The sequence below is a fragment of the Paucibacter sp. KBW04 genome, assembly GCF_003852425.1.
Classification (GTDB): Bacteria; Pseudomonadota; Gammaproteobacteria; order Burkholderiales; family Burkholderiaceae_C; genus Paucibacter_A.
Window position 1 is genome coordinate 1 of record NZ_QAJN01000015.1, and the last position, 55,565, is coordinate 55,565.

At 63.5% G+C, this 55,565-nt stretch carries 55 protein-coding genes (1 of these 55 running past the window's edge); 8 read left to right on the top strand and 47 right to left on the bottom strand.

Going from position 1 to position 55,565, the window contains the following annotated elements; genetic code table 11:
- Positions 1 to 127: 127 nt before the first annotated feature.
- The 4 genes from DBR47_RS18350 to DBR47_RS18365 all read right to left on the bottom strand — a co-directional run bounded on the left by DBR47_RS18350 (position 128) and on the right by DBR47_RS18365 (position 7,637).
- Positions 128 to 955 carry a toll/interleukin-1 receptor domain-containing protein gene (locus tag DBR47_RS18350; RefSeq protein ID WP_197047147.1) on the bottom strand — a complete coding sequence of 276 codons (828 nt, stop codon included), beginning with the start codon at positions 953 to 955 and terminating at the stop codon, positions 128 to 130.
- A gap of 461 nt (positions 956 to 1,416) precedes the next feature.
- Positions 1,417 to 3,480 (bottom strand): ATP-dependent helicase, encoded by a 2,064-nt coding sequence (locus DBR47_RS18355; protein ID WP_124452744.1) that lies wholly within the window; start codon positions 3,478 to 3,480, stop codon positions 1,417 to 1,419.
- A 196-nt stretch (positions 3,481 to 3,676) separates the two neighbouring features.
- Positions 3,677 to 5,104 carry a hypothetical protein gene (locus DBR47_RS18360; protein WP_197047148.1) on the bottom strand — a complete coding sequence of 476 codons (1,428 nt, stop codon included), beginning with the start codon at positions 5,102 to 5,104 and terminating at the stop codon, positions 3,677 to 3,679.
- 31 nt (positions 5,105 to 5,135) lie between these two features.
- Complete coding sequence (locus tag DBR47_RS18365; protein ID WP_124452748.1) at positions 5,136 to 7,637, bottom strand: hypothetical protein; 2,502 nt, start codon at positions 7,635 to 7,637, stop codon at positions 5,136 to 5,138.
- Positions 7,638 to 7,794: 157 nt separating this feature from the next.
- On the opposite strand from DBR47_RS18365, the gene DBR47_RS18370 reads away from it, so the two are divergent.
- Complete coding sequence (locus DBR47_RS18370) at positions 7,795 to 8,553, top strand: ABC transporter substrate-binding protein (protein ID WP_197047149.1); 759 nt, start codon at positions 7,795 to 7,797, stop codon at positions 8,551 to 8,553.
- 29 nt (positions 8,554 to 8,582) lie between these two features.
- Here DBR47_RS18370 and DBR47_RS18375 read toward each other — a convergent pair whose 3' ends face one another.
- Positions 8,583 to 9,989, bottom strand: a complete 1,407-nt coding sequence (locus DBR47_RS18375; protein WP_148090430.1) for a hypothetical protein — start codon at positions 9,987 to 9,989, stop codon at positions 8,583 to 8,585.
- A 241-nt stretch (positions 9,990 to 10,230) separates the two neighbouring features.
- On the opposite strand from DBR47_RS18375, the gene DBR47_RS18380 reads away from it, so the two are divergent.
- The gene (locus DBR47_RS18380) at positions 10,231 to 12,681 is read left to right on the top strand and encodes a prolyl oligopeptidase family serine peptidase (RefSeq protein WP_124452754.1); all 2,451 of its coding nucleotides are present in this window, start codon (positions 10,231 to 10,233) and stop codon (positions 12,679 to 12,681) included.
- A 27-nt stretch (positions 12,682 to 12,708) separates the two neighbouring features.
- On the opposite strand, the gene DBR47_RS18385 is transcribed toward DBR47_RS18380, so the two are convergent.
- From DBR47_RS18385 to DBR47_RS18400, 4 genes are read right to left on the bottom strand one after another with little or no spacing between them, the layout of a single operon-like run.
- On the bottom strand, positions 12,709 to 15,315 hold the full coding sequence (locus tag DBR47_RS18385; protein WP_124452755.1) for a PAS domain S-box protein: 2,607 nt from the start codon (positions 15,313 to 15,315) through the stop codon (positions 12,709 to 12,711).
- Positions 15,316 to 15,325: 10 nt separating this feature from the next.
- Positions 15,326 to 16,168, bottom strand: a complete 843-nt coding sequence (locus DBR47_RS18390) for an ABC transporter substrate-binding protein (protein ID WP_124452757.1) — start codon at positions 16,166 to 16,168, stop codon at positions 15,326 to 15,328.
- A 36-nt stretch (positions 16,169 to 16,204) separates the two neighbouring features.
- Positions 16,205 to 16,969, bottom strand: coding sequence for an HD-GYP domain-containing protein (locus DBR47_RS18395; RefSeq protein ID WP_231512388.1), 765 nt, complete (start codon positions 16,967 to 16,969; stop codon positions 16,205 to 16,207).
- A gap of 6 nt (positions 16,970 to 16,975) precedes the next feature.
- On the bottom strand, positions 16,976 to 17,347 hold the full coding sequence (locus DBR47_RS18400; RefSeq protein ID WP_124452759.1) for a response regulator transcription factor: 372 nt from the start codon (positions 17,345 to 17,347) through the stop codon (positions 16,976 to 16,978).
- Between the two features lie 160 nt (positions 17,348 to 17,507).
- Between DBR47_RS18400 and DBR47_RS18405 the strand changes: the two genes are divergently transcribed.
- The gene (locus tag DBR47_RS18405) at positions 17,508 to 18,173 is read left to right on the top strand and encodes a response regulator (protein ID WP_231512389.1); all 666 of its coding nucleotides are present in this window, start codon (positions 17,508 to 17,510) and stop codon (positions 18,171 to 18,173) included.
- Positions 18,170 to 18,946, top strand: coding sequence for a response regulator (locus DBR47_RS18410; RefSeq protein WP_124452763.1), 777 nt, complete (start codon positions 18,170 to 18,172; stop codon positions 18,944 to 18,946). Before DBR47_RS18405 ends, DBR47_RS18410 begins: the two co-directional genes overlap by 4 nt.
- A gap of 24 nt (positions 18,947 to 18,970) precedes the next feature.
- Here DBR47_RS18410 and DBR47_RS18415 read toward each other — a convergent pair whose 3' ends face one another.
- On the bottom strand, positions 18,971 to 21,076 hold the full coding sequence (locus tag DBR47_RS18415) for a primosomal protein N' (RefSeq protein WP_124452765.1): 2,106 nt from the start codon (positions 21,074 to 21,076) through the stop codon (positions 18,971 to 18,973).
- A gap of 387 nt (positions 21,077 to 21,463) precedes the next feature.
- Positions 21,464 to 22,552 carry a uroporphyrinogen decarboxylase gene (gene hemE / locus DBR47_RS18420; RefSeq protein WP_124452767.1) on the bottom strand — a complete coding sequence of 363 codons (1,089 nt, stop codon included), beginning with the start codon at positions 22,550 to 22,552 and terminating at the stop codon, positions 21,464 to 21,466.
- Between the two features lie 158 nt (positions 22,553 to 22,710).
- Between hemE and DBR47_RS18425 the strand changes: the two genes are divergently transcribed.
- The 3 genes from DBR47_RS18425 to DBR47_RS18435 are packed head-to-tail and all read left to right on the top strand — an operon-like array spanning position 22,711 to position 24,766.
- Complete coding sequence (locus tag DBR47_RS18425; RefSeq protein WP_124452769.1) at positions 22,711 to 23,343, top strand: LemA family protein; 633 nt, start codon at positions 22,711 to 22,713, stop codon at positions 23,341 to 23,343.
- A 14-nt stretch (positions 23,344 to 23,357) separates the two neighbouring features.
- The gene (locus DBR47_RS18430) at positions 23,358 to 24,266 is read left to right on the top strand and encodes a YgcG family protein (protein WP_124452771.1); all 909 of its coding nucleotides are present in this window, start codon (positions 23,358 to 23,360) and stop codon (positions 24,264 to 24,266) included.
- Positions 24,266 to 24,766 (top strand): TPM domain-containing protein, encoded by a 501-nt coding sequence (locus tag DBR47_RS18435; protein ID WP_124452773.1) that lies wholly within the window; start codon positions 24,266 to 24,268, stop codon positions 24,764 to 24,766. The genes DBR47_RS18430 and DBR47_RS18435 overlap by 1 nt, the downstream gene beginning before the upstream one ends.
- Here DBR47_RS18435 and ppk2 read toward each other — a convergent pair whose 3' ends face one another.
- From ppk2 to DBR47_RS18615, 36 genes are all read right to left on the bottom strand, one after another.
- Positions 24,767 to 25,573, bottom strand: a complete 807-nt coding sequence (gene ppk2, locus DBR47_RS18440) for a polyphosphate kinase 2 (RefSeq protein ID WP_124452775.1) — start codon at positions 25,571 to 25,573, stop codon at positions 24,767 to 24,769. It lies immediately after the preceding gene.
- Between the two features lie 53 nt (positions 25,574 to 25,626).
- Positions 25,627 to 26,484 carry a D-hexose-6-phosphate mutarotase gene (locus DBR47_RS18445; RefSeq protein WP_231512390.1) on the bottom strand — a complete coding sequence of 286 codons (858 nt, stop codon included), beginning with the start codon at positions 26,482 to 26,484 and terminating at the stop codon, positions 25,627 to 25,629.
- Between the two features lie 45 nt (positions 26,485 to 26,529).
- Positions 26,530 to 27,204 carry a 4'-phosphopantetheinyl transferase superfamily protein gene (locus DBR47_RS18450; RefSeq protein ID WP_124452777.1) on the bottom strand — a complete coding sequence of 225 codons (675 nt, stop codon included), beginning with the start codon at positions 27,202 to 27,204 and terminating at the stop codon, positions 26,530 to 26,532.
- Positions 27,205 to 27,346: 142 nt separating this feature from the next.
- Complete coding sequence (locus DBR47_RS18455) at positions 27,347 to 27,721, bottom strand: hypothetical protein (RefSeq protein ID WP_124452779.1); 375 nt, start codon at positions 27,719 to 27,721, stop codon at positions 27,347 to 27,349.
- A gap of 255 nt (positions 27,722 to 27,976) precedes the next feature.
- Positions 27,977 to 28,423 (bottom strand): excinuclease ATPase subunit, encoded by a 447-nt coding sequence (locus DBR47_RS18460; RefSeq protein ID WP_124452780.1) that lies wholly within the window; start codon positions 28,421 to 28,423, stop codon positions 27,977 to 27,979.
- Positions 28,424 to 28,558: 135 nt separating this feature from the next.
- Positions 28,559 to 28,966, bottom strand: coding sequence for a hypothetical protein (locus DBR47_RS18465; protein ID WP_148090431.1), 408 nt, complete (start codon positions 28,964 to 28,966; stop codon positions 28,559 to 28,561).
- Positions 28,967 to 28,999: 33 nt separating this feature from the next.
- A complete protein-coding gene (locus tag DBR47_RS18470; protein ID WP_124452785.1) occupies positions 29,000 to 30,229 on the bottom strand; it encodes a beta-ketoacyl-ACP synthase in 1,230 nt (409 codons plus the stop codon).
- Positions 30,226 to 30,957 carry a 3-ketoacyl-ACP reductase FabG2 gene (locus DBR47_RS18475; protein WP_124452788.1) on the bottom strand — a complete coding sequence of 244 codons (732 nt, stop codon included), beginning with the start codon at positions 30,955 to 30,957 and terminating at the stop codon, positions 30,226 to 30,228. The genes DBR47_RS18470 and DBR47_RS18475 overlap by 4 nt, the downstream gene beginning before the upstream one ends.
- The gene (locus DBR47_RS18480; RefSeq protein ID WP_124452790.1) at positions 30,950 to 31,441 is read right to left on the bottom strand and encodes a 3-hydroxylacyl-ACP dehydratase; all 492 of its coding nucleotides are present in this window, start codon (positions 31,439 to 31,441) and stop codon (positions 30,950 to 30,952) included. The genes DBR47_RS18475 and DBR47_RS18480 overlap by 8 nt, the downstream gene beginning before the upstream one ends.
- A complete protein-coding gene (locus DBR47_RS18485; protein WP_124452792.1) occupies positions 31,428 to 32,627 on the bottom strand; it encodes a beta-ketoacyl-ACP synthase in 1,200 nt (399 codons plus the stop codon). The genes DBR47_RS18480 and DBR47_RS18485 overlap by 14 nt, the downstream gene beginning before the upstream one ends.
- Entirely contained in the window at positions 32,624 to 33,103 is a 480-nt protein-coding gene (locus DBR47_RS18490; protein ID WP_197047150.1) for a DUF3261 domain-containing protein, read from the bottom strand. The genes DBR47_RS18485 and DBR47_RS18490 overlap by 4 nt, the downstream gene beginning before the upstream one ends.
- A 137-nt stretch (positions 33,104 to 33,240) precedes the next feature.
- Positions 33,241 to 34,314, bottom strand: a complete 1,074-nt coding sequence (locus tag DBR47_RS18495; protein ID WP_124452796.1) for a class I SAM-dependent methyltransferase — start codon at positions 34,312 to 34,314, stop codon at positions 33,241 to 33,243.
- A 5-nt stretch (positions 34,315 to 34,319) separates the two neighbouring features.
- The gene (locus DBR47_RS18500; protein WP_124452798.1) at positions 34,320 to 36,686 is read right to left on the bottom strand and encodes an MMPL family transporter; all 2,367 of its coding nucleotides are present in this window, start codon (positions 36,684 to 36,686) and stop codon (positions 34,320 to 34,322) included.
- Positions 36,679 to 37,305, bottom strand: a complete 627-nt coding sequence (locus tag DBR47_RS18505; protein ID WP_124452800.1) for an outer membrane lipoprotein carrier protein LolA — start codon at positions 37,303 to 37,305, stop codon at positions 36,679 to 36,681. Before DBR47_RS18505 ends, DBR47_RS18500 begins: the two co-directional genes overlap by 8 nt.
- Positions 37,302 to 37,730, bottom strand: coding sequence for a thioesterase family protein (locus DBR47_RS18510; RefSeq protein ID WP_124452803.1), 429 nt, complete (start codon positions 37,728 to 37,730; stop codon positions 37,302 to 37,304). Before DBR47_RS18510 ends, DBR47_RS18505 begins: the two co-directional genes overlap by 4 nt.
- On the bottom strand, positions 37,723 to 39,276 hold the full coding sequence (gene hutH, locus DBR47_RS18515; RefSeq protein ID WP_124452804.1) for a histidine ammonia-lyase: 1,554 nt from the start codon (positions 39,274 to 39,276) through the stop codon (positions 37,723 to 37,725). Before hutH ends, DBR47_RS18510 begins: the two co-directional genes overlap by 8 nt.
- Positions 39,254 to 40,198: an acyltransferase gene (locus DBR47_RS18520; protein WP_231512391.1), complete on the bottom strand. Its 945-nt coding sequence runs from the start codon at positions 40,196 to 40,198 to the stop codon at positions 39,254 to 39,256. The genes hutH and DBR47_RS18520 overlap by 23 nt, the downstream gene beginning before the upstream one ends.
- On the bottom strand, positions 40,198 to 40,935 hold the full coding sequence (locus DBR47_RS18525; protein ID WP_124452808.1) for a glycosyltransferase family 2 protein: 738 nt from the start codon (positions 40,933 to 40,935) through the stop codon (positions 40,198 to 40,200). The genes DBR47_RS18520 and DBR47_RS18525 overlap by 1 nt, the downstream gene beginning before the upstream one ends.
- Positions 40,932 to 42,692, bottom strand: coding sequence for an AMP-binding protein (locus tag DBR47_RS18530; protein ID WP_124452810.1), 1,761 nt, complete (start codon positions 42,690 to 42,692; stop codon positions 40,932 to 40,934). The genes DBR47_RS18525 and DBR47_RS18530 overlap by 4 nt, the downstream gene beginning before the upstream one ends.
- Before the next feature lie 9 nt (positions 42,693 to 42,701).
- Complete coding sequence (locus DBR47_RS18535) at positions 42,702 to 43,241, bottom strand: hypothetical protein (protein WP_124452812.1); 540 nt, start codon at positions 43,239 to 43,241, stop codon at positions 42,702 to 42,704.
- Entirely contained in the window at positions 43,242 to 43,529 is a 288-nt protein-coding gene (locus DBR47_RS18540) for an acyl carrier protein (protein ID WP_124452814.1), read from the bottom strand. It abuts the gene before it with no gap.
- A gap of 36 nt (positions 43,530 to 43,565) precedes the next feature.
- Complete coding sequence (locus tag DBR47_RS18545) at positions 43,566 to 43,826, bottom strand: phosphopantetheine-binding protein (RefSeq protein WP_124452816.1); 261 nt, start codon at positions 43,824 to 43,826, stop codon at positions 43,566 to 43,568.
- Entirely contained in the window at positions 43,814 to 44,611 is a 798-nt protein-coding gene (locus DBR47_RS18550; RefSeq protein ID WP_124452819.1) for a 1-acyl-sn-glycerol-3-phosphate acyltransferase, read from the bottom strand. The genes DBR47_RS18545 and DBR47_RS18550 overlap by 13 nt, the downstream gene beginning before the upstream one ends.
- Complete coding sequence (locus tag DBR47_RS18555) at positions 44,601 to 45,374, bottom strand: beta-ketoacyl synthase chain length factor (RefSeq protein WP_124452821.1); 774 nt, start codon at positions 45,372 to 45,374, stop codon at positions 44,601 to 44,603. Before DBR47_RS18555 ends, DBR47_RS18550 begins: the two co-directional genes overlap by 11 nt.
- A 158-nt stretch (positions 45,375 to 45,532) precedes the next feature.
- Positions 45,533 to 45,946 (bottom strand): F0F1 ATP synthase subunit epsilon, encoded by a 414-nt coding sequence (locus DBR47_RS18560; protein WP_124452823.1) that lies wholly within the window; start codon positions 45,944 to 45,946, stop codon positions 45,533 to 45,535.
- Positions 45,947 to 46,051: 105 nt separating this feature from the next.
- Positions 46,052 to 47,476: a F0F1 ATP synthase subunit beta gene (atpD, locus tag DBR47_RS18565; RefSeq protein ID WP_197047168.1), complete on the bottom strand. Its 1,425-nt coding sequence runs from the start codon at positions 47,474 to 47,476 to the stop codon at positions 46,052 to 46,054.
- A gap of 40 nt (positions 47,477 to 47,516) precedes the next feature.
- Positions 47,517 to 48,389 carry a F0F1 ATP synthase subunit gamma gene (atpG, locus tag DBR47_RS18570; protein ID WP_124452827.1) on the bottom strand — a complete coding sequence of 291 codons (873 nt, stop codon included), beginning with the start codon at positions 48,387 to 48,389 and terminating at the stop codon, positions 47,517 to 47,519.
- 62 nt (positions 48,390 to 48,451) lie between these two features.
- Positions 48,452 to 50,005: a F0F1 ATP synthase subunit alpha gene (atpA, locus tag DBR47_RS18575; protein ID WP_124452829.1), complete on the bottom strand. Its 1,554-nt coding sequence runs from the start codon at positions 50,003 to 50,005 to the stop codon at positions 48,452 to 48,454.
- A gap of 105 nt (positions 50,006 to 50,110) precedes the next feature.
- Positions 50,111 to 50,644: a F0F1 ATP synthase subunit delta gene (locus tag DBR47_RS18580; protein WP_124452831.1), complete on the bottom strand. Its 534-nt coding sequence runs from the start codon at positions 50,642 to 50,644 to the stop codon at positions 50,111 to 50,113.
- Positions 50,645 to 50,646: 2 nt separating this feature from the next.
- Positions 50,647 to 51,117 (bottom strand): F0F1 ATP synthase subunit B, encoded by a 471-nt coding sequence (locus tag DBR47_RS18585; RefSeq protein WP_124452833.1) that lies wholly within the window; start codon positions 51,115 to 51,117, stop codon positions 50,647 to 50,649.
- A gap of 38 nt (positions 51,118 to 51,155) precedes the next feature.
- Complete coding sequence (atpE, locus tag DBR47_RS18590) at positions 51,156 to 51,401, bottom strand: F0F1 ATP synthase subunit C (protein WP_058721792.1); 246 nt, start codon at positions 51,399 to 51,401, stop codon at positions 51,156 to 51,158.
- Positions 51,402 to 51,505: 104 nt separating this feature from the next.
- Positions 51,506 to 52,396, bottom strand: a complete 891-nt coding sequence (gene atpB / locus DBR47_RS18595; protein WP_124452835.1) for a F0F1 ATP synthase subunit A — start codon at positions 52,394 to 52,396, stop codon at positions 51,506 to 51,508.
- Between the two features lie 6 nt (positions 52,397 to 52,402).
- Complete coding sequence (locus DBR47_RS18600; protein ID WP_124452837.1) at positions 52,403 to 53,008, bottom strand: ATP synthase subunit I; 606 nt, start codon at positions 53,006 to 53,008, stop codon at positions 52,403 to 52,405.
- Positions 53,009 to 53,151: 143 nt separating this feature from the next.
- On the bottom strand, positions 53,152 to 54,084 hold the full coding sequence (locus DBR47_RS18605) for an SMP-30/gluconolactonase/LRE family protein (RefSeq protein WP_124452839.1): 933 nt from the start codon (positions 54,082 to 54,084) through the stop codon (positions 53,152 to 53,154).
- A gap of 74 nt (positions 54,085 to 54,158) precedes the next feature.
- On the bottom strand, positions 54,159 to 54,650 hold the full coding sequence (locus tag DBR47_RS18610; protein ID WP_124452841.1) for a GNAT family N-acetyltransferase: 492 nt from the start codon (positions 54,648 to 54,650) through the stop codon (positions 54,159 to 54,161).
- A gap of 49 nt (positions 54,651 to 54,699) precedes the next feature.
- Positions 54,700 to 55,401, bottom strand: a complete 702-nt coding sequence (locus DBR47_RS18615) for a cytochrome b/b6 domain-containing protein (protein WP_124452843.1) — start codon at positions 55,399 to 55,401, stop codon at positions 54,700 to 54,702.
- A 152-nt stretch (positions 55,402 to 55,553) separates the two neighbouring features.
- On the opposite strand from DBR47_RS18615, the gene DBR47_RS18620 reads away from it, so the two are divergent.
- Positions 55,554 to 55,565, top strand: partial view of a cytochrome c gene (locus tag DBR47_RS18620; protein WP_231512392.1) — the 5' portion only. Its footprint extends 465 nt past the window's final position; only the first 12 of its 477 coding nucleotides appear in the window; the start codon lies at positions 55,554 to 55,556; the stop codon falls past the right edge of the window.

The following is a 55,565-nucleotide window of genomic DNA, read 5'->3' on the forward strand; positions in this document are numbered from 1 at the left end:
GTAGATGTTCAGTCTGTTCCTCGTTACGTTGCCGCTGTTCAGAACTCGGGTCTAGAAATGAAAAATACCCCGTAGGGTCAAGTCTTGCTATTGGAGCTTGAAACGGTAGGAAGTCCTTGTAGACCAGTTAGGCATTTTTGTGTTTTTGCAGTATCGGTGCAATCTCTGTAGCGATTGCCTCCGCCGTTAGTTCTTGACTCATCCTGAGATATTTTTTCATCTGCAAGAACAACGGGAGGCTTTCATGAGGGACGTCTTTGGCGACAATGCTCAGAAGGAGAATGTTGTGCCCGCTTCCAAGGCGATTTAGGAAACCTTCCATTTCGTTTTTGCACCAGCTCGAAGAAAGAAAGTGATTGGTGATGAAGAAAATTGCAGCGCCAGAGTCCAGAATTCCTTGCTGAATAGCAGAGACTATTGTTGAGCCATAGTCGATGCTGATTTTGTCATACCAAAATGGCAGCCCCTTTGCGTTCAGGTACGGAATAAGCTCTTCTACGAGAGGCTTGTCGTATGACGAGTGACTTAGAAAAACCGTCTTAACCTTACCAAGGGGGCGCATGGAAATGATGCTGGCAACTTGTGATCTGTCTTTGTACCAAAAGAGAGTCTCTTCCATCATGTCGAGACTATCGGCATCATTTGCCGCCATGAACTGAAAGCGCTTGTTTGCAAGCTCGGCGTGAAGATCTTCGTTTGTAAGATCAGGCCGATACTTCGCGCCAGAAGAGCGCATAGCCTCCTGCATTGCGGTTATCTGCCCCTCTTTTGGTGATTCATAGCCAAATACTACATACAACTCCATGTTGTATGGATTGTTGTTTGCATAGATGAAGCAATAGCCTAGCTCATAGGCATTTTGAGTTTGGAGTAGCTTCTTGAGCTTGGATATGACAAAGGAGTGCTCTCCATAGTCGCACTCCCAAACATAGTCCCTGTAATTTATGTTGCTCATGCTCATTCTTTCGAAAAAGGCCTAACTTTGTTTTCGGCAATTCGTTAACGATTATTGCCTAACATTTGGGCATGCGCCCCTACCGACAAAGGACACGATCTGAGCGCGACGCAGACGCCGAACTGCGGCTTACCCGAGTCAGCGAACTAGGGGCAGACCGGCCTTTGGATGTGCGAGACGACCACCGCCAACCCTTTGACTGGAGTTCACTTTTGGAGACATCTCTTGGTCTCTGCACTTTGAACCCAACCCAAGAGACGTCCGGCAACGGCGGGTTTTCAGAGATGGCCAGCCTTGGATATGCGCGGGTTTGGAAAAGGTATGGCGAGCCATGCAAAAGGAGATGAGCCCTGCCCTCGGCCAACGCCATTGGCGCTAGTTAGTTAGCTAGCCTCGCCACCTCCCAAGCTAAAACCTTGCGCCCAATCCCGCCCCGATTCAATGGCACCCTGCCCGCCTACTTACTTCTTCTCCGCCTGCTGCGCCGCCGCACTCGCCGCCCCCTTGGCCGCAAAGGCCTCCCTCAAGCGCTTGAGCTTTTCCCGCGGGTCTTCCTTGGTCTCGCCCTCGTTCAAGCGCATCTCGGTGATGAAGCGGCTAGGGATGCCCATCACCAGTTCGCGGCTCTTTTTGCGGCGGCGCAGGGTGCTGACGGCTAAGGTCGTTCGCGCGCGGGTGATGCCCACATACATAAGCCGTCGCTCTTCTTCCAGGCGCTGGGCGGTCATTTCTTCGTCGTCGGCTTTGAAAGGCAGAAGCCCCTCGTTGACGCTGGCCAAAAAGACGTGCGGCCACTCCAGGCCTTTGGAGGCGTGCAAGGTGGTGAGGACAACCTGATCCTGCTCGTCGCCGCGCTCGGCCATGGACAGGATCACGCTGATGGTTTGTGCCACCTGCAGCACGGTTTGCTTTTCGCTTTCAAACTGCGTGCCGCTGTCCTGGGTGATCTCACCGCCGCAGCGCTTGGCCACCCAGTCGACAAAGTCCAAGACATTGTTCCAACGCGCGGCGGCGACTTTTTCGTTTTCTTCGTTGTCGTAGAGGTGCTGCTCGTAGGCGATGTCCTTGAGCCATTCCATCATCATCGCCTTGGCTTCTTTGGCGCCGCTGGTGTGCTTGGCCTTGAACTCCAGGTCGGTGATGAAGCGGCCGAACTCGTGCAGCGAGCCCAGGGCGCGGGTGCTCATATGCGCGGCCAGGCTCTCGGCGAACAAGGACTCAAACATGCTGCACTTCCAGCGCCCGGCGAACTGGCTCAAGGACCCCAGGGTCTGGTGCCCAATGCCGCGCTTAGGCGTGGTGATGGCGCGCAAAAAGGCCGGGTCATCGTCCTGATTGACCAGCAGGCGCAACCAGGCGCAGAGGTCTTTGATCTCGCTCTTGTCGAAAAAGCTCTGGCCGCCGCTGACCTTGTAAGGGATCTCGGCCCGGCGCAGGGCCTGCTCAAAAATGCGCGCCTGGTGATTGGCGCGGTAAAGGATCGCGAACTGCTTGAACTCCTTGGCCTTGCCCTCGGCCATCAGGGTCTGGATGCGGGTGACGGCGCGTTCGGCCTCGTGCTCTTCACCGTCGGCCTCGATCAGCTGCACCGGCTCGCCATCGCCAAAATCGCTCCACAGCTTTTTCTGGAACAGCTTGGGGTTGATGGCGATGACGTTGTTGGCCGCCCGCAAGATGGCGCCGGTGGAGCGGTAGTTCTGCTCCAGCGGGATCACCTTGAGGTTGGGGTAGTCCAGCGGCAGGCGTTTCAGGTTTTCAATCGTGGCGCCGCGCCAGCCGTAAATGCTTTGGTCGTCGTCACCCACGGCCGTGAACATGCCGCGCTTGCCCACCAGTTGCTTGAGCAGGTCGTACTGCACGGCATTGGTGTCTTGATATTCGTCCACCAAAACATAGCGCAACTGATCCTGCCAGCGCCCGCGCGCCTCGGCGTCTTCGGTCAGCAAGCGCAGGGGCAGGCTGATCAGGTCGTCAAAGTCCACGGCCTGATAAGCGGCGAGGCGGTCTTGGTAACGCTCCATCACCAAGGCGGCCGCGCGTTCGTTATCGTCCTTGGCGGCCAGCAGGGCTTGCTTGGCGGTGAGGCCCTGGTTTTTCCACAGCGAGATGGTCCACTGCCAGGACTTGGCCTGGTTCGCGTCCACCGTGCCGCCGGCGTCGCGCAGCAGGCCCAGGACATCGTCACTGTCCAGGATGGAGAACTGCTCCTTCAGCCCCACCCGCGTGCCCTCCTGGCGCAGGATGCGCACACCCAGGGAGTGGAAGGTGGAGATCACCAGGTCTTTGGCGGCGCGCGCGCCGATCAGATGCTTGGCGCGCTCGCGCATTTCCTGCGAGGCCTTGTTGGTAAAGGTGATGGCTGCGATCTGTTTGGACTGATAACCGGCCTGCAGCAGGCGGGCGATTTTTTGGGTGATGACCCGCGTCTTGCCCGAGCCCGCGCCAGCAATCACCAGGCAGGGGCCATTCAGATGGTGCACGGCCTCCATTTGGGCAGGGTTCAGGGTGTTCACGGCGTCGGACATGGGGTCTCGTCAGAAAAACAATCAGCAACAGGGGCAAAGGGGAGATGCAAGCCTCAGAGGGTGTGAACTTTCGTAGCGAGCGGCTGCCAGGCTAGGCGGACGGAGCGCAGGAACCGGAACGTACTTCAGGTACGTGAGGATTCCGAGCACCGCCCAACGACGCATGGCGGCCGCGCAGTAGAAAGTTCTCACCCTCTCAATTGTCGGTGCAAGCTGCGGTCTCTTCCTGTGCGCCAGGGTAAGTGCCCGAGGGCCGCTTGCGGCCGCAAAAATCCAGCGGCACGGCGGGCAAGGAGGGGATGCGCTCCGGTGCCACCCGCCAGTCCATGCGGAAGTTGTCGGCCGAGCCAAACACCTCGGCCGCCTTCATGGGCTGCTCCATCTCGGCCCTGGCCTTGCCATCGTTCTTGATCAGCAGCTTGCCTTCAAACAGATTGCCGTAAAGCTGGGCCTGACTGCCTTCGCCACGCAGCCCCATGCCAGCCGTGTTGACCAAGGTGTTGTGGGCCAGGAGGATGTGGCGGGAGTGGTTCACGTCCAGGCCCACATCATTGCAGTGGGCGACGATATTGTTGGCGGCCAGGCCGGCCTGGTGTTCGTAGCGCTCGCAACCCTTGTCTCGGCAGAAGCCGGGGTCGCTGCCGCCGCCGCCAAAAGAGATGCCCACCCGCACGCCGGGCCGCGAGATTTCGTTCGGCGAGCAGACCACCAGATTGCGTTCGATCTTGGCGCCTTCGCCGCCGCCCTTGACGAACATGCCGTAAGACACTTTGTCGCCCTCGCCCTTGACGAAGTTGCGCACGAGATTGTCTTGGACGCGCCAGAAATTGGCCCCCACCAGGTCCACCGGCGTGACCGAGCGAGCGGTCTGGCGCGGGTGGTCGTTGCTCAGGGTGTTATGGCTGATCAGGCCATGGTCGGGCCAGCGGCCGTCCACCCCATTGATCTTGAGGTGGGCGTTGAAGTTCTCCAGCCAGCTATTGCGCAGCTCAAAAAAGTCGGCCCCGGCCACGATGTGGAAGGCATGCTCGCAGTCGCGGTCGCTCGGGCAAACGCCGCGCACCCGCAGGTCCTCAAACACCCAGTAGGGCTGGTCGATCAAAAAGCCCTCGGCCGTGTTCATATCGATCTGGGTCGATTTGGGCTGGGCGGCGCGCACGCGGATGGGCGCCACGCCCGAGCCCGGCCCGCCCAGCTTGACGCTTTGCTCAAAGCGGTAGCGGCCGGGGGCCAGCTCGATCACATCGCCGGCCCGGGCGCTCAGCAAGGCCTGGCGCAACTCGTCCGCTGTCTTGACCGGCAAGGTAGCGGGCGGGCGACCCTCGGGCAGGGTGGCCCAGCGATGGCCCTTACCCAGATTCGGCAAGGGGATGGAACCCGTGGGCCGCTCCACCCGCCGCTGCACGCGCAGCAGCAGCGGGCGCAGCAAGGCGTGCAGCTCCCCGTACTCCATCAGCGCCGCATCGGCATAGCGGATCAGCTCCTGCGGGCTGCGCCGGTCCAACTCGGCCATGGCGCGGGCAGGCGTGGTGTGCAGCACGGTCATCGCGCCCCAGAGCAGCAGGCCGGCCAGCAAGAGCAGGCCCAGAAGAGGGTAGAGCAGCCAGGACTTCAATCTCGTCATCATCATCGCTCTTCTTGTTGGCCTTTTGGATTCAGGCTGGGGCGGCCTCGTCCTCGGGCGTGGCCTGCAGGCACAGGGCGAATAGCAGCAGGGTATAGAACATCAGGCCGACCCGGGGTGCGTCCAGCAAGCTATCGGCCGCGCCCACCACCAACAGGCCAAGCAAGGCCGCCGCCAAAGCGGGCGCCAGCGGGTGTTGGCGCCCGCGCCCGAGGCTCAGATTCCACAGCGCCAGGCCTAGCGCCAAACCCATCAAGCCCAGGCCCAGCCAGCCTTGTTCAAACAACAGGTGCACGGCCAGATTCTTGGCATGCCAGGCCATGTGAAATCGGTCGCTGGAGAAAAACCAATGCGCCATCTCCTGGCTGAAGTCGCCATTGCGCAGCAGGCTGGCGCCCTGGCCCCCCGCATGCCCATCGCGCAAGCTCAGCTCGGCAATGTCCAGCTGCCCCGAGGGCGTGGCCACGGCCAGGGCAAAAGCCACCATGCGCGGGGCGTAGACCGGCCCGCTTTTCAGTGGCGCATTGCCCAGCTCCAGTTGCAGGGGCTGCCAATCGGCACTGGGCTGGATTTCCCGCTGCAGCACCAGGCAGTTGTCCGGGTAGATCAGGTGACGCTCACATAACTCGATATGCAGTTGCAGCTTCTTGCTGGTACGCAGCTTGGCTTGCAGACGGACCGCGCCCTGCGGCATGGGCAGACGCTGCCAGACGCGGAACTGCTCGCCATAACCCAGCATGTGTTGGCCGGCGCTGAGGCGCAGATAGTTGTGGCCCGCGTCCTGGCGGATGCGGTAGTCCCCCACATGCGAGTCCTTCAGGCCGCTGAAGTACTGCTGGGCTAAAAAGCGCCCGGCCCCCTTGCCCAGCAGCTGGTCCTCGGCCGTGCTGAGCAGGCCCAGGCTCTGGCGCCAATGCTGCATGCGGAACTGGGAATCAATCTGGCTATTGCCCACCCGGTGCAGCAGATAGCTGCCGCCGTCCAGCGCAGCCACCCCGGCAGCGGCTATCAGCAAGGCGGTCAGGGCGAGGCCACGTTGGCGCCAGCTATTGCGGTCTTGCTCGGCCCAAGGCCAGAGCGAGGGCCTTTGCAAGATCACCAAAAACAGCAAGGCCAGGGTCAGCACCGCCACGCCCGCCGTGGCCCAGCCCACCCAGCCGCCCCAATACCCCGCCACCAGCGCTACACAGCCCAGCAAGCACATCCAGGCCCCAAGCACCAAGGTGGCACCCAAGGTGTCCAAGAAAGGCCGCCGCTGACTTTGCCAAACCAGCAGGGCCAGATTCACCAGCAAGACCAGTGCATACAAAACATAGGCCGACTTCGGCACGGCCTGCGCCAAGAAGGCGCCCAAGCCCAGCAACAAGCCCGCAGCAAGCAGCGCCAGCAGCCAGATCGTGCGTCGCTGTGCAGGCAGCTGCTGCCACAAAGCGGGCGGCAGACCCAAGGAGAGCAGGGCCGCGCCCATCAACGCGGCCAAGCCCCGATAGCCCCCGCCCATAAACACCAGCACCGCCGCGCCCAAAAAGCCCAGCCCCCACAAGGCCAGACCTAAGCGCTGCTCGGACGTCAGCGGCGCCGAGACTTGGGTCTGCCCCGGCGTCCGCGCCTGCCTGGCGCGCAAGCCCAGCAGCAGGGCAAAGCTCAGCGGCAAGGCCAGATAAACAATGCGCGAGAAGGTGCTCATGGCCGCATAGGCCGCCAGCAGGCCCAGGCCCATCAAGGCCAGGAACTGCCAGGCTCGCCTCGCGCGCAGCAGGGCCAGCAGGGCAAAAGGTGCCGTCATCGCCAGGCTGGCGTCCAGGGCGGCGCCGCCCACATGCATCTCCCAGAACAAGGCCGTCGTGCGGTAGTCGCTGGAGAAGTTCAGCAGGCCCGGGAAGGCCAGACGCTCCCACAAGGCCGCCAAGGCCATGCCCAGCAGCGCCAGCACCATGCCCCATTGCAGGCTTTGAGCGAGGCGCGTGGGCGCGCGTGCCGCCGCTTCCAGCCACAGGGGCAAGAGCAGCAAGGCCAGGAAAAAGCTCTTCAGCACGCGCCAGCTATTCATGGGCTCTTGATAGCCCTGGAACCAGCCAAAGACAAAGCCACCCGCATCGGCAAAGCCGCGTTGCAAGGCCAGCAGCTGGGCGCCGGCCCAGAGCAGGAGCAGCAGGCTCAGGCCCGGCGTGAGCACGAGGCCCCGGCGCGCGGCGGGCAGGTGTTGGCGGCGGCTCCAAGGGCGTGCGCCCCAAGCCATATAGCCACCGGCCCCCAGGGCCAGGGCGAGCAAGTCCATTTCCTCAAACGTGATCCAGCCGCTCCAGGGCGCCAGGCCCAGCAAAGGCAGGAGGCCCAGCAGGATCAGCGGTGTTTGCAACCAGAAGCGCGCCGCCAAGGCGGCCAGGGCCACAAAGCCCAGCACAGCCCCCCAGGCCGACAAAGGATGGTGGGCGGCCAGGCCCAGGCCGAGGGCGGCACAAAGCAAGGCCATCAGCCCCGGCGCGAAGGCAAAACGCCGGCCGACCGCCTGGGTCTGGGCTGGGTTATTCATGGACGGGCATCGCAAACGTCGAGGTCATCATGCGGGCGAACAAGGAGCCAAGCGGGCGAGGCATCATAGCCAGCGCCCGGGCCGCCACTGCGGGAAAAACCCCGGCCGGTTTTCATCGGAGCCGGCTGGATTGCTCTGCATAATCGGCGCCAGCATGATGAAACAAAGCATTAGGGCGCTGATTGTGTTGTTGAGCTGGGCCCTGCTGCTGCCCTGGGCTCAGGCGCGCGACTTGCTGGCCGTGGGCGCCCTGTTCCCCAAGGTTTTTGAGCCCAATGCCAAGGGGGTACCGCAGGGGCTGGCGGTCGACCTGCTGCAGCGCGCGGTCCAGGCCCAGGGCCACAGCCTGCGCTTTGAGTTCTACCCCTGGGCGCGCGCCCAGGCCATGGTGCAGCAAGGCCAGGCCGACATCCTGATCGGCCCCTACCGCACGCCCGAGCGCGAGCCCTTGTTTCTGTTCTCCCAACTCCCCTTCTACGAAGACGCGCTGATCTTCTATGCCCGCCGCGACAGCCCGCTGCAGTGGCAAGGCGATTTCGGCAAGCTGCAAGGCCGGGCCGTGGGCCTGGTGAAGGGCTGGGCTTACGGCCCGGCGCTGGAGCAGGCCCGCGAGCAACTGCACATCAGCACCGCCCTCGACGTGGCCAGCGGCCTCTTGATGCTGCAGCGCGGCCGGGTCGATCTGCTGGCCAGCAATGAGCGCAATACCGCGCCGGTGATCGAGAGCATGGCCCTGGGCCGAGAGCTGCAGCCCTTGCTGCCGGCCCTGGGGCATCTGCAAGGGCACTTTGCCTATCCTCGTAACCCGCAGGGCAAGCGCCTGAGCGAGGAGCTGGACCGCAGCCTGGGCGATTTGCACAAGCGGGGCGAGATGCGTGAGCTGGCACGCCGCTGGAAGGTGCGCGCGCCGGACTGAATCGCCAGGCCGCAGGCGCGAAGCCGGGCTCAGAGCCCTTGCTCGTCGGCGCTATTGCCGCTGTTGCCGTTGTTGGTGCTTAGCGGCTCGAGCGGCCGGACGCTGGCCTGTTGCTGCGGCTCACTCACCGTCTCGGTCTTGAGCTGAGTCGGCCTCGGCTTGGGCCGCACAGGCGTGGGGCCGGAGGCCGCCACAGCGGGCAGCGCGGCCAGGCTGGGCAGCAGCTGGGGCAGGTCTTCGTCATGGCCAATCGGGGTGCGCGCCTGCACTGGCTGCGCCTGAAGCTGGGCGGGCTGCGCCTGGGCAGTCGCCGGCTGTGATTGCACCTTGGCCGCGGCCTCGCCCGTGCCCAGCTTGACCCACAGGCCACGCAAGACATCGCGCTCCAGCCACAGGCCCAGCAGCATCAGGCCGCACAAGAACACGCTGGCCGCCACGGCCCGGCCGCCCCAATGCACGCCGTCCGACCACTGCTTGGCAGCGCGAGGCGTGATCAAGGTGCCCTGCGGCTCGGGCATGGCTTGCAGGCGCAGGGCCGACATGCTCTCCCCCGCAAGCCAGGCCCGCAGGTCCTGGGCCAGGGCTTCGACGCTGGAGTAGCGGCGCTCGGCCTGCGGCGCCACCGCCTTGTGAATCAACGCATCCAGGCTGAAACGCTGCGAGGTGCTGAGCGCCGACCAGGAAGCGGCGGGCGACAGCTCTTGCAAGCTGGGCGCCACCTCCGGCCGGCTGGGCGCCTGGGCGCAGCCTTCGACCAGGGCCCGCAGCAACACGCCGACCCCGAACACCTCGCTGCGCAGATTGGGCGACTCGCCCGCCTCAATCTCGGGGCTGGCATAGCCGGGCGCCGAGCTCAAGCCCATCACATGCTCCAGGGGGCTGATGGGGTCGGGCATGCGCAACAGGCCCAGGGCCATGATTCTCAGCTTGCGGTCGCGGCCCAGCCAGACCATGGAGGGATCGATCTCCGCCCATTGCCAGCCCTGGCGGTGGGCGGAGGCCAAGGCCTCGCAGAGCTGCAACAGCAGACCCAGGCGCTCGCGCAAAGCGAGGGCGCTGGTGGCCCGCAGCAGGGGCTGGCCGCCCACACCTTCAAAGATCAGATAGGGATGCCCCTGGGCCGTGACCCCGCTGTCGGTGGGCATGCAGAGCGCGGGGTGCTGGAGGGCTTCGAAATCGGCAGCCAGATCGCCGAAACGCAAGATCACACCCATGGCGCGTTCATTGCGGGGCAGTACCAGCACGGTGCCAAACTGGTCGGCCGCCAGCGCATGCCTGGCCTCGTACCACTGGGCCGCCTGCGCCGTCTGGCCAGCTGCTGGCCAGGATTCGCTGCCAAAACCATGCAGGACCGAACGCAAACGCCAGACGCCCAGGGCCGTACCCTCGCTCAGCAGGGCTGCAGCGGCGGGAGGCGGAAGGGCGAGTTCTGGCATGCGCATAGGAATTTTGTCGTTATGTTAGGGCCCTGTCGGAGCAAAACCTTGGCACAGCCTCCCCGCATCTGGGGGGCGACAAAGCGGCGATACGCGGTGCAGCGCGGCCGCAGCTTGGCAGGCATGACGATCGGCGCCGACCAAGCGAGGCTGGCATCATCTCAGCTTTCGCGCTCAGCGTCGGGCCAAGGGCCGCCCTTCGCCATCCCTAAAAAGATCAATTCCGATGGAAAAACACGCCATGCACCACCCACACTCGACGCCGCGTCGGCCCCGGCAGTTACTGCTGAGCGCCCTGTGCGCCCTGACCCTACTGGCCCAGGGTTTGCCCGCAGCGGCCCAGGCAGCCAGCAGCTATCAGCAGCCCTCGGCCGCCGTGCGCGAGCTGCTGGACGCCCCCAATCTGCCGCGCCAGCTGATCTCCCCCGACCGCCAGACCCTGGCCCAGCTGGGCCAGCGCCGCCTGAGCAATGTGGAAGAGCTGGCCCGCCCCATGCTGCGCCTGGCCGGCCTGCGCTTTGACCCGGGCAACGCCAGCCCGCAGGCCGGCGCGCCCTTGCAATCCCTGAGCCTGCGCCCCTTGCTGGACCCGCAGGCGCCGGAACGTGAAATCAGCCTGCCCGCTGGCGGCGCCTTCCACGCCTTTCACTGGTCACCGGACGGCAAGCGCTTTTTGCTGACCCGCCGCACGCCCCAGGCCACCGAGCTGTGGGTGGGCGAGACGGCCGGCGGCGCGCTGCGCCAGATCAAGGGCCTGAAGCTCAACCTGGTGCTGGCCCCGCTGGAGCCGGTCTGGCTGAGCCCAAATGAATTCTTGGTGCTGGCCGTGCCCGCCTCGCGCGGCGCCGCCCCCACCCCGCCCAAGGCGCCCAGCGGCCCGACGGTGCAGGAAAGCTTTGGCCGCAATTCGCCCGAGCGCACCTATCCCGATCTGCTGAAGAACAGCTTCGATCAAGCCTTGCTGGACTACCACGCGCGCAGCCAGATCACCGCCGTCAACCTCGCCACGGGCGCGCTGCGCGCCCTCGGTGAGCCGGGCCTGTTCAGCGCTCTGAGCAGCAGCGGCGAAGGCGCGCAGACCGTGCTGCTGAGCGAGCGCCTGAGCCGCCCCTTCAGCTATAGCCTGCCTTGGGAGGACTTCCCGCGCACGGTGGAGCTGCGCTCGCGCGATGGCGCGGTGCTGCGCGAGCTGGCCAAAGTGCCGCTCAAGCAAGGCGTGGTGCTGGAAGGGGTGGTCACCGGGCCGCGCGCCTTCTTTGCCGCACCGGGCAAAAACGCGGCCGTGTTCTGGGTCGAGGCCCTGGACGGCGGCAATCCGAACACCAAAGCCCCCCATCGCGACCGCCTGATGCGCCTGGACCCGCCCTTCAAGGGCGAGGCCCAGGAGGTGCAGCGCCTGGCCCAGCGCTTTGTGCGCCTGAGCTTTTTGGACGATGGTCAAAACGCCTTGCTGACCGAGCTGGATAGACAAAAGTCCTGGCTGCGCACCTCGCTGCAGCCCCTTGCCGGAGGCCCCGGCAAGACCGTGTTCGACCATTCGCTGCGTGAGCGCTATCGCCACCCCGGCGTCCCGCAGACCCGTATGCTGGCCAACGGCCGCCAAGCCGTCATCGCGGCCCAAGGCGAGCTGCTGCTGGCCGGCCCCGGCGCCAGCCCGCAGGGCGAGCGGCCCTTCCTCGACCGACTCAGCCTGAAGGACCTGAGCGTACAGCGCCTGTTCCAGTCGGACGAGAACGCCTACGAGCAAGCCCTGCTGGTGCTGGACAAGGGCCGCCTGCTGACCCAGCGCGAAAGCGCCAACCAGCCTCCCCAGCTGATTCTGCGCAGCGGCGCAGGCTTTGAGGAGGAGCGGGTGCTCACCCAGGCCAAAGACCCCAGCCCCCAGCTGCGCAAGATCCGCCGCGAGCTGATCACCTTCAAGCGGGCCGACGGCGTGGACCTGAGCTTCTGGCTCTATCTGCCGCCCGACTACCGCACCGGTGAGCGCCGCCCGGCCCTGGCCTGGGCCTACCCGCTGGAGTACACCGATGCCAGCACGGCCGGCCAGGTCAGCGGTTCGGCGAATCGCTTCACCAGCATCTCGCCGCTCAGCCCGCTCATGCTGTTGATGGACGGCTTTGTGGTGCTCAGCGACGCCACCATGCCGGTGGTGGGCGACCCCAAAACGGTGAATGACAGCTTTGTCGAGCAGATCACCATGAATGCCCGTGCCATCATCGACAAGGCCGAGGAGCTGGGCGTCGTCGACCCCAAACGCATGGCGGTGGGCGGCCACAGCTATGGCGCCTTTATGACGGCCAATCTGCTGGCCCACACCAAGCTGTTCAAAACCGGCATCGCCCGCAGCGGCGCCTACAACCGCACGCTGACGCCGTTTGGCTTCCAGAGCGAGCGGCGCTCGCTGTGGGAGGCACAGGACGTGTACCTGAAGCTCTCGCCATTTTTGTACGCCAACCAGATCAAGGAGCCCCTGCTGCTGATCCACGGCGAGGCAGACAACAACTCCGGCACCTTCCCCATGCAGAGCGAGCGCCTCTACCAGGCCCTGGCCGGCACCGGTGGCTCGGTGCGTTATGTCACCCTGCCCTTTGAGTCGCATGGCTACACGGCGCGCGAGTCGGTCGGCCATGTGCAGTGGGAAATGAGCCAGTGGCTGAAGACGCAGCTGGGCGACCCGCGGGCGCCACGTTGAACCGCGGGCCCGGCAGCGGGCCCGCCCTCAGTAATTGCTGCTGAGCTGCGAATCCCCGCCGGCCCTTGCCGGCAGATAGATGTGGAAGATGGCGCCGCCCTCGGCCTGGTTCGCCGCGCTGATGCGGCCGCCATGCACCTCCACAATCTTGCGGCAGATGGCCAGGCCCAGGCCGGTGCCGCCGGAGCCGTCCTTGGTCTGGCTGGACTGCACAAAGGCCTCGAAGATCTTGTCCAGCTCAGACGCGGGGATGCCTGGCCCCTGATCGGCCACCGAGATATGCGACTCGCCATCCGGCAGCGCCTCCGCATGCACGCTCAAGACCCCACCATCGGGTGAGAACTTGATGGCATTGGCCAGCACATTGCGCAGCACCTGCTGGAAGCGCAGCGGGTCCACCTGGGCCGCCAGAGGCTGCGAAGGCAGGTCCACATCCAGGCGCAGCTGACGCCTGTCCATCAAGGGCATCAGTTCACGCAGCACCGGCTGGATCAGGCCGCGCAAATCGGTGCGCTCCAGATCAAAAGTGCCGACCGAGCTCTCGATCTTGGCCACATCCAGCAAATCGTTGACCAGGGCCAGCATGCGCTGGCCCGAGGCGTGGATCTCGCCAAACATCTCCACCAGCACCGCGTTCTCACGCGCCCGCTTCAGGCCCAGCTCCGAGAAGCCCAGAATGGACTGCAACGGCGTGCGCAGCTCGTGGCTCATATTGGCGACGAACTCGGACTTGGCGCGTGAAGCTTCCTGAGCCACATCGCGCGCCTCGCGGGTGGCGCGCTCGGCGTCGCGGAACTCGCTGACGTCCACCAAGGTGCACAAAATACCCAGCATGCCGCCCTGCTCGTCCGGCACCAAGACCTTGGTGATGACCATATCGCGGCGTCGGCCGTCGCGGTGCAAGACCTGGGTTTCGTAGCGCACGCGCCCGCCCTCGGCCAGCAGTTTGGCGTCCTGGGCCGCATGGAAGGCGGCCTCGGCCGGCGGCAGATTGCGCCCCACCGGCTGACCGATCACCTCCTGGCGGGACTGGCCGGAGAAGTCCTCCCAGGCCTGGTTGACGGTCAGGTACAGGCCCTGGGTGTCGAACATGGACACCGGCTGGGGGCTCATCTCCAGCAGCAGGCCGGTCAGCGCCAACTGCTGTTGCAATCGCTGGCGGGACTCGGTGCGCTCGGTCACATCCATGGCACTGCCGGCGAAACCGATCAAGGCGCCCAGGCCATCGCCCAGGGCATACAGAGGCACGACGGCCACATCGAAATGCATCAGGCGCCCATCCGGCGCGCGCACGCTGATGGCGGCCGAGCGCACCGGTGCCTGGTCCTCGCGGCTGAACAAGGCGGTGACGCGCTGACGTTCGCCCGGCGCCACCAGGTCTTCCAGGCGCTGGCCGATCGCCTGATCGGTGCTGGCCTGGCTGAGCGCCGTCCAGCGCGCATTGACGTAGGTGATGGCACCGCTGGCATCGGTGCGGAAGATCAGCTCCTGCAGGCTGCGCAGCAACACCCGCATCTCGCGCTCGCGCTGGGCCACGCGCTCATGCGCATTGTCCAGGGCGCGCCGGGCCCGCTCGCGCGCGCTGAGGCTGCGCAGGGCGACGATGGTGGTGCCCAGAATCAGCAACAATCCCACGGCACCTACAGCGATCAGCCAGCGTAGATTGTCCCGCCAAGCCTGCAGCGCGCTGAATTGGTCCTGCTCCACCGACACCAGCAGTGGCCGGCTGCGCGAGACCCGGAAGGCCACCACCTGAGCACCGGGCAAGACGCCTTCGCCGAAATAGCTGCCATGCTCGCGTTCGGGCAGCCACTGACTGAAGATGGGATGAGGCGGCAATTGCACGCCGGGCTCCAGGCTGACGGCCTCGGTGGCAGTCAGCAACTGGCCGCTATAGCTGCTCAGCAAGGCCAGGCCCTTGGTGCCGGCCAGGGTCAGCTGTTGATGGTTGGCCAGGGCCTCGGGGTTGATCAAGGCCATCAGAAACAAGGGCTGGCCGCTGACGGTGCGCATCTGGTGCAGCATGGGCAGCACATTGACGCCGCGGCGCGCCAGCGCGGTGCTGTCACCGGCCTGGGCCAGATCGGCCAAGCCTCGCCCCGGCTTCAGGGGCAAGAGCTTTTCCGCCCCCGGACGGGGCAAAGTGCCCAAACGATCCAGCGCCAGGCGCAGGCCCACCTCGGTGGGCACCGTGCTGGCCAAAACCAGGCCCTTGCTGTCCAGCACCGCCAGGCCGCGCAAAAACGGCAAGCCCTGCAAGGACTGGCTCAGCAAGGGCTGCAGGCGATCGGCATCGGTGCTGGGCTGGTAGGCCATGCTCTCGGCCACCGTGCGCAGGGTCAGGGCCGTGGTTTCCACCGTGCTGGTGGCATGCTCCACCAGCACCCGGGCCAGCAACTCGCCACGCGCTCTTGCGCCTTCCAGTGCCTCGTTGCGCTCAAACCAGGCCAGCGCCACCAAGGACGAGAACACCAGACCCGTCAGCACCGTCGCCGCCAACAACACCAGACGACCCGTGGTCTGCTTGAGGATGGAGGGGAAGCCCTGCGAAGTCTCCAGCTCGGCCAGAGAACCCACGTCCGCTTCCGTGGCGAGGCCCGGCAAGCTGGGCTTGTTCAACAGCGTTCCCGACATGGCGCGAGGATCAATTCACCAGGATTTCGGTCAGGCCATTGCGCTTGGCGGCGGCTTTGAGGCGGCCATCCCGTTTGATGGCGGCCACAAACTCGTCCACACGCGCCAGCCAGACGGCGTCGCCCTGCTTGAGTGCGTAGGCATAGGGCAAGGTGAAGAAGGGGCTGGGCGGCGAGATCAGCCGAGCCCAATCGGCGTTGTCCAAGAGGCGGCGGCTGTAGGGATAGTCCGTCATGAAAACATCGACGCGACCGCTCTCCAGCTCGGCCTCGCGGGTGGCCGGCGGACGCACGATCACCATCTTGGCGTTCTTGAGCGCCTGGCCCATCACCGGCTCCATAAAGGTGCCGGCCTGCACGCCGACAACGACGCCGGGCTTGTCGATATCTGACCACTCACGCACGGTCCGGCTGGCCCGGGTGGTGACGCCGTAGATATCGCTGCGCAAATAGGGTTGGCTGAAGCTCAGATGCTCTTTGCGCTGCGGCAGCACGCCGACGGCGAACATGGCCACATCACAGCGCTCGCTCTTGAGGTCGTCCACCAGTTGCGGGAAGGAGCTTTCCACATATTTCAGCTGCACCTTCAGGTCGCGGGCGAATTCGGCCGACAGCTCGATATCGATGCCACCCAGCTGTTCATTGCGCGGGTTGCGATAGGTGACGCCGTAATAGTCCGGCCAGATGCAGACCCGCAAGGTGCCGCTGCGCTGCACCCGTTCCAGCACCGAGCCTCCAGCGGCCGCGTTCGCGCCGCCTGCCGCCAGCGCGGCCCCTGCGGCCGAGAACGCCAACAAGGCCGTCGCCAGGCCAAGGCCCAGAGTCGAACGCACACCACGCCACTCGCTCAACATAACGCTTCTCCTGTTCGCACCCACCGATGCAATGCATCAGGCCGCTTCGGCCAAAGATTCCAAGCTCGGTGGATGATCGGTGATGCGATTGCGCAATGCAATGAACTCTGTTGCATTGCTGAGAAGTTGTTCGACCAAACGCGGGTCAAAGGCCGCTCCGCTCTGCTCGGCCAGCATCGACAAGGCCTCATCGTCCGCATAGGCTTTGCGGTAGCAGCGGTCCATGGTCAGGGCATCGAAGAAGTCCACCACGGCCACGATGCGCCCCGAAATCGGAATCGCCTCGCGCGCCAGACCCAGGGGGTAGCCGGTGCCATCCCAGCGCTCGTGATGCGACATCGCCACCTCGGCCGCCAGTTGAAACAAGGGGATGCGCGAGCGCCCCAGGATCTGCGCACCAATGACCGGGTGGCGCTTCATCACCTCACGCTCTTCTTGCGTGTAAGTACCTGGTTTCTTCAACACACAATCGGGCACGCCGATCTTGCCCACATCGTGCATGGGCGCCGCATGGCGCAGCATCTGCGCGAAACGCGGTGCTTCCCCGCATTTCAGAGCCAAGGCCTCGGCCAGATGACCGATGCGGATGATGTGCACGCCCGTGTCATCGTCGCGCAGCTCGGCCGCCAGGGCCAGGCGCAGCAAGGCCTCGTGATGGGCGTTGGCCACCTCGCGCAGGGCCCTGTTGCGCTCTTGATACATGACCCCTAGATCGGCAATGATGCGCTCCATCTGGGCAGCGGCCGCATCGTCGAAACTGCGGTCGCTGCGCGGCGGGCGCAAGTTCAGGCTGGTTTCCATGGTCAATCAGGCGGTGGCCCAGGAATTGGAGATATGCCCGATCAGTTGCAAGGGGCTGAAGGGTTTCACCATATAGGCATCGGCCCCGGCCTGCATGCCGGCCTCGCGATCCCGTGCATGACCACGGGCACTGAGCAGCAAGACATGGATGCCTGCCAACTCGGTGTTAGCCTTGAGCCGGCGGCAGACGTCCAAGCCATCCAAATCGCCGGGCATCATGACATCAAGTAACACAATATCTGGACGCAAAACCGCGGCAGCTTCCAGGGCGGAGCGGGCATCAAAAGCCTCATGCACCTCGCAGTCCTCGAACTCCAGCGTCATGCGAACCAGCTTGCGGATATCGGCGTGATCATCGACAACGAGGATCTTTTTCATGGCAGGACTCCGGCGGAATGTGATTTTCACCTTTCAAATTTATCAAATTCAACAAATTAACTCCCTAATTTCCGCGCCACACGCATAGAAATTTCGGCAAAATTGCGCAATGCCCAACAATAAAACACAAACTGTTAACGAACGCCCGGACTGCAGCACGATGGAAGTTGCGCGCATGTTGGGCTTGGCCGTCCGTTCGGTGCAATTGATGGTGGATCGGGGCGACCTCACGGCATGGAAAACCCCGGGCGGGCATCGCCGAATTTCCCGCAGCTCGGTGGAGGCCTGGACGGCCCAGCGCTCCGGCGCCGTGGCCCAGGGCCAGCACCGTGTTGAACGCCTACGCGCCGAAGGCGCTGGCCAAACGATCAGCCCGGCGCCACGCGCTCGCGCCGGCCGCCCGGCTCGCGCCGCCCACACGCCTCGCCTCCTGGTGATCGAGGATTCGGTGCATTTCCAGAACCTGGTGTCGCTGCTGGTTGGGCAGGAGTTCCCGGGCGTCGAACTGCATATGGCGCATGACGGCATCGTTGGCTTGGCCATGTGCGGGCAATTGTTGCCCGATGTGCTGATCGTTGACATCTTGCTGCCCGGCATCGACGGCGCCACCCTGATCACCAGCCTGCGCTCGCAGCCCCAGTTTGCGCAAAGCAAGCTGATCGTCGTCACCTCGCTGGACGAAGCACAGCGCGCGCCCTATGCCTTCGCCCTGGCCGGTGTGCCCGTGGTCCACAAGCCGGATTTGGTGAAGCAACTGCCCCTGCTGCTGCGCGAAGCCCTGGCCGAACATCTGCGCCCGCAAGCGACGAACGAAGCCAGTTCATGAGCCTGCCCCGCGTCCTGTTGGTGGAGGACAATGCCTCCTTGCAGCATTTCGTCAGCTCCGCTTTTGCCGATTTGGGCGTGGAACTGAGCTGTTGCAGCCATGTGGACGAGGCTTTGGCGCTCTTGCGCGACACCCAAGTCGCGCTGATTCTGACCGATCTGATGATGCCCGGCCGCTCGGGCTATGACTTGATTCAATGCCTGGCGGACGAGCCCGCGCTGCAAGGCCAGGCCCGGCTGGTGGTCTTCAGCGCCGGCCTGACCCACCAGGTGCGCGAGCGCCTGAGCCAGCCACATGTCTGGCGCTTGCTGGCCAAGCCCTGCTCGCTCGCCGATTTGCAAGCCTGTGTCGAGGACGCGCTGGCCGAGTTGGCACTGAAGAGCAGCCCGCCCGACGCGCCACCCGCCCAAACCGCAGGCCCTGTAGACGCAAGCCAGCTCACACCAAACCACGAGCACACGCAGCTGCTGGAAGCAGCGATCGAGCGCAATTTCGGTGGCGATCGGGCCTTTTACGAAACCTTTCGCAGCGACTGCCTGAAGCAGTTCTTCGTGGACATCGCGTCCGGCGACAGCGCCTGCGAGCGCGGCGACGCCCAGGCCCTGCGTCTGGTGGCCCACAGCCTCAAATCGGTGCTGCTGATCCTGGGCCACGATGCCGAAGGCGAGATTGCCCGCCAGCTGGAGCAAGCCGCGGCCCTGCAACAGTGGGATGCCGCCCGCCAAGGCTGGCAGGCCTTGCGACAGATTCTGCAGAACCTGCAAGCGGGGTAGCACTCAGCCGCTTAGGCAGGCCTCTTAGATGCCCAGCGGGTCCACATCCACCGCCCAGCGCAACAAGCCCTTGTGCTCACGTTTGAGCGCATGCAACTCGGGCATCCAATGCCAGAGCAGGCGCTGCAGGGCGCCACGGCTGTCGGCTTCGACCAGCATCTGCATGCGCTCCACATTGGCCACACGCGCCACACTCATGGGGATGGCCGGGTAGATCAGCACGCCCTGGGCCTCGGGCAATTGCTGGGCATAGGCCGAGGCGGCGTCCAGAAATCCCTTGGCCGCTTCCGCCGTGCGGCCTTCCGCCCGCAGCAAGGCCAGATGGGCATAAGGCGGCAGGCCAGCTGACTCGCGCTCGGCCAACTGGCTTTGGGCGAAGGCCTCGAAATCATGCTTGGCCAAGGCCTTGTACAGGGAGTGCTCCGGGTGCCAGGTCTGCACCCACATCTCGCTGCGGGCGGCTTGCTCGGCATCACGTCCGGCGCGGCCGCCGGCCTGCATCAGCAGGGCAAACAGGCGCTCCGGCGCGCGGAAGTCGCTGCTGAACAAGGCGCCATCCGGGTTGATGGCCGCCACCAGGGTGATGCCACGGAAGTCATGCCCCTTGGTGATCATCTGGGTGCCGACGAGGATGTCCACCTCACCGGCATGCACAGCCTGCAGCTGAGCCTCCAACTGGCCCTTGTGCTTGGTGGAATCGGCATCGATGCGGGCGACCCGTGCCTCGGGGAAGGTCTCGGCCAGTTGCTCTTCCAGGCGCTCGGTGCCGCGCCCCAGGGGGGCGATGTCTTGATTGCCACAGGTGGGGCAGGCCGAAGGCACGCGTTCGGTGAAGCCGCAGTGGTGGCAGCGCAGGGTGCGATCGCCCTTGTGGAAGACCCGCCACGCGCTGCAATGCGGGCAGTCGCTCTTCCAGTTGCACTCGCCGCAGTGCAGCACCGGGGCATAGCCGCGCCGGTTCAGGAAGATCAGGCTTTGCTCCTTGCGCTCCAACCGCGTGCGCAGGGCTTGAATCAGGGGCGCCGTCAGCGCCGTCGTCACGCCCTTGGTCAGGGGCAGCATCTTCATATCGAAAAGCCGCACCCTCGGCATCGCACCGCCACCAATGCGGCCCGGCAAGGCCAGGCGTTTGTAGCGCCCCTCATTGGCGCGCTGCCAGCTCTCCAAGGAGGGCGTGGCCGAGCCCAGGATGACGGGCAGTTTCTCCAGATGCGCTCGGTAAACGGCCAAATCGCGGGCCGAGTAGCGAGCGCCGTCCTGCTGCTTGTAGGAGGGGTCATGCTCCTCGTCCACCACGATCAGCCCAAGGCGCGGCATGGAGGCGAACACCGCCAAGCGAGTCCCCAAGACCAGATCAGCCTCGCCCAGATGGGCCGAGAGCCAATGCCGCAGGCGCTGGGCCGGCGTCAGGCCGCTGTGCAGCGACACCAGGCTGTGCCCGACAAATCGCTCGGCAAAACGCGCTTCCAGCTGGGGTGTCAGATTGATTTCTGGCACCAGCACCAGGACCTGCCGGCCCTGCTTGAGCGCGTGTTCGGCGGCGCGCAGGTAAACCTCGGTCTTGCCGCTGCCGGTCACGCCGTAGAGCAAGACCGGTGGCGGCGCGGCCCGCTCGCGCGGCGCGGCCAGCAAGGCATCCAATTGGGCCAGCACCTCGGCCTGCGCCGGGCTCAGGGTCGGCACGCTAGGCATGGGCGCATCGCCGGGCAGCGGCGCATGCTTAGCCGCCAGCTGGGTCGCCCGCTTCATGCGCAGCTTGAGCTTTTGCCCGTCCAGCTCGCGCAACTGGGGCGGCAGCACCGACAAAGCCACTTCCCCCACGCTGCGCTGGTAGTAATTGGCGGCAAATTCCACCAGCTGACACCAGGCCGAACTCAGCGGCGGCAGTCCGTCCAAGGTGGACAAGATGGGGCGCAGCAAGGCCGGGTCAGTGTCAGCCGAGGGCTCGCCCGGCCAAACAATCCCCAACATCTCGCGTCGGCCCAGGGGCACACGCACCAGGCTGCCGGGCGCCAAGGCCGCGGGGCTCAGATAGTCCAGCGGGCCGGTCAGGCCGCTGTGCTGCGGCGCGTCCACCGCCACGCGGATACGCGTCAAGGCCGGCTGAGAAGGCAGAAGCGCTTCAGTCATGCGCGCGGCCAGAACTTATCCACAGCAAGGGAAGCTGCCAGCATGCACCACCAGACATAACTTTTAATTCACTCGCTAAGTGCATGATTTTCAAGGCCGACAGCCGCTGTGAATTGCCCTGTGGATAACTTTGTGGGAAAAGTGCTTGGAAAGCGCCGGAAAGTGACCTGTCACCCGACAAGCCTGTCGACGACGATCTTCCGGATCAAATTCACAAACCCTTTGAAATCAACAACTTAGCAACAAACAGGGAAAACCATAGGCTGTGCATAAGCCAGAAATTGCCTTATGTCAGGTGCGCCCTATTTTGGGGATAAGTCAAAACCTGAGTGCTTACTTCACGTTCTGTCGGCATCCACACAGGGGATGCCGACAGGGCCGCTCAGCTCAAGCGCCGCGCAGCTTGCGTGAATGGCTATGCACCTCGTCCACCAGGGCCGTCACATGCTCGGGCGGGGTGAACTGGCTGATGCCGTGGCCCAGATTGAAAATATGGCCATCCCAGCGGCCGTCGGCGCGCTGCGGGCGGCCAAAGCTGTCGAGTACGGAGCGAACTTGGCCGCGAATGGCCTCCGGCGGCGCGAACAAAACGTTCGGGTCCAGATTGCCTTGCAGGGCCACGCGATCACCCACCTGGGCGCGGGCGCGGCCGAGATTGGCCGTCCAGTCCAGGCCCACCACATCGGCACCGGCGTCGGCAATCTCGTCCAGCCACAGGGCGCCGCCCTTGGTGAACAAGATGCGCGGGATGCGCTGGCCTTCGTGCTCGGTCTTGACCTGGGCCAGCACGCGGCGGGAATAGTCCAGGCTGAACTGCTGGAACATGCCGTCGGCCAGCACACCACCCCAGCTGTCGAACAGCATCACGGCCTGGGCGCCGGCCTCGATCTGGGCGTTCAGATACTGGGCCACGGCATCGGCATTGATCTGCAGAATGCGATGCATCAGGTCGGGGCGGGCATACATCAGGCTCTTGACCTGACGGTAATCGTCGGAACCTCCGCCCTCGACCATGTAGCAGGCCAGGGTCCAGGGGCTGCCCGAGAAGCCGATCAAGGGGACACGGCCGTTCAGAGCCTTGCGGATGGAGCTGACGGCGTCGAACACGTACTTCAGCTTGTTCATGTCCGGCACGGCCAGCTCGGCCACGGCGGCTTCATCACGCACCTGCTTGGCAAACTTCGGCCCCTCGCCGATGGCAAAGCTCAGGCCCAGGCCCATGGCGTCGGGCACGGTGAGGATGTCGCTGAAGAGGATGGCGGCATCCAGCTTGTAGCGCTCCAGCGGCTGCAAGGTCACCTCGGTGGCGTAGTCGCGATTGGTGGCCAGGCCCATAAAGCTGCCGGCCTTGGCGCGCGTGTCGCGATACTCGGGCAGGTAGCGCCCGGCTTGGCGCATCAGCCAGACGGGGGTGTATTCGGTAGGCTGGCGCAGGCAGGCGCGCAGAAAGGTGTCGTTTTGCAGTGGTGCGCTCATGGCGGTGGATTATCCTTTGCTGCGGCACGCGAGGGCATGGTGCTAGATCAAGAGCGCGCCGAATCCAGCATTCTCGACTTGATTTGCCCACCCTCATCACCATCTATCGACCTGCACTTGCGCACTCGCACGTTCAAGCAACATCTGGAGGAATCTTCATGAGCTCTTTGACCCAACGCGGCGCCTTGGCCGCCACCGTTCTGGCCGCCACCGTGGGCCTGTCTGGCTGCGGCTATAACGAGTTCCAGCGTCTGGATGAGCAGGTGAACGCCAGCTGGTCCGAGGTGCTGAGCCAGTACCAGCGCCGTGCCGACCTGATCCCCAATATCGTCAACACCGTCAAGGGCGAAGCCAATTTCGAGCAAGAAACCTTGACCAAGGTGATCGAGGCCCGCGCCAAAGCCACCAGCATCCAGGTCACGCCCGAGCTGGCCAAGGACCCGGAGGCACTGAAGAAGTTCCAGGCCGCCCAGGGCGAGGTCACGAGCGCGCTCTCCCGCCTGCTGGTGGTGAGCGAGAACTACCCCAATCTGAAGGCCAACCAAGGCTTCCAGGACCTGCGCGTGCAGCTGGAAGGCACGGAAAACCGCATCACCGTGGCCCGCAATCGCTACATCAAGAGCGTGGCCGACTACAACGTGCTGACCCGCAGCTTCCCCAACAATCTGACGGCCAAGGTGATGGGCTATGAGGTCAAGCCCAACTTCACCGTGGAGAACGCGGCCGCCATCAGCACCGCGCCCTCGGTAAGCTTTGACGCCAAGCCGGCCAGCCCTGCGGCCTCCAAGTAAACGCGCCGCAGGTCATGCGTCGCCTCGCCCGATTGGGGATTGTGTGGCTATGGCTGGGCCTGTCATGGGCCCTGCCCAGCTGGGCCCAGGACGTCTTGCCCGTGCCCGCCTTGAGCGGGCGGGTGATCGACCAGACCGGCACCTTGAGCCCGGCACAGCAAAGCGCGCTGGAGGCCAAGCTCGCGGCCTTTGAACAGAGCGCCGGTTCGCAGCTGGTGATTTTGATCGTGCCCAGCAGCCAGCCCGAGGACATCGCTGCCTACGCTCAGCGTGTGGGTGATAGCTGGAAGATAGGCCGCAAAGGGGTGGGCGACGGCGTCCTGCTCGTCGTCGCCAAGGACGACCGCAAGGTGCGCATCGAAGTGGCCAAGGCCTTGGAAGGCGCCATCCCCGATCTGGCGGCCAGCCTCATCATCCGCGAGGCCATCACCCCGGCCTTTCGCAAGGGCGACTATGCGGGCGGTCTGAATCTGGCCGTCGATCAGATGAGTGCCAAGATCCGGGGCGAGGATTTGCCCCTGCCCAGCCAGGGCCAGCGCGGCCAGGCCCCCGCTTCGCAGGGCTTTAACTTCGAAGAACTGGGCGCCCTCTTCTTCATCGGTGTGCCGGTATTGGGCGCCGTGCTGACGGGCATCTTCGGCCGCAAGCTGGGCACGGTGATGACCGGCGGTGCGGCCGGCCTCATCGGCTGGGTGGTGGTCAGCAGCCTGATCGCGGCCGGCCTGGCCGCCGTGCTGGCCATGATCTTGGTTGGCGTGATGGGTGGCTCGGGCGCTGGGCGCCGAGGCGGCGGGAGCGGCCCCATCATCTTTGGTGGTGGGGGCGGCGGATTTGGCGGTGGTGGTGGCGGGGGCGGCGGTGGCGGCTTCTCATCCGGCGGTGGCGGCGACTTTGGTGGCGGCGGCGCCTCGGGGGATTGGTGATGTTGAAGCGCTTATTGAAGCACCGTTGGATCGACCACGGCGATGTGCGCCGCGCCCTGCCCCTGGCCACTGAGCAGGCGCTGGAGGCTCAGGTCAAGGCCAGCGAGAGCCATCACAGCGGCGAGATCTGCATCTGCGTGGAAGCCGGCCTGCCCCTGTCCTATCTCTGGAAAAAGCTAAGGGCCCGCCAACGTGCGCTCACCCTCTTCGGCAAGCTGCGCGTCTGGGACACCGAGGCCAATAACGGCGTGCTGATCTATCTGCTGCTGGCCGACAACGCGATTGAAATCGTGGCCGACCGAGGCCTCAACAACCGTGTCAGTGCCGAGCAATGGCAGGGCGTGGTTGAGCGGCTGCGTGAGCATCTGGGCCAGGGCCGCTTTCAAGAAGGCCTACATCAAGCGGTGCTGGAAGTTGACCGACTGCTCAGCGAGCACTTCCCGCTGGCACCCGGCCAGAGCAACCCTAACGAATTGCAAGATCGGGTGATCTTGCTCTGATCAGTAGGCGCTTGGCACCGGCTTGAGTTTGCTGCCAAAGACTTCGGTCAAGGGCGCTTGCGCAAGAGGCGGGAATTTAAGCTTGTCCGCCGGCAGACTCACATCGGGCAAATGATCGAGCAAATGCCGGATCAAGGTCAGGCGACCGCGCCTTTGGTCGTTGAAGTCCAACAAAGTCCAGGGCGCATGGCGAGTGTGCGTGGCCGTCAACATGCGGTCACGCGCTTCGCCATATTCACGGTATTTGCGCCTGGCCTCCAGGTCGATGGGTGACAGCTTCCAGCGTTTGAGCGGGTCCGCCAAGCGTTCGGCAAAGCGCAGCTCTTGCTGGGCCTGATCCACGCAAAGCCAGTACTTGAACAGCAAGATGCCGTCCTCGACCAGCAGCTTTTCGAAAGCGGGCGCCTGGCTCAAAAAGGCCTGCGTTTGCGCCGGCGTACAAAAACCCATCACGGTTTCAACCCCGGCGCGGTTGTACCAACTGCGGTCAAACAAGGCGATTTCACCGGCCGTCGGCAGGTGTGGGACATAGCGCTGAAAGTACCACTGCCCGGCCTCGGCCTCGCTGGGCTTGCTCAAGGCCACGGTATGGCACTGGCGCGGATTCAGCGTCTCGGCAATCGCTGCAATCGCCCCGCCCTTGCCCGCGGTGTCACGCCCCTCAAAGAGCACGACCAGCCGCTTGCCCGTCTTCTGCAGCCAGCGCGCCATATTGTTGAGCTCCAACTGCAGCGGCACCAGATGCTCCAGGTATTCGCTCTTGCTGAGCTTGCCCTGGTCCTTCTTCGACTTTGCGCTTGTACCCATCGCCACTCCTGATCAAGCCGCGAGCTTAACGGGCCAAGGGGTACCCCACAAGTTCAGAGCAGGGTCAGGTCTTGCCTTCCCACCCAGGATTCACCAGCTTGCAGGCGAATCGGGCGCTCAATCGTCGCAGCCTCGATGCAGAGGAACTTTTTATAGTCCGCATCCGGCACATCGGCCAGCGCCGCGCATTTCTCCGCCCCCGGGTTCCAGACCACCGCATCGTCAAAACCCTGATGCTGGATTTGCAGACGACGCTCGGTGCTGATGCCTTGCTCGCGCAGCAGCAAAGGCTCTTTGACTTGGTGATAGATGCGATCCAAATCACCGCCGGGCAGCAGCAAGTCCACACGCTGCTGTTTCTCCACCGAGTCCACCGCATCCCAGTAGTGCAGGCCGGACAGTCCTTGGACGCTGGCCTCGTCGAGATCGTTGATGCGGAAGTAACTGTGCAGGGCCGTGGTGAAGTCAAAGGCCTCCTCGCCCTTGTTCTCGCAGGCCAGCTCGATCTGCAGGCTGCGCCCGCTGACACGCAAGCTCAGCTCCAGCTCAAAGGCATGGGGCCAGAACATGCGCGTCGCCGCATCGTCCGTCAGGCGCAGCACGGCCAGGGCATCGTCCGCGCCCTGCTCGGCCATCACCAGAGCCCATGGCTTGCTGCGCGCAAAACCATGGCGCTGCAGCGGCCCACGCGCGGAGAACTGCGGAAAAATCACCGGCACCCCGCCACGCACCGCCTGGCCCAGGGCAAAAGCCGAATCGGGCGAAACGTAAAGCTGCTCCACCCCACCGGCCGGCACCCAGGACAGCAGATGGCCGCCATGCAGCAACACCGTCGCGCTGGCGCCGTCCGGTGATTCGAGATGGATGGCGTCTAGGCCTTGGTGGCGGGAGAGGGGGATGGGTTTGGACACGGGGCTGCGATGAGAATGGGCCGCGTGGGCGGCAAGCCGAGGATTTTAGTCGGCGGCACCGGCCGCGGCCGATTCAATGAGGCGAAAGCTCAATGCCGACAGCCCTGACATACCCGGGCTGAGCAAGCACAAATCCAGTGCACCCTCGCTCAGTTCTTGGCCCTCCAAGGCCAGAATCCAGCGCTGTTGGCTGGAGTTCAGCACAAGGCTGGCCGCGCTAGCAGGGCCATCGACGGCCTCTATTTCTAGGCCGCGCATACGAGTCAAATCAAGGCCCAGGCCTTGGCGTTTGAGCCAAGCTTCCTTGAGGGTCCAGCACCGGTAAAAACTCTCGGCGCGTGCATCCTCGGCTTGAGCCGCTAACTGCAAGCACTGTTGGCTGCTATGCACCTGGGCTGCCAAAGCCAAAAAATCCCGTGGGCGGCTCAAGTCTTCGATATCGATGCCTACCGCCCCAGAAGCAGCCGCGCAAGCAATGCCTTCACCGCTGTGGGAGATGGACAGTCCCAAATCAGGCCAAGCCGGGAACGAGGAACGTCCCAGCGCATCGATCTCCAGCGACAAGGCCGGAGCTTCGGCAGCGGGCAAGCCCAGGCGACGCGCCAGCACCCAACGGGCCAGCATGCGCCCAGCGAAGAACACCTGCCTCCGCTTGTCACTGCCAAAACTTGCCCAACGCAACTGCTCCGAGCCACTCAGGACGTCGAGGCGGAGGGCCATGAGATCAAACACCTCATGGACCTTGGCAAAGGCGCAGCAGACGCTCACTGGGAACCTTCAGTCGTTGCGTTAGCGGGCTCAGCTCCCAGCGCCACCTGGAAAGAGTTGGTTCACCAACTCTGCAAACTTGCCGCTATGTGGTTTACTTGGGCGCGACTGCCTTGCTGTCCGCACCGGTCGGCCCGCCTACCGCCTTGGGGTAATTGGCGATGAGGTACTCGCTGGCCAGATTGGCCACGCGGGTCAGCATGATGTTGTCGTGAACGCCCATCACAAAGCCAGCCGCCCAGGCATCGGCTCTTTGAAAGAACTCGGGCTCGGCCACAAGCGCACCCTTGTTGTCGCGCACCGTGACGCGCAGCAAGACGCCGGAGCTGCCTGCCAAAGGCCCCAGCAAGACGCGCTTGGCGCCATGCTGGAATTCCAGTTGCTCGACCACGGGCTCGATCACGAGAGTGCGGCCATTGCTCGGGCGCTGATTCCAATCGCTCAGCGATGGGCCCAGATCCTTCTTCAAATTCTCTTCAATTTTGGCCAGCCCAGCCGCATCACCCTTGAACCCCGGCTTGAAGACGGCCGGTTTGACTTCGATTCGGCCAAAGGCTGAGAACGCTTCGGCCGGTGGCGGATTCTGTGTTGCCGAAGCCTTGATCTTGGTTGCGCAGCCTTGCACAAGAGCCAGGCTCAAAACGCAGCCCAACAAAAGAGCGCGCCTGCTGTGTGTATTTTTCATCGCGGTGTCCAGAAGTTATCGAGAGAGTGGGTCAAACAATCAGTCGGCAACTTGGGCATAAGTGCCCTTCAAGGCCAAGCCAATCACAAACGTGCCGGCATGGCATTGAATCGTGCTGTCGCTCTTGGTCTCGTTCTTTTTGTAGTAGCTGACGATGTCGGTCACGGCGTTGGCGCCCTGACGCTTGGCGCTGTTCTGAAACGAGATCAGCGCCGACAACGCCGCCCACTTGCAGCCGAATTCATCGCTCTTGTTAAAGCCATTGGTCTTCGGATTGGCGGTGTCGCTGCCAAAGGTCTTTTTGATCGTAGGCGTGGCGGCACCGGCCAAATAGAACTTCACCGATCCATCCAGCTTCCCCTGTGCTTCAGGCATGGCCAGCACATCGGCCAAAGGGATGTTCAGAATCGTGTCACGCGCATAGACCTGGGGTGCAAACGCGGCCAGCGCCAAACAGACCAGTGCAAGTTTGGAATTCAACTTCATTGCGAATCTCTCCTGGGTTGCTAAAGGGCCGCATCTTCAACGGCCTTCATACTGCGAGGGTTTGGATTCAAGCCGAACAGGATTTAGAGCGGCGAACAAACTCTCCTGGCCGAGTTTTGTTTGCCGCTCTTAGGCTCAGCGGGCCGGCGGCAGGCTGTTGATCTCGGCCGAAATCGCGCGCTGCAGATTCTGCACCCAGCGGTTATAGGTCGGATGAATCTGCTTACCCGACGAAGAGGCTTCGAAATTGAGGTTGATGCTGCTGACGTAACGGATCTGGAAGCCGGTGTTGTCGTAAGCCACCTCGACCACCGCCTCATGCTTGTTGTTCTTGTTCTGCTTGAGCGTCAGCTTGCCGGGTGCATCGGCTTGGACGATCCAGTCATGCCTGGCGCCGCCGCGAACAACGGCGCCCTTGATCGCCTCTTCGGTCTGGTTGCCCACCACCACCATCACCCGCTCGGGTTCCAGCATGGCGGTAGAGCGCGCCTGCGCCGTCCCCAAGCATGCAGCCAGAGCCGCGGCGATCAGAACATTCTTCATCAACATCATTTTTCTATCCCTTTTCAACAAGGCTCACACCCGCTTGAAAATCAGCGAGGTATTGATCCCACCAAACGCAAAGTTATTGCTCATCACAAACTCGGTCTGCAAATCGCGCCCTGCGCCGGTGAGGTAGTCCAACTCAGCGCAGCGCGTGTCGACTTGGCCGAGGTTGAGCGTGGGGGCAAACCAGCCAGAGCGCATCATCTCTATGCTCATCCAGGCCTCCAAAGCGCCGCAGGCGCCCAGGGTGTGGCCCATATAGCTCTTGAGTGAAGAGATGGCCACATCGCTGCCGAAGACCTGATGGGTGGCTTGCGACTCGGCCACATCGCCTTGATCGGTCGCCGTGCCGTGGGCGTTGACGTAGGCAATGTCGCGTGCCGACAGGCCCGCATCCTGCAAGGCCAGGCGAATCGCCTGGGCCATGGTGTCGGCCTCGGGGTGGGTGACGTGGCGGCCATCGCTATTGGTGCCAAAGCCCAGCAGTTCGGCGTAGATGCGCGCACCGCGAGCGCGGGCATGTTCATACTCTTCCAGCACCAGGGTGCAAGCACCTTCACCCAGCACCAGGCCGTCACGGGCCGCGTCGAAGGGGCGCGGGGTCAGTTCGGGCGTGGCGTTGTACTTGACGCTGGTGGCGAACAAGGTGTCGAAGACGGCGGCCTGGGTCGCATCCAACTCTTCCGCACCACCGGCCAGCATGGCGATCTGCTTGCCGGCCTGGATGGCCTCGAAGGCGTAACCAATGCCTTGGCTGCCCGAGGTGCAGGCGCTGGTGGTGGTGATGATGCGGCCGGTGAGGCCCAGGAACACACCGATATTGACGGCCGCCGTGTGAGCCATCATCTTGATATAGGTGGTGGCGTTGATGCCTTCGGTGCTCTTGACGGCCATCATGCGGCCGAAGTCGCCGATGGCACGTGGCGTGCCGGACGAGGAGCCGTAGGAGATGCCCATCTGCCCGCTCTTGACCAGCGGATCACCGGCCAGGCCAGCATCCTCCAGCGCCAACTCGCTGGCCCGCGTGGCCATCAAGGCCACACGCCCCATGCTGCGCATGCTCTTGCGGTTGTAGCGATCGGCCGGCAACTCAAAAGGCGCAGCAGGCACGCCGACTTGGGTGTTCAAACCTTCATAGTCGGCCCATTCCGCGACGATTTGCACCGCATTGCGGCGCTCGCGCAAGCGCGCTTCGACGGTGAGCCAGTCATGTCCCAAAGGGCTGATGGCGCCGACGCCAGTCACGACGACGCGCTTCATCCGACCATGCCCCCGTTCACCGAAATCACCTGGCGGGTAATGTAAGCCGCGTCAGGGCTCATCAAAAAGCTCACCAGCGCGGCGACCTCTTCGGGCTGCCCGACCCGCTTGGCGGGAATTATTTTGAGTGCTTCTTCGAGCACATGTGCATCAACCATTTCCGTCTCAATCAATCCCGGTGCAACGCAGTTGACGGTGATGGCGCGGCTGGCCAATTCCACCGCCAAGGCTTTGGTGGCGCCCATGATACCGGCCTTGGCGGCGCTGTAATTGACCTGACCGCGGTTGCCCATCAGGCCCGAGACCGAGGCCAGGGTGACGATGCGGCCGGGCTTTTTGCGCCGCACCAGCGGCATGGTGAGAGGCTGCAAGACATTGAAGAAACCGTCGAGATTGGTGTGTATGACGGCGTCCCAGTCTTCGCCACTGAGGGCCGGGAAGGCGCCGTCCCGCGCGATGCCGGCGTTGCAGACGATGCCGTAATAGCAGCCGTTCGCCTCCACGTCCGCCAGCAAGGCCTCGGCCGCGGCATCGCGCTGGCCCACATCGAATTGCAGGACTCGCGACTGCCGGCCCAAGGCGCGCACCTCGGCGGCCACGGCTTCAGCCTCGGCTCTTTGGCTACGGCAGTGCACGACCACCTCATAGCCGTCGCGCGCCAAACGCAGGGCAATCGCGCGCCCAATGCCTCGGCTGGAACCTGTGACCAGCACCCAGTTTTCACTCATCACCCAAATCTCCGTCTTTCAAGAAGCGCTGCGGGTCCGGTGGGCCGAACACGGTGAGCCGCGCCTGCGCCACCGGCTCGTCGCCGATCAAGATTTGCCCCTCGAACTGACCCAGGCCGTTATCGGCCTGAAACTCGCGCCGCACCTGCACCCGCAAGACATCGCCCAGTGCAAACACCGAACGGCTGGCCGTGTACTTGCGGCTGCCCAGCAAGAAGCCGATCTTGGGCGCTTCGCCGCGCTGCCGCCCCTGCAAACCGGCCCAGGCCGCCACGGCTTGCGCCATGTACTCGATCCCCAGCCAGGCCCCAACACCGCCCAATTGCGGGTCGAAGAACAAGTCATCGTCGCTGATGCGAACCTCTGCCTCCAGGCTCTCGCCCGAGTGGCTCAAGAGCCCGCTGAGCAGACTCATGCGCCCGGCATGGGGCACCAGTTCACGCACATCCCAGGCCTGTGCGTCGGCAGTTTCAAGCGTCGTCATTGACCAGTACCAAGGCGGCGTTGCTGCCACCAAATGCAAAAGAATTGCTCATCGCGGCTCGCAAGGGCCGCCCCAAGGCCTGCCCTGGCTGCACCAGATTCAATGCTGGCAGTTCTGGGTCAGCCTGACCATCCCACCAATGGGGCGGGAGCAAACCCTGTTTGTTCTCCGTCAAACTCAGATAGCAGAGCGCCGCCTCCAAGGCGCCGGCCGCGCCCAAGGTGTGGCCGGTCAAGGGCTTGGTGGAGCTACAAGCCCTGTCTAAGCCCAGCAGACGCTGCACGGCCAGGCTTTCCATCGCATCGTTTTGGCGAGTGGCCGTGCCATGCAGGTTCAGATAGTCAATCGCCTCGGGCGCCAGGCCCGCGCGTTGCAGCGCCAGCTCCATCGCCCGATATGCCCCATCGCCATTGGGTTGAGGGGCCGAGATGTGATGGGCGTCCGAGCCCTCGCCCCAGCCCGCCAGACGCACAGGCGCGGCCTCGCGCGTCATCAAAAACAGCGCGGCGGCCTCGCCGATATTGATACCGCAGCGCTTGGCACTCATGGGATTGCAGCGCCCGTCCGACACCGACTCCAGGGCATCAAATCCCGCCACCGTGAAGGCACAGAGCGAATCCGCCCCGCCCGTCAACACCGCGTCGCAGATGCCGCTGGCCAGCACGCGGGCCGCGCTGGCCATGGCCTTGGCGCTGGAGGAGCAGGCCGTGGACACCACATGGCAAGGGCCGGCCAGGCCCAGCAGCTCGGCCAGCATCAGGGCCGGCGAAGCCATTTCCTGCTGGCGAATATCAAAGCCTGCGGGGAAGCTGCCGCTGCGCGCGCGTTCGGCAAAGGCCAGCTCGCTCTGCCCAATGCCCGAGGTGCTGGTGCCCAGCACCACCGCCACGCGGCCAGCACCCCAGCGCCGAATCGCCTCATCGACGGGCTGACGAATCTGCGCCAAGGCCTGCAAAAGCAAGGCATTGTTGCGGCTGCGATGGCGCTTGGGCAATTCGCTGACCGAGGGCAGCTCGGACCGCACGGCACCGAGATGCAGGCGGCGGCCGGGCAAGAAACCCTCAAGCTCGTGGACGCCGCTAGGCTGGGGCGCAAACAAGGCTTGGCGCACCTGAGTCGCGTCCGCACCCAAGGCGCACACCAGGCCCAGGGCCTGCAAACCAAAGCGAGTCTGTGTCTGAATCATGCAGGCTCCTGCAGTTTGGACTCGATGCGCAAGGCATAGTGCTCCAGCTCATTGCGCAACAAAACCCGGGCGCTGCTGCGCCAGTCGCCTTCAATCTGGATTTTCAAAATGGTCTCACCAGCGCGCGAAAGCCAGCGTTCGCGGCCTTCTTGGCGCAGCTGCCAAGAGGCGGGCAAGGCCTGCTGAATGGCGGCCAGAGGCCAGAACACCAGGGTCAGATCACGCAGCATGCGATCGGTGTCCACCTCGGCGGGCAGCATGAAGTGGCGCTGCACCTGCAGTTCCTTGCCGTCCCAGACCATCATCAGCACCCGCTGGTTGAGCGCAAAGCCGGCCAGGCGCAGGGCCTCGCGGCTGAGAGACAGCAGCACATCGACGTTCTGCTCCGAACCCTTACCACCGTCCAGGCGCTGCACGCTCAAGCGCTGCACCAGATCCAAGGGCACATCGTCCAACAAACGGGGTGCTAGACGCAAAGCAGGCAGACTCGCTTGAGGCGCTTTGGGCGCGCTGCCGCAGGCGCTCAAGAGCAGGCCGGCACCCGCCAGGCCCAAGCAATCTCTGCGTCCAACAAGCCTTGTACTCACCATAGCCCTTCCGATGCCTTGTCGCCTCAGGCGCGTGCGAAGCGCATCAGGCTGTGGCAATAGCCGATGTCATCCCGCACCGTCACCAACTTGAGCCCTGCGGCCTCGGCCAGGCGAATGTAGTCGGCACTCTCATAGACCTTGCTATTGCCGCTGGCCAGTGCCGTGAAATAGGGGCTGGTGTTGATCAAGCAGTAGCTGGCGATGTCGTAGCGCTGACGGTCCCAAAAGGTGTCCAGCACCAGCACCTGGCCGCGCTCCGACAAGGCCGCCGCCACGCGCTTGAAGATGGAGGCAATGGCATCCTCGCTGAAGCAGCTCAGGAACTGGCTCATCCAGACCAAGTCCATATCCGCCGGCAAGGCCTTTTCCTTTTGCAGCAGATCGTAGGGGTGCAGCTGCGCGCGCTCGCGCGTACCTGCATCGATCAAGGTCTGCTCGGCCACGGCGAGTTGCTGAGGCAGATCGACCAGATGGAGCTTGACCTCCGCGTTGGCTGCGAGCGCAGCGCGGCTGAACTTGCCGGTGTTGGCGCCGATGTCCATCAGCGTGCGCGGCTGGGTGGCGAAGACGTCCGGCAAGATGTCGGGGAAGGAGGTGTCGGAGTAGTAATGGTCGAAGGCAAACCAGCTTCTCTTGGCCGGCTCGGGCAGGCGGTCCAGGCCCTGGTAAATCGTGGGCCAATCGCCCAGCTGGGCCAGACCGACGGGCTTTTGCTGATCCAGTGACTGGTCCAGATCGGCCAGGCCGCGATAGCAGACGTCGCCGATGAAATCCAGATTGATCTGGGTGATGGCATCGCTCAGCAAGATATAGCCGGTCTTGTCCAGCAGGTACTTGCCATCGCGCAGATAGACCACGCCGGCCGACAAACAGGTCTCCAGCACCAGCTTGAGGGCGTATTCACTCCAGCTTCCCGTGGCGCTCAAGTCCGCCAGGCTCAGGCCCACATCACCGGCATCCGACAAGGCCTTCAGCATGCCGCGCTTCCAGGCGTAGCGCACGCACTGGAACACCACCGGGCCAAAGGCGATCTTCTGAGCCTCGAAGCGAGCCGCAAAAGCCGTCTGGCGCTCGGGCGAGAATTTCTTGTCTTGCATGGAATTCAATCAGTATTCAAACGGTGTGATGCAGTGTCAGCGGGCATGAACAGGGGCGTCAGCACCCAGGCCAGGCTCACGCCAATCAGCAAGGTCAGACCAAAAGCTCGCAGGGCCGGGGTGCCGGACAGCGCCAGCAAGCCGAAAGACAGCAAGGTGCAGGCCGCCGCAAGCGTGATGGACAAAAAAGGCGCGCTCAGATGAGGTTCGGGCTGCTCCAGCATGAAGATGCCGTAGTCCACCCCCAGGCCCAAAAGAATCAGCAAGGGCAGCACATGGAAGAGCTGCAAAGGCTGGTTCAACAAGGCCAACAGGGCCACAGTGAGCAGCGAGGCCAGAGCCGTGGGCGCCAAGGCGCGCCAGGCCGAGGCGCCAAAACGCCAAGCCAGTGCTGCCCAGACCAAGAGGTAGGCCAGCACGATGACGCCGGCCATGATATGCCGGTAGCGCCCCATCAGGCCCGAGACCTCCGCCACCTTGTCCACCCAGCGCACGCCCGCTTGCGGCGCGGACAAAGCCGCCAGGGCTTGCAATTTGGCGGCCGAATCGACCCCGCGCAAGAGCACCGCACTGGCATAGCCACCGGCGATGGAACCCAGCCATTGATGGCGCAGGGGCTCGGACACTGGGGCTTGCAGGAAGTCATGTAAACGCAGAGGCTTGGAGATGGGGTCAGGTCTTGCCTCGGGCTGCAGCTCTTGACCCAGACGCGTCGCTGCAAGGCTCAGAACTGCCGGCAGCGCTTGCGTGCGCAGGGCTGCATCGGCCTGCTGGCGGGCCTGGGAGGGAACCCAGTCCGACAAGGCTTGGTAACCCGCTAGCAAACCCCGAGCCTGCAGTTCATCCAGTTTGAGCTTGAGTGCCTCTTCGCGCTGCAGAACCTGCTCCTCCGAATCGCCCTGCACCAGAAAGAACTGCGCCACGCCGGGCAGGTCCATCAAGCGGCTCAGCTCGCGCTGCTGCGCCACCAAATCGGCCGGTGCGTTTTGCAGCAGGCGGATGTCATCATTGCTTTGCAGGCGCAAGCCACCCAGCAGCAAGATCAGGGCGAGGCCTAGGCCCAAGCCAGCACTGAAGCGATTGCGTCCCAGACTGGGCCAATACGCCCGCCGCCCGCCCAGCCAGCGCGAAAAGCGCGTCGTGTCCAAGCGCCCGCCGTCCAGCAGGGGGAACCACAGCATGACGCTGACGAAGGAGCAGATCAGACCCAGAGCCGAGAACAGGGCAATCTGCTGCAGGCCTGGGAAAGGCGTCACCGCCAGCAAGGCATAGCCTATGGCCGTGGTCAGCATGGCCAGCCACATCACCGAGGCTTGCCGGCGCAGCATGGCGAAGCGCTGTTCCGGGGCCAGGCCCAGACGGGCACAGAAGTAATTGGTGCCGTAGTTCTCGGCCACGCCCACCAGGCTGGCACCAAAGACCAGGGTGATCAGATGCAGGCGCTCAAACAACAGCGAGCAGATGGAGATGGCCGAGAGCAGGCCCACCACAATGGACAAGGTGACCAGCAAGCGCGGACGCAGGGAGCTGAAGGCAAACAGAGTCAGCACGATGATGCCTGCCAAGGAGCCCAGACCAATCGTGTGCACCTCGCGCTGGGCTTGCTCGGCCGCGGCGGCAGCGAACAGGGGCACGCCTATGGCCAGGACACGCACATCCTCGCCCAGGGCCTGGGCGGCCGCCTGGCCTTGGGCCAGCACCGGCTTCAAGGCCTGGCCACTGCCGCTGGCAAAGCCCGAGCCCTGTGTTTCCAGCATCAGCACGGCCCAGCTGCGCTCGCCCTCTTGCAAGATCAGGCGGCCGTTTTGCACCCGCACCCGGCTGAGCTGTGAACGCTCGGCGAGCCATTGACCAAAGAGATTGAGTGGGTCGCTCTGCCAGGAACCCACGCGCGGCTGCGACACCGGCATGTACAGAGCCGCCACCGCCTGCTCGGCCAGGGCTTGGGGCGCTTGCTCTTGCAGGGCTTTTCGGCCCGCCTGGCTGAGCAGGTGTTGGCGATGCGGGCTGAAGAAGTTCAGCCAATCGGCAGCGGCTTGCTCGCTCACGCGGTACTTCAGCTGCAAGCCCAATTCGCTTGCCTTGGCCAAGCGTTCGGCCATGGCGTCACCGGCCGCTTGCGCGCGCGTCTGATCGTTCGCCCCCACCATCACCACTACCCGGCGGGCACCGGCATCCGCCAAGCGGCGGGTGGCCTCGCTGACCAGCACATCGCGCTCGTCCTGCGGCAACATGGCCAGCACATCGGTATCGGGCGTGAAGCCGGAGGCCGTCCATAGCCAGACGTTGTGACCGGCCACGACCAGGGCCCAGGCCAGCCAGAGCCAGGCCAGCCAGCGCAGCCAGCGTGGGGGGGAGCTGGTTTCAGTCAAAGCGGGCTCGTTCGGTCGCGCTCAATTGGGCCGGCTCACTGCTTTGCTGGCTGAAGCGGATCTGCGTTTGATCGCCATTGGCCTCGTCGATGAGGATGCGGCGCACATGGCTATCGCCTTGCAGCTCGATGCGGCTCAAGAGGCTGGCCAGGGCCGCCTGCTTGGGCGTCAGCTTGAGCTGCCAGCTCTTGGCCTGCACCTGGCCGTTCAGGCTGAACAACTCCCCCAGCTGCGCCACATCACCGGCCAGCAAGGCAAACATCAGGCCATTGATCATCTTGACGGCGGGCTCTTTGTCAGCCTCCAGCTTGAAACTGACCGCGCCACCCTGGCGGGCCTGGATTTCCTTGCGCGTCAGACGCAGCTCGGAGGCAAAGGGCTCGCGGGTGCGCCAGAGCACGCCGCGCTCGCGGGAAACCAGAAAGTCCCCGCGCGAGACCAGGGGCTTGGCAAAACCCGGCACGCTCTTGCTTTGCTCGAACTCACCGCGCAAGACCTCGGGCTGGACCAAGCGGGCCCGGATCTCGGAGGCCAGATTGCCGCTTGAATTGGGCGTTTGCGCCAAGGCCTGAGAACTCAGGCCCAGCGTCGCCAGCATGATCAAAAATGCGCGTCTCATTGCGGCTCCACACCCAGGCAACGCCACAGCACCGGCGGGCAGATGTATTGCATCTCCTGCGTCTTCAAATCCACCGCCACTTGGGTGGTGTGAGCGCGGTGGATGATGCGGCCGCTGGCTTGGTCAAAGATCTTGTATTCGATCTTGAGTCGGTTCTCCCACTCCACAATCTCGGCGCGTATGCGCAACTTTTGCTTGAAAGTGGCCGGGCCAACGAACTTGCAGCGCATGTCCACGATGGGCCAGGCATAGCCCGAATCACGCATCTGCGGATAGTCGTAATTGAACCTGTCCAGCAAGGCGCAGCGCGCGATCTCCAGGTACTTGGCGTAGTTGCCATGCCAGACGATATTCATCGGGTCGAGATCGTGGAAGGTCGGCTCCAGCTCGACCTCAAGGCTCAACTCTGGGTGCGCTTTACTCATACAAGCTCCAGCGGCGTGCGCGGATGTCTTGCAACAGGCGCTGCAGATCGGCGTCCAGGGCGCGGTCTTCTTCGACCAGTGCGATTCGTTCGCTCAAAGCGGCCTGCATCTCGGCCAGGGCCGGGCTGAGCTCGATGGATTGCAGGCGCTGGCGCAGGCTCAAGCCCTGACGGGCAGCGATCAACAGGGCGGCCAGAACCTGCTCACTCAGGTCCAGCACGCGCAGGCAGTCACGCGCGGCGATGGTGCCCATGCTGACCTTGTCCTGGTTATGGCATTCGGTCGAGCGCGAGAACACCGAGGCCGGCATGGTCTGCTTCAAGGCCTCGGCCGTCCAGGCCGAGACGCTGATCTGCAAGGCCTTCAAGCCATGGTTGATGGCGGCGCGCTCGCCTGTGGCGCCGCTCAAATTACTGGGCAGGCCGTGATTGAAGCGGGTGTCAACCAACAAGGCCAACTGGCGATCGAGCAGATCGGCCACATTGGCCACCGCCGTCTTCAGCCCGTCCATGGCGAAGGCGATATGGCCGCCGTAGAAATGGCCGCCATGCAGGACCAGCTCATTGCGGGCGTCGATGATGGGGTTGTCGTTGGCGCTATTGAGCTCGTTCTCGATCAGCTGGCGGAAGAAGGGCAAGGCGTCTTGCAGCACGCCGATGACATGCGGGGCGCAACGCAGGGAGTAGCGGTCTTGCAGGCGCTGCTCGTTGCGGCTGGGGCGGTCGCTGGCCAGATCGGCGCGGATGCGGGCGGCGCAGAGTTGCTGGCCGGCATGGGGTTTGACGGCGAACAGCGCTTCATCGAAATGATGGGCATTGCCGGCGCTGGCCACCACATTGATGGCGGTCAGACGGGTGGCCAGGCGGGCCAGGTAGTCGGCGCGCTGCCAGGCCAGGCAGGCCAGGGCCGTCATCACCGCCGTGCCATTCATGATGGCCAGGCCTTCCTTGGGCCGCAGGCGCAGGGCCTGCATGCCGACGGCGGCCAGGGCGCTGGCCGCAGGCATGCGCTCGCCACGGAACAAGACTTCACGCTCACCGCAAAGCACGGCGGCGACGTAAGACAAGGGCGTGAGGTCACCGCTGGCGCCCACCGAGCCCTCGGAAGGAATCAGGGGCAGGATGTCATGGCGCAGCAGGCCTTCCAGCTGCATGAGCAAATCCACGCTGACGCCCGACATGCCTTGGCATAGCGAGGCCAGGCGGGTGGCCAGCACGGCGCGGGTCTGCACAGCATCGAGGAACTGCCCAGCGCCGCAGCCGTGATAGGTGTAGAGGTGATGGGGCAACTCGGCCACCAGGGCGGGCGGCACGGTGACGGTGCAGGAGTCGCCATAGCCGGTGGTGACGCCGTAGATCACGCCTTCTTCGGCCAGCAGGCGGGCCACAAAATCGGCCCCGGCCTGGATGCTTGCCCGGAACTCGGGCGCTTCGCTCAGGCAAGCCTCGGCCTGGCCCTGCGCGATCGCAGCGATGTCTTCGAGGCAGAGGCGCTGACCGTCAAAGATCACGCGGCGCTTGGATTCAGGATTGGACAGGGAGCTCATGGCCTTGGTCCCAGAAAGGGAAGAAATTGAACCAGTCATAGGGAGAACGTTGCAAGGCCAAGGCCAGCAGGTCCGCGTACTGCGCGGCGTATTGTTTCAGGGCCTCGTCGCGACGACCGCGCGGCAGTATCACCTGCTCGCTGAGCAGCTCGAAACGCAGGGCATAGCCTTGGCCCTCATGCAGGCAAGACAGCGAGTACAGCGGGCACTTCAGCAGGCTGGCCAAGACATAGGGTCCGACAGGGAAGTGAGCGGCATGGCCGAGAAAGTCCACCTCCACCGTCTTGCTCTGGCGCACCGGCACACGGTCACCGGCGATGGCGACGAACTCACCGGCCGAGACCTTGTCGGACAGCAGCATGGCCATGGCGGCATCGACCTCGCTGACCTCGATCAATTGCACCTGGCCACCCGGGTTGAGGCGCTGCAAAACGCGGTTGAAGTCTTGCGCATGGGCGGTGTGCACCAGCACATTGAGGCGGAAGTCCGGCAGCTCGGCCGCCAGGGCGCGGCACAGCTCCAGGCAGCCCATATGGGCGGTGATCAGAATGCCACCCTGCCCGCGCCGCGCCGCCTCGCGCAAGGCCTCGTGGCCAAAGCTCTGCACCTGCTCGGCCGGATATTTGCCGGCCATGGCCAGGAGCTTGTCCAGCATGGTCTCGGCAAACAAACCCACATGGCGCAGGCTTTGCCAGGCGCCCGGCGGCTTGGCGAAGACGCCCGTGTGCGCCTGCAGGCGTTGCAGATATTGCATGGACACGGCGCGCAATTGGGGCCGCAAGGCCCAGTGCAGCAAGAGCACGGGGGCCATGCAGCCACGAAAGAAGCGCCGGCCAGCCAAGCGATGCACCCAGTACAAAATCCAGATGCCCGCCACAAAGCTGTGCTCGCCCATCTGGGCCCAATGCCGGGACCGGTTCATCAGGCGCTCAGTCGCCGCCATAGCAGCAGGGGCAGGCGCAGCAACATGCCGAAGAACAGGCGCGTGTGCATCCAGGAGATCAAGACGTTGTCGTGCAGGGCTCGGAAGTGAGAAACCCCGTCGCTGGGATAGCTGACCCGGGTGGGCTGATTGAGCACCGGCACGCCGCGCCAGATCAGGCGCACGGCAATCTCCACGTCAAAGTCCATGCGGCGGCCGATGCGCACCTCCTTGATCAGGGCCACGGTGGGCGCTAGCGGATAGACGCGAAAGCCGCACATGGAATCGCGCAAGGCAAGCGACAAAGTGTTGATCCAGACCCAGATATGGGTGGCATAGCGCCCGTAAAGCCGCGCCTTGGGCACCGACTCGTCATAGATGGGGCAGCCGCACACAAAATGCTCGGGGTGTTGCTGGGCCAGGGCGATGAACCGGGGCACATCGCGCGCGTCGTGCTGGCCATCGGCATCGATCTGCAAGGCATGGGTCCAGCCCAGCACCTGGGCTTGGCACAGGCCAGCCATCATGGCGCCGCCCTTGCCTTGGTTCTGCGCCAGGCGCAGCAGATGCACGGCATCGGGCTCGGCAGCGTGGAGCTGGTCCAGCACGGCGGCACAGCCCGACTCGCTGCCGTCGTCCACCAACAAAACCTCCAGGCCATGGCTGCGCAAATCACGCAACACGGCGCCGACGGCTTCGCCATGGTTGTACACAGGGACGACCGCGCCCAGCTTCATGCGCTCGCCCCAAACACGACGCGGCCGCTGGCATGCACGCCCTTGCTGGACTCAAACTTGAAGCTGAGGCGTCCGCCTCCGGTACTGGTTTCGGCCTTGTAGGCCAGGCTCAGGCGTACGCTCATGCCGGGCGAGATGACTTGCTGGAACTTCAAGACCTCCAGCGCCTGAAACTGCGCGGGCATGGAAAAGAACTCGCGGCCAAAGCGTATGGCCCATTCCAGCTGCGCCACGCCGGGCAGCACGGGGGCGCCAGGGAAATGGCCGTCGAACTGCGGCAGGCTGGCATCGACCATCAAGCCCAGTTCCACCTCATCGGCTTGGGCTTTCAAGGTTCGCACCGAGGCGGGTCGACGTGGGTCAAACAGCGCCAACAACTGGGCCTGGGTGGCCTTGCCCTGGGTGTTGAGCGGCAAGGCACTGACGAAGCGCCAGCGACGCGGCGCCACCACGGCCTCCAGGCCTTGCAAGAGCGTGGCCCGCAAACGTTCCGCCAAGGCCTTGCGACCTGCGCTGTCGTGCACGGCCCAGCCCGCCTCATTGAGTTGGGCGATCACGGCCAATTGCTGGCGTGGCCCCGGCAGGCTCAAAACCCGCAGCTCCTGAATCCAGCCGCTGGCCATCAGCTGAGCTTCCAGCGCGCGCAAGGAAACACGCTTTTCCTCGATCTTCAAGATGCGATCCGCACGCCCGAGTAGGACGAACTGCTCGGCATCGTTTGCGGCAGGCGCCGCCTTGTCCTGGGTCAGGGTCCAGGCGCTATCGGGCAGATGCGGGGAGGAAATCTCCAACAGCTCTTCACCCGACTCTGCATCGCGCTGCAGTCGCCAGGACACACCGGGCAAGGCATTCCATGCCAAGCCTTGCCTTAAGTCTTGGGTGTCGCGCTGGCGCCAGGCTACACCGCCGGTTTCGCTGCTGCCGTAAACCTCGACCGGCGCTTGGCCAAACACCTGCTGGCACTCGGGCAAGGCCGTCTCGGGCAGAGGCCCGCCGGAAGAAAAGACTCGACGCAGGCCGCGCAAATCTACCGCAGGCAGGCGCTTGAGGTGGGCCGGGCTGGCGATCAAGACAGGGCCGGCTGCGGCCGAGCCGGCCTGCAAGGCCTCGGCCAGAGACTCAACAAAGGCGAGGCGCTGAGCCTGGAACACCCGGCCACTGGCCAGCGGCCAGAGCACGCGGAACAGCAGGCCGTAAATATGCTGGTGCGACACGGTGGCCCAGACCTCGCAGCTCAGCAAAGCCTGGCCAAAAGCCTGCTCCAAGCCCAAGACCTCGTCAAAGAGCTGGCCCAAGCGCTTGGGGATGGCGCAGGGCTCAGCCGTAGAGCCCGAGGTGAAGATCTGCAGCAGCTGGGCCTGTTCGTCCAGCTCGGCCCAGGGCTTGACTGGGGCCGAGCTGCCGGCCTGAATCTGCAAGCGCGGCACAGCGGGCTGAGCAGGGAACTCGCCTGCGAAGGCATCCACCGTGTGAGCCAAGCGTGCGAGCGTCAAGGGCAAGACATCGGCCGGCAAGACCACCTGCTTGCCCGCATGCCAGAGGCCAAACAAGGCGGCGGCGAAGTCAAAGCTATCCTCGATAAACAAGGCCACACGCGACCCGGCCAGCGCTTCGGCGGCGCTGCGCCAAGCGGCGGCCTGCGCTTCGAATTCAGCGAATGAGATGGCCTGGCCACCACGCTTGGCAAGCAGGCTTGCGGCTGGGCGGCCTTGGCTGAGCAGGCTGCGCAATGTGCCTATCTGGAATGCTTGCGTCATACAGAAATTTCAGGAACCCGCTGCTTTACGAACCGACTGGCGCACCAGCCACTCGGCGCCCATCAACAAGCCCATCAAAACATAGGCAATCAGACCGTTGTAAAGCGCCCATTGCGCATCGCTCGCCCACAAGCAGGTGGCCAAGGCGATGCTGCCGTTGAGGGCGAAGAACCCGCACCAGACTTGGGTCACGCGGGCGGTGTAGCGCACGCCTCGCGCGTCCAAGTTCGGCTCACGCAGACGCGCCAAGCGCTCGACCGCTGTGGGCGGGTGAAACAGGCTGGCTGCAAACACCAGCAGCAAAAGACTGTTGACCAGCACCGGGTAGAGCTTCAAAGGCAGGGCCGTATTGGCGACCATGCTCAGCAAGGCCAGCAGCAGCGCCGCTGCCGCCGCCCACCACCAAAAGCGGTCACGGCTGCCCAGGGCCCGCGCGACGGACAGGGCCGCCAGCAACAAGGCCATCCAGCGCGGCTCAAATCGCCCCAGGCCCAGATAGACGAGCAAGGGGTAGGCCGCAGTCAGGACGGCAACAAGAGCCGCGCGCATTCAGCCCTGGGCGCTGGCTGCCTGGGGGCTTCCCTCCCCTGCATCGGCCTGGATCAGGCCCTGCAAGGCGTTGATCACGTCCTGAAGCGTGCGCACGGCCTTGAAGGCCTCGGGCTGCAGGCGCTTGCCCACCAAGGGCTTGAGCTTGACGATCAGGTCGACCGCATCAATGCTGTCGATGTCCAGGTCTTCATACAGCCGTGCTTGCGGATGAATGCGCTCGGCCTCGATGTCAAAGGTCTCGATCAGAATGGCCCGCAGGCGTTCGAAAATTTCTTCGTTTGTCATGGTTTACTCCTTGCCCGGCAACGGAAGGCTTTTCGCTCACTTGCTGCGATTGGCGCTCACGAACTGAGCCAGCGCGCGAATGCTGGCAAAGTGCTGGCGCGCTTCCTTGGAGTCCGCCGACATGCTGACGCCGTACTTCTTTTGCAGGGCCAAACCCAATTCCAGGGCGTCGATAGAGTCCAGCCCCAAGCCATCCACAAACAAGGCTTGCTCAGCATCGATCTGCTCGGGGCTGAGATCCTCCAGATTCAAAGAAGCGATCAGCAGTTGTTTGATTTCCAACTCTAGTTCTTGCATGTCCCAGGCCATTCTTTTGAAAAGTATTCGGTCAAGTATGCGGTCAGGCGGCGCGCCGCCAGCCCCGGTTCACCGGCAGCTGACTCTAAAAACGGCGCGGCCGCCAAGTCCTCATCCACAGTAAAAACAAAGTGCAGCGGCCGGTCGGCCGCACGCCACCAGGCCACACCCTTGCTCAGGCCCAAGGGCTCGCAGCTGATGCGCACAGGCGTGATGGCGCGCTCAGCCCGAAGGGCGATCTGTGCCGCACCGCGCTGCAGCTTCAAGGGCTCGCCCGGTCGGCTGCGCGTGCCCTCAGGAAAAATGACGAGGTTACCGCCCGCCAGCATGCTGTCCATACAGGATTGCAGCAGTGCCGCGCCATCTTCGCTATTGCAGATATAGCCAGCCGCGCGCACCGGCCCTCGGGTGAAGGGGTTGTTGGCCAGGCCGCCACGCACCACACAGTCGGCATTGCGCAGCAGAGAAATCAGGATCACCACGTCGATCAGGGTCGGGTGATTGGCCAGCACCAGCAGGCCTTGGCGTGCCAGGCGCTCCCGCCCGCGAACCTCCACGCGGATCAGGCCCAGGCCACGCATCAACAAGACGAAGCTGGCAAAGCTGGTTTGAATCGCACGGCGAGCCCAGAGCACGCGTTTCGCGTGGTCTCTTTGCAATAGGTTCAGCGCCGGGAAAAAGATCAGGCGCAGCAGCAAGCCGCCCAGGCCGAATGCGGCGAAGGCGAAGGCCGTGGCGGGTACCCGCCAAGCGCGCTCAAACCAGGAGGGCAGCTTAGCTGCCATGGCGGGTCCAGAGCCAACTGGCATGAGGCGCATCTCGGCGCAACTGCGCGTCCCGCCCAAGGATGAAGCGCAAGACTTCCAGCCCCGCAGGCAAGGGGCTGGAGGCCATCGAAGTGGGGGCCGAAACTGGCGCGAGCGGCTGGGGCGCCAAGCTCAAGCCATGAGCCTGGCTTGCGCTCAATTGGCAAGCCCAGGCGTAGGGAGGGAAGCCGGCGGATTGAGGCTCATGCAATGCCAAAAACTCAGGCAGAGGCGCTTCAAAGAACACCACCAGCACTTTCTCGGCACCGTCGGCCAAGAGCGCCTGTGCCTCAACAAAAGCCGCCTCGGCAGAGAACTCACCGCCGCTGACGGCGAGATAGTTGCCGTGGTCACCGCGCGCGATCGAGTACAGCGCGCCAATGGCGTTGTGAACCGACAGGCTGAATGAAGTGGGCGAGAGCCCTTGCTCGGCAACCAGCGCCTCCAGCAAGTCCACCGAACGGCTCAACTCACCCCAGCGGGAAGCAAACACCACCGGCCCCTTGCCGCTGGCATCACTGGCCTGAGCCTGGTAAGCCGTCTGCAGGGCGATGCGAGCCAAAGCCTCCATGCGTCGCCGCATCATGGCGGGCATTTCGCTGAGCGCAGGCGTCGAGGCCTGCCCTTCCTGATCAGGAAAGGCTTGCTGGGACGGCTGGGCGAACCAGTTCAACCAAGCCTCTTGGCTCGGCAAACCAGGGGCCCAGGCGGCCCATGCGTCGACGCAAAATTTTGCACTCATCGTGATGAGCGTTGTTCACTCGTTGAAACAAAACCGCCGCGATGATTCGCGGCGGTTTCATGGGGCTGAAGGCCGGGGCCGATTTGATCAGCCCAGCATTTGTATCGAAACTGGGGCCTTCAGCAGCCACAAGCCCCTTCCGGGACTTGTGCGCAGCCTCAGCGCTTGCGGAACTTCTGCAATGCCGCGATCTGAGCAGCCATGACGGCGAACTCGCTTTGTGCGGCGGCGAAGTCGATGTCGGACTTGGCGTTCTTCATCGCTTCTTCGGCCAGCTTCTTGGCTTCATTGGCCTTGGCTTCGTCCAGGTCCTTGCCGCGGATGGCGGTGTCGGCCAGCACGGTCACCGTGCCGGGTTGCACTTCCAGAATGCCACCAGCCACGAAGACAAACTCTTCGCCGCCATCAGCCTTCTCGATGCGCACAGCACCCGGCTTGATGCGGGTGATGAAGGGCGTGTGCTTGGGCAAGATGCCCAGCTCGCCGCTTTCGCCCGGCAGTGCAACAAACTTGGCCTCGCCGGAGAAGATTTGCTCTTCGGCGGAAACCACATCCACATGGATAGTTGCCATATCAATCTTCCTTTAGCGTGACAAAAAGGTTCAGACAGCTTGTCTAGTCAAAGAGGACAGAGCCCTTGGAGGTTAGGGCCTCCGTCAGCTCCGTCCCTCAAGACCTTAGGACAGCTTCTTGGCCTTCTCAAACGCCTCGTCGATGGTGCCAACCATGTAGAAGGCCTGCTCGGGCAAGTGGTCGCACTCGCCGGCAACAATCATCTTGAAGCCGCGGATGGTTTCCTTCAGGGGCACGTACTTGCCGGGCGAGCCGGTGAAGACTTCGGCCACGTGGAAAGGCTGCGACAGGAAACGCTGGATCTTACGAGCGCGGCTCACGGCCAGCTTGTCTTCAGGAGACAGCTCGTCCATACCCAGAATCGCGATGATGTCGCGCAGTTCCTTGTAGCGCTGCAGCACTTGCTGAACACCACGGGCGGTCAAGTAGTGCTCTTCGCCGACCACGTTCGGGTCCAGCTGACGCGAGGTCGAGTCCAGCGGGTCCACGGCGGGGTAGATACCCAGCGAAGCGATGTCACGCGACAACACGACGGTGGAGTCCAAGTGGGCGAAGGTCGTGGCAGGCGAGGGGTCGGTCAAGTCATCCGCAGGGACGTAAACGGCCTGGATGGAGGTGATCGAACCGACCTTGGTCGAGGTAATACGCTCTTGCAGACGGCCCATTTCCTCGGCCAGCGTAGGCTGGTAGCCCACGGCGGAAGGCATACGGCCCAGCAGAGCGGACACTTCGGTACCGGCCAGGGTGTAGCGGTAGATGTTGTCCACGAAGAACAGCACGTCCTTGCCTTCATCACGGAAGGACTCGGCAATGGTCAGACCGGTCAGGGCCACGCGCAGACGGTTGCCCGGAGGCTCATTCATCTGACCGTAAACCATGGCGACCTTGGAGTCTTCGAGCTTCTCGAGGTTCACGACGCCCGAATCGGCCATTTCGTGATAGAAGTCGTTGCCCTCACGGGTACGCTCGCCCACACCAGCAAACACCGACAGACCGCTGTGGGCCTTGGCGATGTTGTTGATGAGTTCCATCATGTTCACGGTCTTGCCCACACCGGCGCCACCGAACAGACCCACCTTGCCGCCCTTGGCGAACGGGCAGATCAGGTCGATCACCTTGATGCCGGTTTCCAGCAGCTCTTGCGAGGGGCTCAGTTCGTCGTAAGCGGGAGCTTGACGGTGGATGGACGCGATTTGCGTCTGTGCCACGGGACCACGTTCGTCGATGGGCGAGCCCAGCACGTCCATGATGCGACCCAGGGTGGCCTTGCCGACCGGGACCTGGATGTTTTCACCGGTGTTGAAGACTTCGGTGCCGCGGCGCAGGCCGTCAGACGAGCCCAGGGCAATGGTACGCACCACGCCGTCGCCCAGCTGCTGCTGGACTTCCAGCGTCAGCGTAGAGCCTTGCATCTTCAGCGCGTCATAGACCTTCGGCATCTGGTTGCGGGGGAACTCCACGTCCACCACCGCGCCAATGCACTGAACGATCTTGCCAACGGCGTTGGTTTGAGTGTTCGACATATCGATTCCTTAAACAATCAGTATTCGTTGCGTATGACGTGCAGCATCAGCCTACGGCTGCTGCGCCGCTGACGATTTCAGACAGTTCCTTGGTAATGGCGGCTTGACGGGTCTTGTTGTAGACCAGCTTCAGCTCACCAATCAAGGTGCCGGCGTTGTCGGTTGCGGCCTTCATCGCCACCATGCGTGCCGATTGCTCGGACGCCATGTTCTCTGCCACGGCCTGGTAAACCAAGGCCTCGGTGTAGCGCAGCAGCAGCTCGTCGATCACGGTCTGAGCATCGGGCTCATAGATGTAATCCCACGAGTGCTCGCCGCCAGCGGTCTTCATGCCTTCGGTGCTCAGCGGCAAGAGCTGCTGAACCACGGGTTCCTGCTTCATCGTGTTGATGAAACGGGTGTAGCAGAGGTAGACGGCGGACAGCTTGCCTTCGGCATACGCGTCCAGCAGCACCTTGACCGGGCCGATGATCTTCTCGATATGCGGCTGATCACCCATCTGGGTGACATGAGCCACCACCTTGGCGCCCACGCGGTTCATAAAGCCCAAGCCCTTGTTGCCGATGGCAACGACCTCAGCCTTTTGACCCGCAGCTTCCAAGTCTTTCAACTTGGTCGTCGCAGCGCGCAAGAGATTGGTATTCAAACCACCGCACAGACCCTTGTCGGTCGTCACCACCACAAAACCGACTGCCTTGGCGCCTTCGTTCTTGACGAGGAAGGCGTGCTGGTACTCGGGATTGGCCTGGGCGAGATTGGCGGCGATATTGCCGATCTTCTCGCTGTAGGGACGGGCCGCACGCATGCGCTCCTGCGCCTTGCGCATCTTGGAGGCAGCGACCATTTCCATGGCCTTGGTGATCTTTTTGGTGTTCTCGACCGACTTGATCTTGCCGCGAATTTCCTTGCTTGATGCCATGATTTCTCCTGTTCAGATGGGGCGGCGCAGCGCTTGGTGCTTGTTCCGCCCCGTCATGGGCATTAAGCGAAAGACTTCTTGAACGTGGTGATCGCAGCGTTCAGCTCGGCTTCAGCATCCTTGTCCATGGCCTTGTCGGCTTCCAGCTTGGCCAGCAGAGCGGCGTGGCTGGTTTTCAGGAACTGGTGCAGGCCATGCTCGAAAGCCAAAACCTTCTTCACGTCCAGGCTGTCCATAAAGCCCTTGTTCACCGCGTACAGCGTCGCGCCCATCAGGCTGATCGGCAGCGGCGAGTACTGAGCTTGCTTGAGCAGCTCGGTCACGCGGGCACCACGGTCCAGCTGCTTGCGGGTGGACTCGTCCAGATCGGAAGCGAACTGCGCGAAGGCAGCCAGTTCACGGTACTGGGCCAAGTCGGTACGGATACCGCCGGACAGGGACTTGATCAGCTTGGTCTGAGCAGCACCACCCACGCGCGACACCGAGATACCGGCGTTAATGGCGGGACGGATACCGGCGTTGAACAGGCTGGTTTCCAGGAAGATCTGACCGTCGGTAATCGAAATCACGTTGGTCGGAACGAAGGCGGACACGTCACCGGCTTGCGTCTCAATGATAGGCAGAGCGGTCAGCGAACCGGTCTTGCCCTTCACTTCGCCCTTGGTGAAAGCTTCGACGTAGTCGGCGTTCACACGAGCGGCACGCTCAAGCAGACGGCTGTGCAGATAGAACACGTCGCCAGGATAGGCTTCACGGCCCGGAGGACGACGCAGCAGCAGCGAGACCTGACGGTAAGCCACGGCTTGCTTGGACAGATCGTCATAAACGATCAGCGCGTCTTGACCGCGGTCGCGGAAGTACTCGCCCATCGTGCAGCCCGAGTAGGCCGAGACGTACTGCATGGCAGCAGATTCAGAGGCCGAGGCCGCCACGACGATGGTGTATTCCATCGCGCCGTTGGCTTCCAGAGCACGCACCACGTTCTTGATCGACGAAGCCTTCTGGCCGATCGCAACGTAGATGCAGGTCATGTTCTGACCCTTCTGGCTGATGATGGCGTCGATGGCGACGGCCGTCTTACCAGTCTGGCGGTCGCCAATGATCAGCTCGCGCTGGCCACGGCCGACGGGCACCATGGAGTCGATGGACTTCAGGCCGGTTTGCATCGGCTGGTCCACAGACTTACGGGCGATCACGCCGGGAGCGACCTTCTCGATCACGTCCGTCATCTTGGCGTTGATCGGGCCCTTGCCGTCGATGGGGTGACCCAGGGCGTTGACCACACGGCCAACCAGTTCAGGGCCGACCGGCACTTCCAGAATGCGGCCCGTGCACTTCACGGTGTCGCCTTCGGAGATGTGCTCGTAGGCACCCAGAATCACCGAACCCACGGAGTCACGCTCCAGGTTCAGAGCCAGGCCGTAGGTCGGCTGGCCGTCGGCGCCGGCGGGGAACTCCAGCATTTCGCCTTGCATCACGTCGGACAGACCATGGATGCGGCAGATGCCATCGGAAACGGACACGACCGTGCCCTGGTTACGGACGTCGGTCGAAGCGCCAAGACCCTCAATGCGGCTCTTGATCAGTTCGGAAATTTCAGCAGGATTCAAATTCATTGCTATGGCTCCCACCTGGACTCACGTGCTGTTTCCAGCGCCGGGCACAGGGATGAACGGTTAGGTGTCGTCGTCGCGCGTGTTGCTTTTCGTCGTTGCCGACGATCAGGCGGTGAGCGCCACTTTCATGCGTTCCAGGCGGTGCTTGACCGAGGTGTCCAGCACCTCATCGCCAACCACCACACGGATACCGCCGATCAGCGACGGCTCCAGCGTGACTTGGGGCAAGAGCTTGCGACCGAAACGCTTCTCCAGCGATGCCAGCACCTCGGCCAGCTGAGCTGGCTCAATGGCGTAGGCACTGAAGATGTGCGCATCAGCCACGCCCGCTGCGGCATTGGCCAGAACATGGAACTGTTCGACCACAGCCGGCAGCGCGGTAAGGCGGCCATTGGCAATCACCGTCTGCACAAAGTTCTGCAACTCCGTGCTGAGGTCTTGCTTGGCAGCGGCCGTCAAGACGGCCAACACCTGCTCGGGCGTGGACTTAGGGCTGTCAGCGAACTGGCGCAGGTCGGCGTCTTGCGCCACCTGAGCCAGCACGTCGAGCTGACGACCCCAGGCTTGCACATCATGCTTCTGGGCGACTTGGAAAAGCGCTTCAGCGTACGGGCGGGCAATGGTTGCGAGCTCAGCCATGATTACAGCTCCGTCTTCAGACGGCCCAGCAATTCGGCATGCACGCTGGCATTGACCTCACGCTGCAGAATCTGCTCGGCACCCTTGACGGCCAGTGCTGCCACTTGCTCACGCAGGGCCTCACGGGCACGCACGGTTTGCTGCTCGGCTTCGGCCTTGGCAGCAGCCACGATCTTGGCGCCTTCTTCTTCTGCACGCTTCTTCGCGTCTTCGACGATGGCCAGGCCGCGCTTTTCGGCGTCGGCCAATTGCTTGGTCGTCTCGGTGCGCGCTTGGCTCAATTGCTCGTCAACGCGCTTGTTGGCGGTAGCCAACTCGCTCTTGGCCTTATCGGCCGCAGCCAAACCATCAGCGATTTTTTGCGCACGCTCATCCAAGGCCTTCGTGATCGGAGGCCAGATGTAGCGCATGGTGAACCACACAAGGATCGCGAAAACGATCGCTTGCAGGAACAGGGTTGCATTGATATTCACAGAGCTATCCTTTCAGCCGTGAAAGGTTGGCCGCTCAATTAGATGGCGAAGGGCTTGGCGAAGGCGAACAGCAGCGCGATAGCAACGCCGATCAGGAAAGCCGCGTCGATCAGACCAGCCAAGATGAACATCTTGGTTTGCAGTTCGTTCATCAGCTCAGGCTGGCGAGCCGACGATTCCAGGAACTTGCCGCCCATCAGTGCGATACCGATCGAAGCGCCCAGAGCGCCCAGACCAACGATGAGACCGCAAGCCAGCGCGACGAGACCGAGGATGTTTTCCATGATTTGCTCCTGAATGGATTTAAGAAAGAAAGGGAAAAGGTAAAACTAGAGAGAAAAAAGAATTTGATCAGCTTTCGATCAGACCCTTCGTACCAAGCGGCTGCTTAGTGCGAATCGTGAGCCTGGCCGGTGTAGATCAAGGTCAACATCATGAAGATGAAGGCCTGCAAGGTGATGATCAGGATGTGGAACAGGGTCCACACCGTGCCCGCCACCAGATGGCCGACGCCCAGCCAGAAGCCACCCGACAAGGGGTTCAGCTCCCAGGCCCAGACGCCACCCATCAGCGCGATCAACATGAACACCAGCTCGCCAGCGAACATATTGCCGAACAACCGCATGCCGTGAGACACGGTCTTGGCGGCAAACTCGATCATCTGCATCAAGAAGTTGATCGGGTAGAGGAACCACTTGTCACCGAAGGGAGCTGCCAGCAGCTCGTGCGTCCAGCCGCCGATGCCCTTGATCTTGATGCTGTAGAAGAAGCACATGATCAAGACGCTGGTCGACAGACCCAGGGTGGTCGACAAGTCGGCCGTGGGCACGACACGCATATAAGCGTGGTGTGCATCATGGCCCATGGAAGCGTAAACATGGGTCCAGGCGCTGGGGAGCAGGTCCACCGGCAGCATGTCCATGAAGTTCATCAGGAAGATCCAGACAAACACGGTCAGCGCCAGAGGCGAGATGACCTTGCGGCTGGCAGCGTTGTGGATCACGCCCTTGGCCTGGTTCTCGACCATCTCGGACAAGATTTCCACGGCAGCTTGGAAGCGGCCCGGCACGCCAGACGTGGCCTTGCGGGCGGCACGCCACAAAATAAAGCAACCCAGCACGCCCAGGATCACCGAGTAAATCAGTGAGTCCAGATTGAACAGGCTGAAGTCAACAATGCTGGTTTGCTTGACCGCTTCACCAGAGAAGTTCATCTGCATGTGCTGCAGATGGTGCTGGATATATTCGCCCGCGTTCGGTGCGTGTCCTTCGGCTGCCATTGTCAGTTACCGTCCCGCTGTTTTTTGTTTCAACCGACCCTGCAAAAGCAGGGCCAACCAATTAACTTTCAAGCACCCGATCAAAGCCACCAACAAGGCCGGCCAACTCAGATCAGGCATCCATCTCACGATCGCTGCAAGCATTGCAACGCTCGACATAATTTTGATCAGCTCCCAAAACATGAATCCCAACACCTCGGCGCCAGGAACCGCTCTGGAGAGCCCGGTCATGCCCCAGGCCATCATGGCATTGGGCAAAACCACGGCAGCCGCACCCGCAAGTGCCGACCACCCTTTGCTGGCCTGCCCGGTCACCAACAACCACAGCAAAGCCATCACCACCCCCATCACCGCTTGCGCGATGACCACCCGCCACGGCGACAGCGGCGGATGCTTGGCTCGCAAGGCTTGCGCCTCTTCGCGCGTCAAGGCCTTGAAAGAATCTTCTTCAACCTCATCATCATCCCAAGCCAGGGCGGACGTGTGATTCTGCACACCTTGGCTTACAGCGGCATTTCGACCGCCGGATGGAGGTTGCTTTGCTTCCGAGCCATTTCCGACCACCACTTCCTGCTCGGCAGGCTGCGGCGCATTGCTTCTGAGATCACCCATGACTTTTGGAACGCCCGGCGGCAAAACCCAAAGATTATATGTGGAAACCCGCAACTTTGGGACAGCCCCTGCTCTCGCCGGCCCCTGGCGACATCGGCGGGCGCACAGATTGAGGGCGCGGCCGCTGTTGAAAATGGGGCAACTCAGCCCTTGAGGCGCACGCTTTGCGGGGCCAAGCCGGGCACATCCACCCGCACTTTGAGCACGCAGCCCGCCCAGGGTTGGGCCGCTAATTCTTCGGCGGGACGCTTCTCCCGCGCCGTGGTGATGTAGAGGGTGCGCAGATCGCTGTCACCAAAACTGGGCATGGTCGGGCAGGCCACCGGCAGACGCAGCTCACGCAAGACCTGACCCTCGGGCGAGAGGCGCAGCAGGCGTTGCCCCTCAAACATCGCCACCCAGTAGCAACCTTCCACGTCCATCGCCGCGCCATCGGGCCGGCCACCGTAATCGGCCAAGGCCTGCTCGGGCGGACGTACAGGAAAACGGGCAAAGACTCGACGCTCGCCCAAACGGCCAGTCAGCGCATCAAAGGCGAAGACATAGATCTCATGAGCCTTGGTGTCCGACCAGTACAAGCGGCTTTGATCCGGGCTCCAGGCCAGGCCGTTGGAGGTGACGATGCCTTCCGCCAAGCTTGCAAACTCGCCGGCCGCATAACGGTACAGCCCAGCGTGCGGCTGACGCACATCATCGATGGTGCCGACCCAGAAGCGCCCCTGCGCATCGGGCTTGCCATCGTTGAAGCGCTGTCGAGCCGAATCAAAGGGCGCAGCTGCCAGCTGGGTATGTGCGCCGCTTGCGGTATCGAGGCGCCAAAGGCCGTTGCGCTGGGCTACGAGCAAGCCACCGCCCTCCTCGGCCGCGATCAAGGCGATGCAACCCGGCTCGCTATCCAACTGCCAATGCCGCAACACGCCGCTGGCCGGATGCAGGCGCAAGACCTGGCGGGCGGCAATGTCCACGTAGTAAAGCGCCTGCTCCTGCTCATGCCACAGCGGAGACTCTCCCAGGGTGGCGGGCTGGGAGCCGGCCAATTCGATCTGGAACAAGGTGTCGGCGAAAGAGGAACTCATGGCAGGCAAAGGCTTGGGGACGGGAGAGGTTGGCCATCCTAAGCTGGTAACCGCCTGAAACTCACTTGCGCGGTTCAGTTCAGCTCGGCCTTCAAATAGTGCGCACCGGCAATCGGGTTGAAGTAGTAAGGCGGCACCGACTCGAAGCCCAGGCTTTCGTAGAGTCCGCGGGCGGCCTCCATATCGTCCAAGGTGTCCAGCAGCATGGAGGAATAACCCGCCTGCGTGGCGGCATCCAAGAGCCCCTGGGCCAGCACACGCCCCAGGCCGAAGCGGCGAAACGCCGGGCGCACATACAAGCGCTTCATTTCGCAGGCATTGGGGTAATCGACCTCGGGCAGATTACGAAAGCCACCGCAGCCCGCGACGGCGCCATCGACCAGCGCCAGCAAAAAGCCGCCCGAGGGTTCAGCGTACTGGCCGGGCAAGGACTGCAACTCCTCATCGAAATCCTGGAAGCACAAGTCCACCGTCAGGCTCTTGCGGTACTCGGCCAGGATCTCCCTGACCGCGAGCCAATCGGCATCGGAGCTGGGAGCAAGCAGTGTGATTTCGACTTGAGTCATGGTGTGGGGTGCGAGTCGGCAGTTTACTCAAGCCCGCTGAAAGCCAACATCAAGGCCCGACTCCGGAGCCAACAGCCCCCACCAACCAAGCAACGGCCAGGCCGCTGAGGGCCAGCAAGGCCAGGGCCAATAGACGCTGCGGCCAAGCATCTCGCGCCGGCTCCACCGGCTCGGCCAGCAGTTGGTCACCGCTCAGCATGGGGCCGAGCAAATCCTTTTTCTTGATCCAGCGATGAAACAAGATGGCCGCGATATGCAGGCCCAGCAAGCCAAACACGCCCCACTGACCCCAAGTCGTGTGATGCGCCGTCCAGACCTCGCTGGTGGCGCTGCTGACTTTGGCAACCAGGGGGCCGGCGGTGGCGATCTGGTCATCGGCAATCAGGCCCGAAGCCGCTTGCAAAAGCAGCCAGGCCAGCATGGCCAGGACCGACAGCGCCCCCAGGGGGTTATGCCCCACCTCAAAGCGATCACCAGCGCGGGCTTGATGGCGCAGATAACGCCACAGCGCGGCAGGGCCGTAGACAAAGCGGGAAAACCGCGACCAACGCCCACCCACCACACCCCAAAGCACGCGAAAGCCCAGCAAAGCCAGGACGCAATAGCCAGCGCGCATATGCCAGACCATGGCGTTGCCCCCCAGCTTGGCACTCAGCACCGCCACCGTGACGGCCAGTACCAGGCCCCAGTGGAACAAGCGGGTAGGCAAGTCCCAGACGCGGATGCGCTGCAGCCTTTGTTCTAGTGCCATGAGTGGCCAAGCTCGGTTTCAAGATCAAACATGGGGCAAACGATAGCGCATCGGCGAGCAGAAATCTTGTGAGCTCCCTAAACTCCACCCTGGCTGGCAAGGCCTGACCCTCACCCCTTCGTTCCAACCCTCTCACCCAAGGACTCTGCATGATGATCAAGAAG

Excerpts from the sequence above, each read along its gene's own strand:
- DBR47_RS18450 (WP_124452777.1), bottom strand. The coding sequence starts at position 27,204 with ATGGCCCTCCGCCTCGACGTCCTGAGTGGCTCGGAGCAGTTGCGTTGG.
- DBR47_RS18365 (WP_124452748.1), bottom strand. The coding sequence starts at position 7,637 with ATGAATAACCCAGCCCAGACCCAGGCGGTCGGCCGGCGTTTTGCCTTC.
- DBR47_RS18355 (WP_124452744.1), bottom strand. The coding sequence starts at position 3,480 with ATGTCCGACGCCGTGAACACCCTGAACCCTGCCCAAATGGAGGCCGTG.
- DBR47_RS18390 (WP_124452757.1), bottom strand. The coding sequence starts at position 16,168 with ATGTTGAGCGAGTGGCGTGGTGTGCGTTCGACTCTGGGCCTTGGCCTG.
- DBR47_RS18430 (WP_124452771.1), top strand. The coding sequence starts at position 23,358 with ATGCGTCGCCTCGCCCGATTGGGGATTGTGTGGCTATGGCTGGGCCTG.
- DBR47_RS18370 (WP_197047149.1), top strand. The coding sequence starts at position 7,795 with ATGAAACAAAGCATTAGGGCGCTGATTGTGTTGTTGAGCTGGGCCCTG.
- DBR47_RS18545 (WP_124452816.1), bottom strand. The coding sequence starts at position 43,826 with ATGCAAGAACTAGAGTTGGAAATCAAACAACTGCTGATCGCTTCTTTG.
- DBR47_RS18600 (WP_124452837.1), bottom strand. The coding sequence starts at position 53,008 with ATGGGTGATCTCAGAAGCAATGCGCCGCAGCCTGCCGAGCAGGAAGTG.
- DBR47_RS18520 (WP_231512391.1), bottom strand. The coding sequence starts at position 40,198 with ATGAACCGGTCCCGGCATTGGGCCCAGATGGGCGAGCACAGCTTTGTG.
- DBR47_RS18535 (WP_124452812.1), bottom strand. The coding sequence starts at position 43,241 with ATGCGCGCGGCTCTTGTTGCCGTCCTGACTGCGGCCTACCCCTTGCTC.
- DBR47_RS18605 (WP_124452839.1), bottom strand. The coding sequence starts at position 54,084 with ATGAGTTCCTCTTTCGCCGACACCTTGTTCCAGATCGAATTGGCCGGC.
- atpA (WP_124452829.1), bottom strand. The coding sequence starts at position 50,005 with ATGAATTTGAATCCTGCTGAAATTTCCGAACTGATCAAGAGCCGCATT.
- hemE (WP_124452767.1), bottom strand. The coding sequence starts at position 22,552 with ATGAGCGCACCACTGCAAAACGACACCTTTCTGCGCGCCTGCCTGCGC.
- atpB (WP_124452835.1), bottom strand. The coding sequence starts at position 52,396 with ATGGCAGCCGAAGGACACGCACCGAACGCGGGCGAATATATCCAGCAC.
- DBR47_RS18395 (WP_231512388.1), bottom strand. The coding sequence starts at position 16,969 with ATGGAAACCAGCCTGAACTTGCGCCCGCCGCGCAGCGACCGCAGTTTC.
- DBR47_RS18610 (WP_124452841.1), bottom strand. The coding sequence starts at position 54,650 with ATGACTCAAGTCGAAATCACACTGCTTGCTCCCAGCTCCGATGCCGAT.
- DBR47_RS18525 (WP_124452808.1), bottom strand. The coding sequence starts at position 40,935 with ATGAAGCTGGGCGCGGTCGTCCCTGTGTACAACCATGGCGAAGCCGTC.
- DBR47_RS18505 (WP_124452800.1), bottom strand. The coding sequence starts at position 37,305 with ATGAGACGCGCATTTTTGATCATGCTGGCGACGCTGGGCCTGAGTTCT.
- DBR47_RS18475 (WP_124452788.1), bottom strand. The coding sequence starts at position 30,957 with ATGAGTGAAAACTGGGTGCTGGTCACAGGTTCCAGCCGAGGCATTGGG.
- ppk2 (WP_124452775.1), bottom strand. The coding sequence starts at position 25,573 with ATGGGTACAAGCGCAAAGTCGAAGAAGGACCAGGGCAAGCTCAGCAAG.
- DBR47_RS18415 (WP_124452765.1), bottom strand. The coding sequence starts at position 21,076 with ATGACTGAAGCGCTTCTGCCTTCTCAGCCGGCCTTGACGCGTATCCGC.
- DBR47_RS18550 (WP_124452819.1), bottom strand. The coding sequence starts at position 44,611 with ATGGCAGCTAAGCTGCCCTCCTGGTTTGAGCGCGCTTGGCGGGTACCC.
- hutH (WP_124452804.1), bottom strand. The coding sequence starts at position 39,276 with ATGAGCTCCCTGTCCAATCCTGAATCCAAGCGCCGCGTGATCTTTGAC.
- DBR47_RS18470 (WP_124452785.1), bottom strand. The coding sequence starts at position 30,229 with ATGAAGCGCGTCGTCGTGACTGGCGTCGGCGCCATCAGCCCTTTGGGA.
- DBR47_RS18465 (WP_148090431.1), bottom strand. The coding sequence starts at position 28,966 with ATGAAGAATGTTCTGATCGCCGCGGCTCTGGCTGCATGCTTGGGGACG.
- DBR47_RS18435 (WP_124452773.1), top strand. The coding sequence starts at position 24,266 with ATGTTGAAGCGCTTATTGAAGCACCGTTGGATCGACCACGGCGATGTG.
- DBR47_RS18530 (WP_124452810.1), bottom strand. The coding sequence starts at position 42,692 with ATGACGCAAGCATTCCAGATAGGCACATTGCGCAGCCTGCTCAGCCAA.
- DBR47_RS18400 (WP_124452759.1), bottom strand. The coding sequence starts at position 17,347 with ATGAAAAAGATCCTCGTTGTCGATGATCACGCCGATATCCGCAAGCTG.
- DBR47_RS18485 (WP_124452792.1), bottom strand. The coding sequence starts at position 32,627 with ATGATTCAGACACAGACTCGCTTTGGTTTGCAGGCCCTGGGCCTGGTG.
- DBR47_RS18385 (WP_124452755.1), bottom strand. The coding sequence starts at position 15,315 with ATGTCGGGAACGCTGTTGAACAAGCCCAGCTTGCCGGGCCTCGCCACG.
- DBR47_RS18480 (WP_124452790.1), bottom strand. The coding sequence starts at position 31,441 with ATGACGACGCTTGAAACTGCCGACGCACAGGCCTGGGATGTGCGTGAA.
- DBR47_RS18615 (WP_124452843.1), bottom strand. The coding sequence starts at position 55,401 with ATGGCACTAGAACAAAGGCTGCAGCGCATCCGCGTCTGGGACTTGCCT.
- DBR47_RS18495 (WP_124452796.1), bottom strand. The coding sequence starts at position 34,314 with ATGCAAGACAAGAAATTCTCGCCCGAGCGCCAGACGGCTTTTGCGGCT.
- DBR47_RS18360 (WP_197047148.1), bottom strand. The coding sequence starts at position 5,104 with ATGACGAGATTGAAGTCCTGGCTGCTCTACCCTCTTCTGGGCCTGCTC.
- atpE (WP_058721792.1), bottom strand. The coding sequence starts at position 51,401 with ATGGAAAACATCCTCGGTCTCGTCGCGCTGGCTTGCGGTCTCATCGTT.
- DBR47_RS18425 (WP_124452769.1), top strand. The coding sequence starts at position 22,711 with ATGAGCTCTTTGACCCAACGCGGCGCCTTGGCCGCCACCGTTCTGGCC.
- DBR47_RS18405 (WP_231512389.1), top strand. The coding sequence starts at position 17,508 with ATGGAAGTTGCGCGCATGTTGGGCTTGGCCGTCCGTTCGGTGCAATTG.
- DBR47_RS18540 (WP_124452814.1), bottom strand. The coding sequence starts at position 43,529 with ATGACAAACGAAGAAATTTTCGAACGCCTGCGGGCCATTCTGATCGAG.
- DBR47_RS18555 (WP_124452821.1), bottom strand. The coding sequence starts at position 45,374 with ATGAGTGCAAAATTTTGCGTCGACGCATGGGCCGCCTGGGCCCCTGGT.
- atpG (WP_124452827.1), bottom strand. The coding sequence starts at position 48,389 with ATGGCATCAAGCAAGGAAATTCGCGGCAAGATCAAGTCGGTCGAGAAC.
- DBR47_RS18380 (WP_124452754.1), top strand. The coding sequence starts at position 10,231 with ATGCACCACCCACACTCGACGCCGCGTCGGCCCCGGCAGTTACTGCTG.
- DBR47_RS18460 (WP_124452780.1), bottom strand. The coding sequence starts at position 28,423 with ATGAAGTTGAATTCCAAACTTGCACTGGTCTGTTTGGCGCTGGCCGCG.
- DBR47_RS18350 (WP_197047147.1), bottom strand. The coding sequence starts at position 955 with ATGAGCAACATAAATTACAGGGACTATGTTTGGGAGTGCGACTATGGA.
- DBR47_RS18560 (WP_124452823.1), bottom strand. The coding sequence starts at position 45,946 with ATGGCAACTATCCATGTGGATGTGGTTTCCGCCGAAGAGCAAATCTTC.
- DBR47_RS18580 (WP_124452831.1), bottom strand. The coding sequence starts at position 50,644 with ATGGCTGAGCTCGCAACCATTGCCCGCCCGTACGCTGAAGCGCTTTTC.
- DBR47_RS18410 (WP_124452763.1), top strand. The coding sequence starts at position 18,170 with ATGAGCCTGCCCCGCGTCCTGTTGGTGGAGGACAATGCCTCCTTGCAG.
- DBR47_RS18375 (WP_148090430.1), bottom strand. The coding sequence starts at position 9,989 with ATGCCAGAACTCGCCCTTCCGCCTCCCGCCGCTGCAGCCCTGCTGAGC.
- DBR47_RS18510 (WP_124452803.1), bottom strand. The coding sequence starts at position 37,730 with ATGAGTAAAGCGCACCCAGAGTTGAGCCTTGAGGTCGAGCTGGAGCCG.